Below are 55,938 nucleotides of genomic sequence, written 5' to 3' on the forward strand. Positions count from 1 at the left end.
CGGCCTAGCCCCTGGGGGGGGGGGGGGGGCGGGTGGTGGGGGGGGGGGGGGCCGCGCCCCCCCCCCCCCCCCCCGCGGGGGGGGGTTTTTTTGGGGGGGGGCCGCCCCCCCGCCCGCCCCCCCCACCACCTGATGCATTTCGGCTGTTTCCAGCCGGTTGGCACCGGGTAGGGCGTCTTCATGGACACGAAAAGCACTGCACACCTGATCGGTGGCCCTCGGGACGGCAGCACCCACGACACCGGTGGGAACGCCCTCGTGGAAATCGAGATCGACGGCATGATGCACCGCTACATCCAGACCACAAAGCACCACGACGACGGCGGGCCGCTCTACAACTACGACGGGATGGTCGCGCCCGACGGCGGCGAGCCCGGCGTCGAGGACCCGGCTGCCCGGGTCGCCTCACCGCGCGCCGATGCCGAGGGGCACGGCGGCAGCCACTGAGCGCCGCGCCCGCGGCACCGGCGGCACCAATCGGACCGGCCGGCCACGGATGAACCGTGGCCGGCCGGGTAAGCAGCGGCCTTGCCTGGTGGGGACACGGCCGGCGTCGCGGGGTGCCGCGACGCCGACGCGCGGGCGGGCGGCGAAGGCCGGCCCGCCCGGGCGTACGCCGGGGTCAGTTCGTGGAGATCCAGTTCCAGGCCGAGACGACCCACTCGGTCTGCTGGAGCCAGGCCACGCCGAGACCGACGAGGAAGACCGCGGTCGCCAGGTGCGCACCGCGCGCGGTGCGCCGGACCCGCCCGAGCTGCCGCTCCAGCACCATCCGGCCGATCAACCGGGACAGCGCGAACAGACCCACCGCGACCAGCAGGCTCAGCACCAGCACGAGCAGCGGGCCGGACAGGTCACCCTGACCGGAGAGCGCCCAGATCCCCCAGCAGACGAACGCGAAGAGACCCGCCGCGGCACTCCACTCGCCGCCGCGACGCAACTGCGCCAACCGCCAGCTCAACGGCCGGCGCGGCGCGGGCTCACCCGGCCAGCCCGTCCCGGTCGGCTCCGGCTCGACGACCGGGAACGGCACGGTCTGCGGGTTTCGCGGCTGGCCTACCGGCGCCACACCACGGCGGAACCCGTCCCGCTGTGGCGGCACACCGACGCCCGCCTGCGGTGGGACCTCCACGGTTCGCTCCGCCCACGGCTGCGTCTGGTCTGCCATCTCGTCCTCCCCCTGACCGGCGGCACCACCACCGCCTGAACCCGAGGGTAGCCAGCCGGCAAATCGGTCGCCGAGCCCCGTAGGGCGCGGACCGGCACCATGGTGTCGGATCCCACCCCTGTCGGGGTACGGTCGGCTGATGGGTGACCCGGACCGACGCCGGCGACGGCTGCGCCACCACGCGGACCCCGACCCGGCCGGTCGAGGTTCCGACGGCTCGACGGTCAGCACGGCCGGTGTGCACGACGGCGTGGATCCGCCGCCGCGGCGGCGCACCGGCGGCGGTGACGAACGCGACGGCGAGCGGGGCCTGCGCGGGCTTGTCGGCTCCGGCTCGTCCCAGGTGGGGCTGAGCGCCGCGCTGCGCGCCCGCGACGCGGCCCGGCCCACCGAGGACGACTTGGCCGAGGCGGAGGCCCGGGTGGTCGTCGTCCGGCGCAACTGGGTGCCCCGCGAAGACCTGCCCCGCCCGCCGCGCTGACCCCGCCGCGAGGACGGTCAGCGCCGCAGAGTCAGGGCAGGTCGGGCAGCTGCCGGGTCAGCTCGTACGCGGAGACCTGATCGATCCGGCGGGCGTGCCGCTCGTTGCCGGAGAACGGCGTGTTCAGGAACGCCTCGACGATGCCTGTGGCCTCGTCCAGGGTGTGCTGACGGGCACCGACCGCGACCACGTTCGCGTCGTTGTGCTGACGGGCCAACTGAGCCGTCTCGACGCTCCAGGCCAGCGCGGCGCGTACCCCGGCGATCTTGTTGGCGGCGATCTGCTCACCGTTGCCGGACCCGCCGATGACCACTCCCAGGGCGGACTCGTCGGCCACCACCCGGTCGCCGGTGTGCAGGCAGAACGTCGGGTAGTCGTCGTCGGGGTCGTAGTTGTGCGGACCGACGTCGACCACGTCGTACCCCTGCTTGGCCAAGTGATTGGCCAGGTGCACCTTCAACTCGAAACCGGCGTGATCGGATCCCAGGTAGACGCGCATACGGGGCAGTCTGTCAGGCCGCGCTCTCCGACGCCGCAGGGGCGGCGTCGGAGAGCCGGGTTCGTCACACGGGCGGGCGAAGGACCGCCCAGTGCGGCAGCTCGGCGACCACCAGGCCGCCGCGCGCCTTCGGGGTGAACCAGGTGCTCTTGCGGGGCATCTTCTCCCGGGCCAGGTTCACCGCGACGAAGTCCGCAACGGTCACCGGCGCGATCAGGATGGCCAGCTCGGCCCGCCCGGCGTCGACCTCCCCGGTCAGCCAGCTGGCCGGGTAGTCACCGCCCACGTATGTGATCCGCTTGTCGCCCGGCTCCAGCCCCAGCGCGTCGCGCAGCAGCAGTCGCTCGACCTGGGCGTGGTCCAGGTTCTCCAGCCGGTCGGCGGCGGTGGCGGGCAGCCGCACCGCGTACCCCTGGTTGGCAAGCCGGAGGTGGACGGTGCCGCCGGCCGCCGGGACGTCGACCGGGCCGTCGATCGGCTCGACCTGCGCGCCGGCGGCGCGCAGCCGGTCGAGCAGCTCGCCGGGAGTGGTGGTCAGTTCGCTGACCAGCCGGTTGTAGGGCTGGATGGCCACCGACGCGGGCGTGGTCACCACGGCCAGGAAGCGCGGCAGCCCTCCGGTCTGGGCGGCCAGGCTGCGGTGGTTTCCGTCGGCGACGACAAGTTCGCCGCCGCCTGCGAGGGCGGTGAGTGCGTCCTGCTCCGGCCCGGGGCCGAGCAGCCAGATGGCGTGGGTGCGCCCCGCCTGGTCGGTGTCCGTCGCGGCGGGCACGCCGGCCGCGTCGGTCGCCGCCGCGAGCGCGGCGTGCAGCTCGTCGCCGGTGCCGGTCTGCAACAGGAGTACGGGTGAGAGCAGGTGGCCGAGCGCCTCGGCCAACGCGACCCGCTCACGCACCTTCGCGATGAAAACGTCCTCGTTGCGGATGACCAGGCCCGGCTCGTCGGCCCGGGTGGAGATCTGGTCGGTGTCCACCATCGCGAACAGCCCGTACGCGGCGGCCTCGCCGGGGGCACTGATCCGGTAGAGCACCACCACCTGCTCGGCGGGGGTGTAGCTGCCGTCGGCCTTGGCCTCGGTGAGGCGGGCCACCGAGTCCGGCAGCGCGTCGAGGAAGGACTTCCCCAGGCTCTCCGGCGCCCGGTGCGGCATTTCGATGCCGAGGGCACTGTGCGGATTCTCCTCGATGATCGAGGTGATCTCCGCGTCGTCAGCGAACTCGTCATAGTTTTGCGCGCCGGTGCCGCCAGTGGTGATCCAGGCCCGGGCGATCGGATGCACGACCGTCATGCCCACTGACGCTACCGGCGGTGACGACGCCGCCGACGGGGGACCCGCGCGGCGTCCACCAGATGAATGTGCCAGGGCCGGAGGGCCGACGGTCAGCCGGCGCGCCCGGAGGTGCCGTTGTGGCGACGGTGCCGGCCGGCGACGGACGGCCCGCCGTTCCCCCGCCGGCCGTTCCCGACGGGTCCGCTCGTCGCGCTGCGGCGGGGCGTCGCGGGCGGCCCGGGCACCGGGCGCGGCTCGGGCGGCGGCCCCGGAACCGGCCGTGGGTTGAGCGGCGGCGTCGGTACGGGACGCGGGTTGGCGGGCGCCGGCGGGGGCGGGGCGGGCTCGGCCGGCGCGGCTGCCACGACGGGCTCGCCGCTACCCGGCATCGAGCCGTCAGCCGGCATCGACCCGTCAGCCGGCGCCCCGACGGGCGCGACCATGGCTGGGGTGAGCTCGGCCGGCACCGCCGGACGCTCGGCCGGCACGGGGTCGGCCGCCGACGTCAGCGGCCCGACCGACGCGGTGCCGGCCAGCGGCGTGAGCGCGGCCCCATCCGGCCCGACCGACGCGGTGCCGGCCAGGAGCGTGAGCGCGGGTTTGGCCGGCACGGCCGACCCGGTGCCGGTCGGCGGCGTGGGCGGGGTCAGGCGGGAGGTGACCGGCACGCGGGCCACGCCTACCACGATAGGTGGCGCGAGCAGGTCCACGAGGTGGGCGGGAAGGTCGGGGCGGACCGTCGGCCAGCGGGAGTCGTCGACCGACCAGTACGCCGCGCCGGGAGTCTCGATCACCCCCTGCCGGGTCAACTGATCGTCACCGGACGCACGGTGCTTCGCCATCGGGATGCCTCCACGAGCTGCGGGCGGCCCTGCGGGTCGCTGCGGCGGACACCGAGGGAAACGACGCCGCCCGCCCACCGGTGACGCCGTGACCGCGAGGCGTACCCGCTGCCCGACACCGACGCGCCCCCGCCCGGGCCTTCGAAGGGGTGCCCGGGCGGGGGCGGTCGGTCGTGGATCAGTCGAAGACCGGGCCCTGCTCGCGGGTGCGCTTGAGCTCATAGAAGCCGGGGGTGCCGGCGACAAGCAACACGCCGTCCCAGAGCCGACCGGCAGCCTCGCCCTTCGGGGCCGGCGTGATCACCGGGCCGAAGAACGCGACAGGAGTGCCGTCCGGGCCGGGCGCGTGGATGACAGGGGTGCCCACGTCCTGGCCGACCGGGCGCATGCCGGCCTCGTGGCTGGCCCGCAGCGCCTCGTCGTAGTCGGTGCTGTCGGCGGCCGCCGCCAGCGCCGGGTCCAGGCCGGCGTCGGTGAGCGCGGCGACGTACAGCGCCTGACCCCGATCCTCCTTGCCGAGGTGGATTCGGGTGCCGAGCGCGGTGTAGAGCGGGCGCAGGGCATCGGTGCCGTACCGCTGCTCGGCGGCGATGCAGATCCGCACCGGGCCCCAGGCGGTCTTCAGGAAATCCTTGTAGCCCTCGGGCAACTCGTCCCGGCCCTCGTTGAGCACGGCCAGGCTCATCACGTGGAAACGGATGTCCACATCACGGACCTGCTCGACCTCCAGCAGCCAGCGGGACGTGATCCACGCCCACGGGCAAGCCGGGTCGAACCACATGTCTGCAGTGACACGATCGGTCACGGTGAGGTCCCTTCATTGCAGTGGCGCCAGGTGTGCGGCGCGCACTCCCGATCCTCACCCCACGGCCCGTCGACCGGCACCCGAATGAGAGCGTGACCTCGGCCACCGCGGGCTGTCCGTACGTGGAAGACTCGGGTCCGGGCCGACGCCACGAGCGGTCGGCAGACGGGCGCCGCCGGGCGTACGGCGAGATGTGGGATGGAGACGAACAGTGCCGGGAGTGCGCAACCTGACGCAGGTCGAGGCGACCGAGCGGGCCCGCCTGCTCGACGTGACCGGGTACGACATCAGTCTGGATCTGTCAACCGCCGTGCTGGCGGCCGACGGCCGCACCTTCCGGTCGACGACCGAGGTCCGGTTCGGCTGCACCGAGCCGGGCGCGAGCACGTTCATCGAGGTGGCCGCCGAGTCGGTGCGCTCCGCCACGCTCAACGGCGCCGCTGTCGACCTGTCCGACTGGTCGGCCGAGAAGGGTCTGACGCTGTCCGGCCTGGCCAGCGAGAACGTCCTGGTGGTCGACGCGGACTTCGCCTACTCCAACAGCGGTCAGGGCCTGCACCGCACGGTCGACCCAGTGGACGGCGAGACATACCTCTACAGCCAGTTCGAGACGGCCGACGCGCAGAAGGTGTTCGCCTGCTTCGACCAGCCCGACCTGAAGAGCGTCTACACCTGGCACGCCACAGTGCCCGCGCACTGGCGCGCAATCTCCAACATGCCCGTGGAGCGCGAGGAGCCGGCGGGTGAAGGGCTCAAGACGCTGCACTTCCCCGAGTCGGCCCGCATGAGCACCTACATCACGGCGATGTGCGCCGGGCCGTACCACGAGGTGCGCGACACCCACGACGGCATCGACCTGGGGTTGTTCTGCCGGGCGTCGATGTCGCAGTACCTGGACTCCGACGACCTGTTGCTGATCACCAAGCAGGGCTTCGACTTCTTCCACGAGAAGTTCGGCGTGCGCTACCCGCTGCCGAAGTACGACCAGCTCTGGGTGCCCGACTTCAACGCCGGCGCGATGGAGAACTTCGGCTGCGTCACGCACGCCGAGTCGCACTACATCTTCCGCTCGCAGGTCACCGACTTCGAGTACGAGCAGCGGGCCAACACGATCCTGCACGAGATGGCCCACATGTGGTTCGGTGACCTGGTCACCATGCGCTGGTGGAACGACCTGTGGCTCAACGAGTCGTTCGCGGAATGGGCCAGCCACTGGTGCAACACCCACGCCACCCGGTTCACCGAGGCGTGGACGACGTTCCTGTCCATCCGCAAGAACTGGGGCTACCGGCAGGACCAGCTCTCCTCCACCCACCCGGTCTACACCGAGATGCCGGACATGGAGGCCGTCGAGGTCAACTTCGACGGCATCACGTACGCCAAGGGGGCGAGCGTCCTCAAGCAGCTCGTCGCGTACGTCGGTGAGGAGCCGTTCGTGGCGGGGCTGCGGGCCTACTTCGCCAAGTACGCGTGGGGCAACGCCACATTCGACGACCTGCTCACCGAGTTGGAGGCGGCCTCGGGGCGGGAGCTGCGCAAGTTCGCCGCGCAGTGGCTGGAGACCGCGCAGGTCAACACGCTGCGGCCGGAGGTGACGATCGGCGCGGACGGCACGTACGAGCAGGTGGTGGTCCGGCAGGAGGCGCCGGCGGCGTACCCGACGCTGCGGACGCACCGGATCGGCGTGGGCCTGTACGACCTGACCGACGGGCGGCTGGTCCGCCGCGAGCGGTACGAGATCGACGTGACAGGCGAGCGGACCGACCTCGCCGAGCTGCGGGGCGTTCGGGCCGCCGACGTGCTGCTGCTCAACGACGACGACCTGAGCTACACCAAGCTGCGCCTCGACGACCGTTCGATGGCGACAGTGGTGCAGCACATCGGCGGCTTCGACTCGTCGCTTGCCCGCGCGCTGTGCTGGACCGCCGCATGGGACATGACACGTGACGCCGAGCTGGCGACCCGCGACTACGTGGCGCTGGTGCTGGCCGGGCTGCCCGCCGAAACCGACATCAACCTGGTCACCGCCACCCTGCGTCAGGCCACCACCGCGCTCACCCTCTACGCCGACCCGGCCTGGGCGCCGATCGGCTGGGCAGGCCTTGCGCGTGCGGCGAAGGACGCGCTCGCCGCAGCCGAGCCGGGCAGCGGCTTCCAGCTGGCCTGGGCTCGGGCGTACGCCTCGGCGGCCCGGTCCGACGAGGACCTGGCCACGCTGCGCGGCTGGCTGGACGGCTCCGGCGCGCCTGCCGGCCTGACCGTGGACACCGAGCTGCGCTGGACGGTGCTCGGCGCGCTGGTGGCCAACGGCGCGGCCAGCCCGGCCGAAATCGAGGCGGAGCTGGCAAGTGACCGCACTGCCAGCGGCGAGCGGGAGGCCGCCTACGCGCACGCGCTGGTGCCGACCGCGGCCAACAAGGCTGCCGTCTGGGAGCTGCTGACCGGCCCGGAAGCGCTGCCGAACTGGCGGCACCGGGCGCTGTTGCAGGGCTTCGCCCACCCGGCGCAGGTGGAACTGGTCGCCCCGTACCGGGAGCGGTACTTCGCGGTGGTCGGCCAGGTGTGGGCCACCCGGGACAGCGAGCCGGCGCAGGAGTTCGCGCAGCTGGCGTACCCGACGTACCTGGTCGACGACGACACGGTGACGGCCACCGACGCGTGGCTGGCGCAGGACGGGCACCCCGCCCCGCTGCGCCGGCTGGTCGCCGAGGGCCGCGACGGTGTGGTGCGGGCGCTCAAGGCCCGCGCGAAGGACGCCCAGGCCTGACCTGCCACTACCGGCCCGGGGCCGGCGTGGGTGTGAGCCCGCGCCGGCCCCGGGCGTTATCGTGACGGGAGGAGGTGGACGTGATGGCGCAGCCGACCTACCAGTGGCAGCCGCCGGAGCGGGGCTGGCGTGAGCAGGACCTGTTCGGTCTGCCCGCAGACGGCAATCGTTACGAGATCATCGACGGGAGCCTGCACGTGACCCCTCCGGCCGGCCCCGAGCACCACGAGCTGGCGGACGAGATCCGGATGGCGCTGCGCCAGGCGGCGCCCATCGACTGGCGGGTGATCCGGGAGATCGGGGTGCGGGTGCCCGGCGGCAATCTGATCCCCGATCTGACGGTGTTGCGACCAGGTGCACCGCGCGAGCGGATGTGGGCCGAACCGGTGGACATCGCGCTCGTCCTGGAAGTCGAGTCGGCCGGCAGCCGCCGGCATGACAGGTTCACCAAGCCGGCGCTCTATGCCGAGGCGGGCATCGCCCACTACTGGCGTGTGGAACGGGGTGACTTCGGCCCGGTGGTCTACCGCTACCGGCTCGGCAAGGACGACCATTACGAGCTGCTGGGCACGGTAGGCCCGGACGACCCGGTGACCGTGGACGAGCCGTGGGAGATGCGGCTCGCGCCATCTGCCTGGCCGCGCTGAGACAACCCGGACAGATCGAAGCCCGGCCCGCTGGAAAGCGGGCCGGGCTTCGTCGTGAAGAAGGGTGCGTCAGCCCTTGCCGGCGTGGCTGGCGAGCTGGTCGAGGCCGTTGATGATGCCGCCGGCCAGGTCGCCGCCGCTGAACGCGCCGACCATGGAGAGCGCGGCCAGCTTGGCGTACGTGTCGGGGATGCGCTTGCGGGCGTGCCGCCCGGTGACGATCTCCAACTGGCGCTGGTTGGGCGACACCGCGATCAGCACCGACCGGTCAGGGTTGGCGAGCTGGCGGTGCAGGCGCTGGGCGTGCTCGCGGATCGGCTCGTCGAGACCGCCGACGAAGATCGAGAAGACGAGCCCGGTGCCCTGGTCGGCCAGGCGCAGGGCCTCGTCGATGCGCAGCAGCTGGCGGGTCGAGAACGGCCCGTCCAGCACCTCGGGCGGGTTTGCCGTCTCGGTCTGCTTCTCACCAACGGTCACTTGCGCCTCCGGTTCCACCGGCCGGCGCCTGGACGCTGGCCTGCTCAAGCTTGTGGCTGGTCAGGGCGGGTGCCTGCGCGCCCGCCGCCAGCAGGGTGCCGGCCGAGTCGGCCAGCTGCCCCGGGCGGCCAAGGAACCAGACCGGAGTGAAGTCGAATGGTCGGCCCGGCCGGTAGCGCTTGGCGCCACCAGGACCGCCGGTGCTATCGCCACGGCTTCCGGCGTACGCAAGACCGGCGATCACCAACACCGCGACCACCGGGATGCCGACGAAGACCAGCAACGTCTCGGTAACAGACAATCCCAACGCCCCCAGGCGGAAGAAGGACCTCGAACAACCGGGTCGGATGGACGATCACGATGGCGACCGACCGATTCCGTCGCCATTCACGTTAGCGGAGTCGACCGCCCGCCAGATTGCGGGGTGGCGATCCCACCAGTCACTGGCGTGCTCCAGTTGCGCAGCTGTCGCGATGAGTCGCGCGTCGTCGCCGTACCGGCCGGTGAGCAGCACCCCGACGGGCAGCCCGTCGGCGGCCGTCGTGCCCACCGGCAGGGACACCGAGGGGTCGCCTGTGACGTTGAAAATAGCGCAGTAGGGCGAGAATCGCCGTTGCCTGTCGAAGTCGGCCGCCGGGTCACCGTCGGCCGTGAACCAGCCGACGGGCGCCTGCGGGGCGGTGAGGGTGGGGCAGAGCAGCAGGTCGCAGTCAGCGGTGCGACGGGCGCCGAGGCGGACCTGCGCCTGCAACTCGCCGAGGGTGCCGGCGAGTTCACCGGCGGAGATCTCGGCGCCTCGTGCCCGCAGCAGCCGGGTCAGTGGCAGCAGCTCCGCCTCGCGCTGCGGGTGCACCGGGGAGAGCGCCAGGACGTACCAGATGGTCTCGAACAGCGGCCACGCCTCGGGCCCGAGCGGCGGTGGCACGTCGACCACCTCGTGGCCGGCGGCGGTGAGCAGCGCGGCGGCCCGGTCGACGGCGGCCACGCAGTCGGGGTGCACGGGCTCGTCGGCGAGCATCGGCGTGGTGAAGCGGCCGATCCGCAGCCGGCCGGGCTCGGCCCGGCGGGCGACGGCCAGGTATCCCCCGGGCGGGGCGGGCGGCGGCAGGTAGGGCTCGCCGGGCACCGGCACGGCCATGACGTCGAGCAGCGCGGCGACGTCGGTGACGGTCCGTCCGAGCGGCCCGCTTGTGGGCAGGCCGAACGCGCCGGAGCCGAGCGGCCCGCCGGACACCACGCCGCGACTGGGCTTGTAGCCGACCAGGCCGCAGAGCGACGCGGGGATTCGCAGCGAGCCGCCGCCGTCGGAGCCCTGGGCGACCGGGACCAGCCCGGCCGCCACCGCCGCCGCGGCGCCGCCGCTGGACCCACCGGCGGTGTACGCAAGCTGCCACGGGTTGCGGGCCGGCGGCGCGACGAGACCCTCGGAGTAGAGCGAGCAGCCCAGCTCCGAGGTGGTCGTCTTGCCGAGGCTGACCAGGCCGGCGGCCTTGATGAACCGGACCACGTCGGCGTCGACGGGCGGCACGAAGTCGGCGAAGGCGGCCGAGCCGAAGGTGGTGCGGATCCCGGCGGTGAGGGTGAGGTCCTTGATCGCGGTGGGTACGCCGTGCAGCGGGCCACGCCTCTGCGCGGGCGCGGCGTCGGCGGCGCGGGCGGCCTCCCGGGCCAGCTCCGGTGTGACAGTGACGAAGGCGCCCACGGTGTCGCCGATGGCCGCCACCCGGTGCAGGTAGTGCTCGACCAACTCGACGCTGGACAGTTCGCCGCGCGCGATGGCGGCAGCCTGTTCCAACGCGGTCAGGTCGTGCATATCGGTCATCACGTCATCCTGCCGGCCGTCAGCACCCGGCGCACTCGACACTCGGGCCGCCGACGAAACAGATCTTGGACAGTTTCCGTCCGCCCCGAACGGAAACTGTCCAAAATCTGCTCGCGCCCGGCGGGGCGGGCAATCAGCCGTGCAGGAAGCGCCGGGCGTTGGCGGACAGCAGCTTGTGGCGCTCGTCGTCGGTGAGGAAGTCGGCGTCGCGGACCACCGCGCCGGCCGGGCGCTCGCCCAGCGGGTACGGGTAGTCGCTGCCGACGAGCACCCGGTCGGCCCCCATGGTGTCGACAAGCAACCGCAGCGCCGGAGGCGCGAAGACCACCGAGTCGACGGAGAAGCGGTCGACGTAGCTGCTGGGCGGGCCGGCGGACGCACCACGGACCAGGTCCCCACGCCGGTGCCAGGCGTTGTCGGCGCGACCCAGCCAGAACGGGAAGCTGCCGCCGCCGTGCGCGAAGCAGATCCGCAGCGTGTCCGGCACGCGGTCGAAGACGCCGCCGAGGATCATCGCCAGCACCGACAGGTGCGTCTCGGCGGGCATGCCGGTGAGCCAGCGGGCCATCCACCGGTCCAGCCGAGGGCTGCCCGGCATGTCCCACGGATGGACGAAGACCGGCGCGCCCACCTCGGCGCAGTGTTGCAGGAAGGTGACCACGCCGGCGTCGTCCAGGTCGCGGTCACCGACGTGGTTGCCGATCTCCACGCCGACGTGCCCGGCGGCCAGGGAACGGTCCAGTTCGGCGCAGGCGGCGTCCGGGTCCTGCAACGGCACCTGACAGAACGGCACGAGCCGGTCGCCACCGGCCGCGGTGACCTCCAGGGTCAGGTCGTTGAAGATCCGGGCGACCTTCACCGCCTGGTCGGCGGGGCGGTCGTAGCTGAAGAACACAGGCGTCGGCGAGACCACCTGCACGTCCACGCCATCGGCGTCCATGTCGGCCAGCCGCCGCGACGCGTCCCAGCACTCGGCGCCGATCGGGCGGAACTCCGTCTCCCCCACCATGATCATCGCCGCGCGTTCGGAGTCGACCCGCAGCCACGGCCAGCCGGACCCGCCGCACGCCGCGCCGAGGTCCGGCCAGCCCTTCGGTACGACGTGCGTGTGCACGTCGACGATGCCTGCCGCCATCAGCCCTTGCCCGGGTGCAGGGTGCCGCAGTTGGCGCAGGTACGAGCCTGCTCGTCGGCATAGAACGCCTGGAACACGGGCGGCAGGTCGGCCGCGATGTCGCGGACCTGCAACTCCACCTCGTGCACCTTGTGCCCGCACTCCGGGCAGTACCACTGGAACTTCTCCAGGGTGCCGTCCTCACGGATCCGCTCGACGACCACACCTATCGAGCCGGCCTCGGGCCGCTGCGGCGAGTGCGGGGTGTTACGCGGCAACATCCACATCTGCCCCTCGCGCACGTGCACCGTACGCGGACCCTCCGGGGTCATCAGGTTGATGTGCATGTTGCCCTTGACCTGGTAGAAGAACTCCTCGTACGGGTCGACGTGGAAGTCGGTGCGCTGGTTGGGCCCGCCCACCACCATCACGATGAAGTCGTCCCCGCCGGGGAACATCTCCTTGTTGCCCACCGGCGGCTTCAACAGGTGCTTGTTGTCCGCGATCCAACCCGGAAAGCTGAACGGTTCGGCGATCTCACTCACGACTGACCTCCGGAGGGGAGAAGGGCCACGGCCTGGATTTCGATGAGCAGGTGCGGGTGGGGCAACTGGTGCACCGCCACAGTCGTTCGGGTCGGCCCCGACGCGTCGAAGAACTCCGCCCACACCTCGTTGTAGCCACCGAAGTCATTCATGTTGACCAGGTACGACGTCATCTGCACCAGGTCGGAGAGGTCCGCACCGACCGAGCGCAGCAGGTCCCGGATGTTCTCGATGACCGCTCGCGTCTGTGCCCGGATGTCGAGGTTCGTGGTGCCGAGTTCGTCGACCGACACACCGACGAATGTGTTGTCCGGCCGCCGTGACGACGTACCCGAGACGAAGACGAAGCCGCCCGCGACCTTGACGTGCGGGAACGCGCCGCGTGGCACGGCCTTGCCGGCCACCACCCGCGCGGTCACTCGGACGCTCGCAGGGAGGCGGTGCCGAGCTTCTCGACGACGGCACGGACGTGGGCGCCGGGGCGCAGCGGAACAGCCGCGGTGGCGGCGCCGGCCAGGAACACCCAACCGGATTCCAGGCGTACGCCGTGCCGGCCGGCCAGCCGGATGCCCTCGTCGAGAGCCCGACGCGGGTCGCCGAGGATCGCCGCCGTCGAGCCGACCTGCGCCACCCGGCCGTCGACCTCCAGCAGCACGCCGAGGTTGTCCAACCCGGCCGGCACCGGCGACCACGGCCCGATCACGAACGCGGCGGCCGAGGTGTTGTCGGCGATCACGTCCGGCAGCGAGAAGCGGAAGTCGGCGTACCGGGAGTCGATCAGCTCGATGGCCGGGGCGACCGCGCGGACCGCGCTGGCGAAGTCACCGACCGGCTCGCCCGGCTCGGGCAGCCGGTCCAGCAGGAACGCCACCTCCGGTTCGACCCGGGGGTGGATGTACGCGGTCGGGTCGACGACCCCGCCGTCGGGCACCCGCATCGCGTCGGTGAGCCGTCCCCAGATCACCTCGTCCACGCCGACCTGGGCCATCTTCGCCCGGCTGGTCAGCCCCATCTTCAGCCCGATGAGCCGCTCGCCGCGATCCAGCCGCCGCTGCACGAGCGCGGCCTGCACGCCGTACGCGGTCGGCACGTCCAGGCCCACCTCGGCGGCGAGCTGCGGGATCGCCGTGGCGGTGTCGGCGGCCTCGCCGAGCTTCGCCGCGACGCCCAGGGTGTCCACGCCGATCATGCTGCATCATCCTTCGTTCGCGACTGCGGGGCTCGCAAACCCGGCTCACTCCTCGCGCTCACAGGCTCATCCTTCGTTCGCGACTGCGGGGCTCGCAAACCCGGCTCGCTCCTCACGCCAGCGGACTCACCAGCGAGGTCGAGTGCCACATCCACGATCATGTCCTCCTGGCCGCCGACCATCCGACGGCGACCCAACTCGACAAGGATCGACCGGACGTCGACGCCGTACCGCTGCGAAGCTCGCTCGGCGTGCCGGAGGAAGCTGGAGTAGACCCCCGCGTATCCCAGCGAGAGCGTCTCCCGGTCCACCTGGACCGGCCGATCCTGAATAGGGCGGACGAGGTCGTCCGCGGCGTCCATCAGTGCGAACACGTCGCAGCCGTGCTTCCAGCCGTGCAGTTCGGCGACCGCCACGAAGACCTCGAGCGGCGCGTTGCCGGCGCCCGCGCCCATGCCGGCGAGGGAGGCGTCGACACGGACGGTCCGGCCGGATGGTGAGCCGAGTGGCCCGTCCCCGAGGATCCGGCCGTGCTCGACGGCGAGCACGCTGTTTGCCACGCCGAGGGACAGGTTGTGGTGGGCGTGGATGCCGATCTGCGTCTCCGGCTCAAGCACCTGCCGGTACGCGTCGACCCGCTGCGCCACGTCGGACATCAGCAGCCGACCGCCGGAGTCGGTGACGTAGACGCAGTGCGCCCCGTACGACTCCATGAGCTTGGCCTGCCCGGCCAGCCCCGCCGGGTCGAACATGTGCGACATCATCAGGAACCCGGCCACGTCCATGCCGTTCTCCCGTGCCCAGGAGATGTGCTGGGCGGAGATGTCCGCCTCGGTGCAGTGGGTGGCGATCCGCACGCTTGTCACCCCGAGCGCCTTGGCGGCCTTCAGGTCGGCGATCGTGCCGATGCCTGGCAGCAGCAGGGTGGTCAGCTTCGCAGTGGTAAGCACCTCGGCGGCTGCCGAGATCCAGTCGGCGTCGCTTGCCGCGCCGTGCCCGTAGTTGACGCTGGACCCGGCGAGCCCGTCGCCGTGCGCCACCTCGATCGCGGCCACCCCTGCGGCGTCGAGCGCGGCGGCGATCGTGCGCACCTGGTCGACCGTGTACTGGTGGGCGACGGCGTGCATGCCGTCGCGCAGCGTCACGTCCTGGATGTAGAGGTCGGTCATCGCGCAGCCACCTCCGAGGAGCGCAGGGCCACCAGCCGCTCGGCGGTGCGCAGCGCGGCGGACGTCATGATGTCGAGGTTTCCGGCGTACGCCGGCAGGTAGTGCCCGGCGCCGGAGACCTCCAGGAAGACCGACACCTGCAGGGCGGTGAGTTCCCGCCCGAGCGTCGGCACGTACGTCCGCACCCGCTCGAACTGCACGTCCTGCTTGAGGCGATAGCCGGGGACGTACTCCTGGACCGTCGCCACCATGTCCGCGACGGACGCGGCGATGGCGGCGGTGTCGGCGTCGGCGTCCGGGCAGAGGCAGTAGACGGTGTCCCGCATCAGCAGCGGCGGGTCCGCCGGGTTCAGCACGATGATCGCCTTGCCCCGCTCGGCGCCGCCGACCACCTCGATGGCGCGGGCCGTGGTCTCGGTGAACTCGTCGATGTTGGCCCGGGTGCCCGGCCCCGCCGACTTCGACGCGATCGACGCGACGATCTCGCCGTACGCCACGGGGGTGATCCGCCGGACGGCGGCGACGATCGGCACTGTCGCCTGCCCGCCGCAGGTCACCATGTTGACGTTCGGCTCGTGCAGGTGCTCGTCCAGGTTGACAGGCGGCACCACGTACGGGCCGATGGCGGCCGGGGTCAGGTCGACAACAGTCCGGCCGTGCGCCCGCAGCACCTCGTCGTGGTGGCGGTGCGCGCCGGCCGAGGTGGCGTCGAAGACCAGCTCGACGTCGGCGAACTCGGGCATCGCGACGAGCCCGTCGACGCCTTCGGCGGTGGTGGCGACGCCGAGCCGGCGAGCCCGGGCCAGGCCGTCGGAGTTCGGGTCGATGCCGGCCATCGCCACGATCCGCAGCTTGTCGCTGAGCCGCAACACCTTGATCATCAGGTCGGTGCCGATGTTTCCGGAACCGAGCACCGCCACGCCGACGCTCATGCCGAGCCCTCCTTGCTGAAACAGGTCCGCACCGAACCGAGCCCGGAGATCCGCGCCTCGTACGCGGCTCCCGGGGTGACCGGCACCATCGGGCCGAGCGCCCCGGAGAGCACCACGTCCCCGGCGCGCAGCGGGTCACCGGCACGGGCGAGGGTGCCGGCCAGCCAGTGCAGGGCGTGCAGCGGGTTCCCCAGGCAGGCGGCGCCCGCGCCCACCGACACCGGCTCACCTGCCTGCTCCAGCACCATCCCGCACAGCCGCAGGTCGACGTCGGCGAGCCGACGCGGCGTGGTGCCGAGCACGAAGAGCCCGCTGGAGGCGTTGTCGGCGACGGTGTCCACGATGGAGATGTCCCAGGCGGCGATCCGCGAGTCGACGATCTCGATGGCCGGCAGCAGATAGTCGACGGCGTGGATCAGATCGGCCGTGGTGATCTGCGGGTTCACCAGGTCCTTGTCGAGCACGAACGCGATCTCCGCCTCGACCCGCGGCTGGAGCAGCCGGTCGATGGGCACCTCGACGCCGTCGCCGACCGCCATCGCGTCGGTGAGCACGCCGAAGTCCGGCTGGAACACCCCGAAGGCTTCCTGCACGACCCGGGAGGTCAACCCGATCTTCGCGCCGACCCGGCGTTCGCCGCGCCCCTGCCAGGCTCGCGCCTGGAGTTGCTGCACGCGGTACGCCGACTCGACGTCCCCCTCCGGCAGCAGCCGGCCGCGCAGTGGCGGGCACGGCTTGCCGGTGTCGCGGGCCTCGTCCAGCTCCCGGTTCGCGGCCTCGATGTCAGCTTTCATGCCCGCTCCTCGCTGCGCCGCATCACGACAGATCCACGCAGACGTTTGTGAGTTCGGAATAGAAGTTCAGCGAGTGCACGCCGCCCTCGCGGCCGATGCCGGACGCCTTCACCCCGCCGAACGGGGTGCGCAGGTCCCGCAGGAACCACGTGTTGACCCAGACGATGCCGGCGTCCAGCCGGGCACCGGCGCGGTGGGTCACGCCCACGTCCCGGGTCCACACCGTGGCTGCCAGGCCGTACTCGGTGCCGTTGGCCAGCGCGTACGCCTCCTCCTCGGTGTCGAACGGCGCGACGTGCACCACCGGACCGAAGATCTCCTCGCGGTTGGTGCGGGCGCCCGGGCCGAGGCCGGTGAGCACCGTCGGCTGCACGTACGACCCGCCGTCGCGGGCGTCACCGAAGGTGGGCGCGCCGCCGCCGGTGAGCACCTCGGCGCCCTCGGCGCGGGCCAGGTCGTAGTGACTCAGCACCTTGGCTCGGTGCTGCCGAGAGATCAGCGGCATGGTGGCCGTGGCCTCGTCGGTGGGCCAGCCGTACGCCAGCTCGCCGGCCCGCTTGGCGAGCCGTGCCGTGAACTCCTCGAAGACCGGCCGCTGCACGTAGATGCGTTCGGTGCAGAGGCACACCTGCCCGCCGTTGGTGAAGCTGGAGCGCACCGAACCGGCCACCGCGGCGTCCAGGTCGGCGTCGGCGAAGACCAGGCCGGCGTTCTTGCCGCCCAACTCGAAGCTCACCGCCTTCACGCCGTCGGCGGCGGCCCGCATGATGGCCCCGCCGGTGGCCGACTCGCCGGTGAAGGTGATCGCGTCGACACCTGGGTGGCGGGTGAGGAACTCTCCCGCCGAGTCCGGCCCGAAGCCGTGCACCAGGTTGAACACCCCGGCCGGTACGCCGGCGGCGGCCATCACCTCGGCGAGCACCGTCGCCGAGGCGGGCGTCTCCTCGCTGGGCTTGACGATGACCGCGTTGCCGCAGGCGAGCGCCGGGGCCACCTTCCAGGTGAGCAGCAGCAGCGGCAGGTTCCACGGCACGATGACCGCGACCACGCCGACCGGCTTGCGGACCGCGTAGTTGAGCGCCCGGCCGCCGGTCGGGGTGACAGTGGTGAACGACTCGGTGGGTGCGGTCGCCACGATCTCCGCGAACGCCCGGAAGTTCGCCGCGCCGCGCGGAATGTCAAGCGTGCGGGCCTGGGCGATGGACTTGCCGGTGTCGGCGACCTCGGCGGTGACCAGATCGTCGAAGCGACGCTCCAGCTCGTCGGCGACCCGACGCAGCACCTCCGCGCGTTCCCGCTCCCCCATCCGGCCCCACGGGCCGCGCAGCGCCGCCCGGGCGGCGGCGACCGCGTCGTCGACAGTGGACCGCGATGCCTCGTCGACCTCGAAGACCGGCTCGCCGGTCACCGGGCTGACCTTTGTGAACGCCGACCCGCCGTCGACGAACTCGCCGTCGACGAAGTTGCGCAGCCGCGGTGGCCCGGCCGGCGCGCGGCCGGTCATCAGCTCGGGATCCCAGTGGCCGGTCATCCGCGCCGTCCTCGACCGAGCGCCGTGCCGACCGCGCCGGCCAGCAGGAACGCGACACCACCGGCGAGCGCGCCGAGCACCAGGTGCTGCCGCCGGACCCGGCGGCGCACCTCGGCGTACGGGGTGGTGGAGAAGGACACCAGCTCGTACTGGGAGACGTACCGGCCGGGCAGTGCCCGCTCCAGCGCGTGCTCCACCCGACGGCTCAGCTGGAAGACCGGCGAGGAGACCTTGTCGCGCATCTCCACGAAGTTGGTGAGCGCCATCCTCGCGATGGCCTCGGCGTTCTCCTGTCGCCGCTGCTGCAACAGCGGCAGCGCCTCCGACCACTCGTCGGCGCACTCGTCGAGGCAGCGGTCCAGTTCGACGATGTCCTCGAAGGCGCAGTTGGCGCCCTGCCCGTAGAACGGCACGATCGCGTGCGCCGCGTCGCCAAGCAGGCCGACGGTGCCGTTCACCTGCCAGGGTGCGCAGCGGACCGTGCCGAGCACACCTACCGGGTTGTGCTCGTAGTCGTCCACGAGGGTCGGGGCCAGCGGCACCACGTCCGGGTAGTGCTTGGCGAAGTAGTGCTCGATGGCTGCCGGATTGTCCAGGGCCGCGAAGCTGCCGACGCCCTCGTTGGGCCAGAACAGCGTGCAGGTGAAGGAGCGGTCCGGGTTCGGCAGGGCGATCATCATCGAGGTGCCACGCGGCCAGATGTGCAGCGCGTCCGGGTCCAGGGCGAAGTCCCCACCGAGCGGTGGGATCGTCAGCTCCTTGTAGCCGTAGTCGAGGAGGTCCACGTCCTCGGTGAGCAGCCCGTCGGCGAGCAACTGCCCGCGTACGGCGGAGCCCGCCCCGTCGGCGCCAAGCACCACCGACGCCTTGGCGGCGACCGGGCCCTGCGGCGTCTCGAAGCTCATACTGCCGTCGGTCGGGTCGAGCCCGACGAGACGGTGGTCGAAGACGATCCGTACACCTGGCAGTGCGGCGGCCGCGTCCAGCAAGGCGTTGTTCAGCGCGCCCCGGCTGATCGAGTTGATCGCCCGGTCGCCGGCCGCGCTGTACGACTGGAACTGCGGCTCCCCCTCGACCGGGTGGATCATCCGGCCGCGCATCGGCAACGCGTCGGCCATCACCTGCTCGTCGAGGCCGATCCGGCGCAGCGCGTCGAGGCCACGCTCGGAGAGCGCCAGGTTGATCGAGCGTCCCCGTTCGGCAGTGCCGTTACGCGGGTCGGGCCGGCGCTCGTACAGGGCAACCGGGTAGCCGCGCCGGGCCAGGAAGCAGGCGGCGAGGCTGCCGGCCAGCCCGGCACCGATGATCGCGATCTCGTCGCGCTGGGAGGTCATGAGGGCTGACCCTTCGTCGAGGACGGACCGACCGTCGCGGCGAGCGCGGCTGCGGCCCGCCAGCAGTCGTGGTACGTGGAGTAGAGCGGCACCGGGGCGAACCGGATGACGTCCGGTTCGCGGGCGTCGGCGATGACGCCGTGCTCGTGGCGCAGCCGCTTGGTCAGCTCGGCGGCGTTGCCGGCTTCGACCCGTACGGAGAGTTGGCTGCCCCGGCGGGCCGGGTCACGCGGGGTGATGACCCGTAGCGGCCGGTCGGCGGTGACCTCGTCGAACAGGCGCTCCAGCCAGCCGGTGAGCCGCAGGCTGCGCTCGCGCAGCGCCGGCATGCCGACGGAGTCGAACAGCTCCAGCGAGGTGCGCACCGGGCCCATCGCGAAGATCGGCGGGTTGGAGATCTGCCAGGCGTCGGCGGTGGCCGGCGGCCGGGACACCGGGGTCATCTCGAAGCGGGTGGCCGCCGCGGTGCTCCACCAACCCTCGAAGCGCTGCAGGTCGGGGTCGCCGAGGTGCCGCTCGTGCACGAACACGCCACCCAGCGCGCCCGGCCCGGAGTTCAGGTACTTGTAGGAGCACCAGGCGGCGAAGTCGACGCCCCAGTCGTGCAGGGCCAGCGGCACGTTGCCGGCGGCGTGCGCCAGGTCCCAGCCGACCACCGCGCCGGCTGCCCGCCCGGCGGCGGTGATCGCCGGGATGTCCATCAGCTCGCCGGTGAGGTAGTTGACGCCGCCGAGCATCAGCAGCGCCACGGTGTGGCCCTCGCGGGCCAGGAAGTCCAGGACGTCCTCGGTGCCGAGGGCGTCGGTGCCGGGACGCGGCTTCAGCCGTACGACAGTGGTGTCCGGGTCGAGGCCGTGGAAGCGGGCCTGGCTGCGCACCGCGTAGCTGTCCGACGGGAACGCGGTGTCCTCGATGACGATGCGGGTGCGCTCCCCCGCCGGGCGGTAGAAGCTGACCATCAGCAGGTGCAGGTTGACCGTGAGGGAGTTCATCACCACGGTCTCCGCGGGCCGGGCGCCGACCAGTCGGGCGGCCGGGGCCGTCAACAGCTCGTGGTACGGCAGCCAGGCCCGTCCCGCCTCCACGTGACCCTCGACGCCGAGCCGCGCCCAGTCGTCCAGGTCGGCGAGGAGTTCGTCGCGGGTCGCGCGTGGTTGCAGGCCGAGCGAGTTGCCCGCCAGATACGCCGACTCGGGGTGGTCGCCGCCGTCGGCGGGCGGTACGTGAAAGAGGTGCCGGTGGCCCGGGTCGGCCTCGTCGAGGCGGCGGGCTTCACTTTCGAGGTTGTGCACAGGGGTGTCTCCGCTCTCAGGTCACATCGCGGTACGGGCCGACCACAGCTCGGGGAAGACCACCCGAGCCATGCTGCGCTGCAGCCACGCCAGGCCGGCCGAGCCACCGCTGCCGACCTTGGCGCCCATGGTCCGCTGCACCGCCTTCACGTGGTTCCACCGCCAGTCGCCGAACTCCTCGGCGACGCCGCTCAGCGCCTCACCGAGCAGCCGCAGCTGGTTGTCCGGGCCGCCGTCGACGTAGATCCGCACCCAGGCGGCCTCGACCGCCGGCTGCGGGTCGTGCTCGACAGCCACGTCCCGGTTCAGCAGGTCGGCGGGGATGTCGAAGCCCTGCCGGGCGAGCAGCGCCACCACGTCGTCCCAGAGGCTCGGGGCGGCAAGCGCAGCGGTCAGCGAGGCGTGCACCTCGGCCTGCCGGCGGAACGGTCGGATCAGCGCCGGGTCACGCAGACCGAGCAGGAACTCCAACTGCCGGTACATCGCCGACTGGAAGCCGGAGCCCTCACCGAGCAGGTTGCGGAACCTGTTGAAGTCGGCAGGGGTCATCCAGCGCAGACCCTTCCAGGAGGCGTTGAGCCCCTCCAGGTGCAGGGTGGCGCGGCGCAGCGGGGCCAGGGCGTCCGAGATCCGGTCGTCGCGCAGCAGGCGCTGGGCCTCGCGCAGTTCGTGGCAGGTCAGCCCGAAGTACAGCTCCATGATCTGACTGACCATGAGGAAGGACATCTCGCCGGGGTCGTCACTGAGTGGCTGCTGCAACTTGTGCAGCGCGCTGGCCCGCACGTACGCGTCGTAGGGCACCAGCTCGGCGAACTCAAGCGTCGGCTCACCGCCGTTGCGCGCAGCTCGTGCGGCCCGCTGCCGCGGGGTCACCGGTCGTACCGTGACGCCGCCGTTCGGCGCCCGCCGCTCCGTCTGATCCACCAGTCGTCTCCCTCCGGATGTGCCGACATCATGATCTCGCGGTGGGAACGGCAGATGGAATGCCTGATCAACGGCTCTTGCCGGCCTGTGGCGGCCAACCCAAGGCAGGTGGGCGAATCTGCTTCACGAAAGTAAAGTCGCAGCGTGGACGACATGGACTGGGCGCTGCTGCGCGAGCTGCAGGCCGACGCGAGACTCTCTTTCAGCGAGCTGTCGCGGCGGGTGCACCTGTCCCCACCAGCGGTTGCCGAGCGGGTCCGCCGGCTCGAAGAGAGCGGTGTGATCACCGGCTACCACGCCCACGTCGACCTGACACGGGCCGGCCGCACGGTTGTCGCGCTGATCCGTATGTCCTGTTATGGGGCACGCTGCATCCTGCACGACCCGGACGTGGCCGGCTGGCCCGAGATCCTGGAGATCCACCGCATCACCGGGGACGCGTGCAGCATGCTCCGGGTCGCCGCCGGCTCCATCGGTGACTTCGAGGCGGTCATCGACCGGCTCGCCCCGTACGGCCAGCCATCGAGCACGATGGTCCTGTCGTCCCCGCTGGACTGGCAGCCGATCACCCCACTCCCGCCCGCCCGCCCTGCGGCCCAGCGCCGCTGACCCTGCTCGTTCGCGGGTTTGCCTCCGGGCCAGGGGGAACTCAGCGGCGTGCCCAGGGGAGGGTTCCGGCGGTAGTCGCCGGGAGGGGGAAATCATGCAGGGTCTTCGCACGATCAACCGCGCGCTCTCGGCCGCACTGACACTGTTGGGGCTGGTCGGAGCGATCGTCCTGTTGTCGGTCGCGCCGGCACGGGCCGGTGAGAACACATTCGTCGAGGTGACGCCGAACAGCGTCCAGGCCGGCAGCCGGGTCACCGTCCGGGCGAGCTGCGACAACAACAACGACCGGCAGGCCAACGTGCACTCCGACGCGTTCGGGCACGTGATGCTCAGGCCGGACAACGGCTTCCTCAAGGGGGAGGTCACCGTGCCGGCCAACAAACAACCCGGTGACTACCCGGTCGACCTCAAGTGCCAGAACAACCAGACGGCAACGACAATGCTCACCGTGCTGAACATGGCCTCGCCCAGCAAGGGCCCGGCGACCGGGGGCGGCGGCACGGCCGGCGGTCGGGGCACCGGCTCGATCCTGCTGCTCGGCGGCGCGGCACTTGTGGTCACCGCCGTCGTGCTGGGGATGGCGGGCGGACGGCGCCGGACCGGGGCCGGCTCCTGAGCCGGAGACGCCATGACCCGCAGATCCGCGCGTGCGCGGTCGGAGCGTCGTGCCCACGAGCGGGCCGGGACGGTGCTGCGCGCCTCCGGCCGGCTGGTGGTCCGGGCCTCGCGCCGGCTGCGCCGGGTCGCCGGCCAGGCGGTGTCCGCAAGCGTCGCCACCACCGACCCGGACGCCCGCCCGCTGCCGCCGAGCCGTCCGGCCGGCTCGCCGCTGGCGCGCCGCCGCTTCGACCCCGGGCCGGGTCTACCGGTCCTGGCCGTCGCCGCGTTGATGGTGCTGATCGTCGCGATGCTCGGCGTCGAGCAGGTCACCGGGATCAGTGTGCTGCCTGACAGTCTCAGCGCCGGCCTGCGGCCAGCGCCGAAGAAGTTCCCGGTGCTGTCGGCCAGCCGCCCGACGGGTCTCACCATCCAGACGATCGACCTGCGGGCGCCGGTGCACGACGTGGGCATCGCCTCCGACGGCACCATCGCCGTGCCGGACGCCGCCCGCGCCCAGGAGGCCGGCTGGTACGACCAGGGCCCCACCCCCGGCCAGTACGGCCCGGCGGTGATCGTCGGCCACGTGGACACCACGAGCGGGCCGGCCGTCTTCCATGAGCTGGGGGAACTGCGCTCCGGCGACGAGATCGAGGTGACCCGTTCCGACCACAGCGTGGCGGTCTTCGAGGTGGACTCGGTGGAGCGGTACGACAAGGACCGACTGCCGGTCGACGAGGTGTACGGCGACTTCAGCCGACCCGGCCTGCGACTGATCACGTGCGGCGGCCGCTGGGTGGGCGGGCAGACCGGCTACTCGGACAACGTCGTGGTCTTCGCGTCGCTGGTCAAGGCCCGTGATGGGTGACGGCCTGCGCTGCCGCGAGCCGGGCTCAGGCGGCTGCTTCGGGCTCCCGCAGGTCGAGCCAGTCGGCCCAGCGGGGATCGGGGGCACGGTGCCCGAGGACCCGCCAGGCGGTGCCTTTCGGAGCAGCCGGGAGCGCGTGCAGCCGCCAGCCCAACTCCGCAGGCGTCTTGTCACCCTTTGTGTGGTTGCACCGGGCACACGCGGCTACCACGTTCTCCCAGGCGTGCCGGCCGCCCCGGCTGCGGGGAAACACGTGGTCGATGGTCTCCGCAGGACCCCGGCAGTAGGCGCACCGCCAGCCGTCCCGGGCGAAGATCGCCCGCCGGGACAGACCCACGTGGGTGCGGTAGGGCACCCGAACAAAGCGCGTCAACCGGACCACGGACGGCACCGGGAGCGCGTCGCGGGCGCTGTGCAGGATGCCGTCACCGTCGGCAACACAGACCGCCTTTGCGGTCAGCACGAGGATCGCGGCGCGACGCACCGACACGACACACAGGGGCTCGTAGGTGGCGTTGAGGACAAGCGCGCCGGAGCCCACAGTGGGTCGTATGTCAGGCATCGCGCTCACCCTCCCGGTTCAGCGGCTGCTGCGAAGGGGCCGTCGACCGGGGCTGGGCACGATGGCCCGCACGGTCGACGCCCGTCCGATCACCGACGTCCGTTGCGCCAATAGTCCCTGATCGGACCCCGGATTGCACGTACTAATCCGGGGTCGGACATGAAGCTTTATCCCGCACCTGTCACGATGGCCGGTTCGGGCCGGTCCGGCCCCGCCCTCGGCGGCATCTCACCCGGCCGGTGGGTCGGCGGCGGGCGGCCGCGCCCGTTGCGGTACGAAGACACAGTGAGTGCCTCCAGCGTGATCCCCTTCGCCCTGTCCACCGTCGGATCGGTGAACTGTCAGGGCAGCTCCTCCTGCAAGTTCCTGTACAAGCTGACCGGGTCGGAGTGGTTCGCGGAGGGCAGCTACTGGATCCTGCTCAAGCCGCTGCGGGTGCTGCTGATCCTGGCGCTGGCGATGGTGGCCCGCTGGGCGCTGCACCGGACGATCGACCGGCTGGTCCGGACCACCACCGACGGCGCTGTGCCGACGATGCTGCGGCCACTGCGCGAGCGGGTGCCCACCGCCGCGGTCGACCCGGCCGAGTTCGTGCCCGAGCGACGCCGGCAACGGGCCGAGGCGATCGGGTCGGTGCTGCGCAGCCTGACCACCGCGTTCGTGTTCGGCATCGCGCTGCTGATGGTCCTGCGCGAGTTCAGCTTCGATCTCGCTCCGCTGCTGGCCAGTGCCGGCATCGCCGGTGTCGCGCTGGGCTTCGGCGCGCAGAGCCTGGTAAAGGACCTGATCGCCGGGCTCTTCATGCTCATCGAGGACCAGTACGGCGTGGGCGACAACGTCGACCTGGGCGAGGCGAGCGGTGTCGTGGAGTCGGTCGGGCTCCGGGTCACCACCGTCCGCGACGGCAGGGGCGTGCTCTGGTACATCCGCAATGGCGAGATCATCCGGGTGGGCAACAAGAGCCAGGGCTGGGCTCTGGTGGTGGTGGACCTGCCGATCGGCTTCAGCGGCACCGAGGAGGCCAGCGCCGTGCTGCGGACGGCCGCCGCCTCACTGGCGCTGGACCCGGAGCTGTCGCCGTCGATCGTGGAGGCGCCCGAGGTGCTGGGTGTCGAGCAGATGACTGTGGACGGCGCGGTGATCCGTACGGTGGTGAAGACGACTGCCGACGGCCAGTTCGCGGTGGGCCGGGAGCTGCGCCGCAGGTTGGCCGAGGCGCTGGAGAACTCGGGGATCACCGCGCAGATGGCCGCGTCCCGCATCTATCCCGGTGCGCCGAACCGCCAATTGCCCGAGGGTGAGACGGGTCAAGGCGGTGCCACCTGACCTCGGCGGTCCAGCCTGACAACGCTGTCCGCCGATGCAGGGGTCGCGGGCCGCCCGGCCCCTCAGGTATCGTCCGTTCGTTCAGTCGGGGATGCGACGAACGAACCGTTCGCCCTAGCTAGTTGTCAGACGATCGGGCAGAATCCGAAAGACGCGTTCCCCCCGGAACGTGGTCACATCCTCGCTGATCCGTAGATCTGACGAGCGCTCCCGGTCGGGCTGTCACGAGCGGCTGCTCCGGGGGCCGATGGAGGCGACGGTGCCTGACGAGCGACCTTCCGCGGAAGGCCCGGCTACTTTTCGCGAAGTGTTCGCCCAGCGCGAGTTCCGGGCTGTCTTCGCCGCTGGGGCTCTGTCCTGGATCGGCGACTACGTCGCCAAGGCTGCCGTCACCCTCCTCGTCTACCGGCAGACCGAGTCCGTCGCGCTCTCCGCCGCCGCGTTCGCCATCAGCTACCTGCCGTGGTTGGTCGGTGGCCCGCTGCTCGCCGCGCTGGCCGAGCGCTACCCGTACCGGCGGGTGATGGTGCTGTGCGACCTCATCCGGATGGCGCTGATGTTGCTCATCGCCCTCCCGAACCTGCCGGTCCCGGCACTGCTGGTGCTCATCTTCGCCACCACGCTCGCCAACCCGCCGAGCCAGGCCGCGAAGTCCGCGCTGATGCCGCAGATCCTCGCCGGGGACCGGCTGGTGGTCGGGTTGTCGCTGAACAGCAGCATCGGGCAGGCCGCCCAGGTCGTCGGCTACCTGTTCGGCGCGGCCATCGCCTCGATCGACCCGAGGGCCGCGCTGTTGTTCAACGCGGTCACGTTCGGCGTCTCCGCGCTGCTGGTCCGCCTCGGTGTGCGCAACCGCCCGGCGGTGATGACCAGCGCGCACCGCAGCCACCTGCTCCGGGAGACCGCACAGGGGTTCCAGATCGTGTTCGGCACGCCGGTCCTGCGGGCCATCGCGGTGCTGGTGTTCAGCGCGATGCTCTTCTCGATCGTTCCGGAGGGGCTGGCCGCCGCCTGGGCCAACAAACACCCAAGCGTCAACATGAACCCTGGCACGGCGCAAGCGGTGATCATGGTCGCCAACCCGGTGGGCTTCATCCTCGGCGGGTTGCTGGTGAGCCGGCTGTTCGGCCCGGCCCGTCGATTGGCCCTGATGCGGCCGCTCGCGGTGCTCTCGCCGCTGGTGCTGGTGCCTGCGCTGTTCGACCCGTCGCCGTTGGTGGTGGCGTTGCTGGCCGCCCTCTGCGGGTTCGCTGTCGCCGGCATGTTGCCGATGGCGAACGGGCTGTTCGTCCAGGCGCTGCCGGCCGGGTTCCGGGCCCGGGCGTTCGGCGTGATGGCGACCGGCGTGCAGGTCATCCAGGGCCTCGCGGTGCTGGTCACCGGAATGCTCGCCGAGCGGTTCCCCATCCCTGTGGTGGTCGGGGTGTGGAGCGCGGTCGGGGTGGTGCTGATGACGGTCGCCGCGCTGCGCTGGCCGGACAAGCAGACCGTGGACGAGACAATCGCGGCGGCCACCGCGGCCAATGCCGCGATCCCCGAACCGAGCCTCCCTGTCGACGACACGGCGGCGGGCACCGATCCGCGGCCCGGTGACGACCGTCACCGGCAGAGCGTCATCTGACCCCCGTCCCAGCGCACCGGCCCGGGCCGCAGCGGCGTGACCCGACGCACGGCGTCCGGGTCGGCCCGGGTCGGGTGGCACCTGGCAGGATGGAACGGTGAACCCCGCAGGTGAATCCGACGGCGCGTCGATGACCCTCTTCGAAGCGGTCGGCGGCGAGCCCACATTCCGCCGGCTGGTGGCCGAGTTCTACGTCGGCGTGGCAAGCGATCCTCTGCTGCGGCCGATGTATCCCGAGGAGGACCTGGGGCCGGCGGCCGACCGGATGACCCTGTTCCTCATGCAGTACTGGGGTGGGCCGAACACGTACTCCGCCCAGCGTGGGCACCCACGGCTGCGGATGCGGCACGCCCCGTTCCGGATCGGCGCGGCCGAACGGGACGCCTGGCTGCGCAACATGCGCCGCGCGGTGGACCAGCTCGATCTGGAGCCGCAGATCGCCAGCACCCTCTGGGACTATCTGGAGCGGGCCGCGTACTTCATGGTCAACGCCGAGGACGACCCGGCCGAGCCCGCCTGACGGCTCGCACCGGGCGCCCGGCCCGCGTGAAGCTCAGAGCAGCGCGCCCTCGTCGTGCAGCCAGTCCACGAAGCTGGTAGCCACCGCCGCGCCGCAGTCGAGCATCTCGACCAGAAGTGCGTCGTGGGTGCCGGCGCCGAGCGGCACCTGAAGCTCGGCGTAGATCGGCAGTTGGCCGCGCTCGGTCGGGTCACCGACGTACGCCTTACAGAACCGGCGGGTGTGGTTCCACTCGTTGACCACCCGGTAGGCCCGGTCGGCCCAGTCCGGTGGGACCGTGGCGTGCGGACGGGCCCGCATCACCAGGATCTCGTCCTCCGGGCCTTCGAGGGTCACCAGCACGGCGTGCCGCTCCCACATGGCCAGCAGGTTGCCGTCGCCGTCGGCCAGATAACGCACGTCGAGTAGATCGAGCGCATCACAGACCCGGCCCAGGCTCACCGGCTCGATGGTTGCCGACATCTCGGCCAGTACGGGCCGGTCGCTTCCCGGGCAGTCGTCCCCCGGCTGGCGAGGGCTCGGCGGCCCGACACGGACCGCGCTGTCGACTGTGATCCCGCTTCCGGTTCCCGGATCCCCGCCGTCGGCGGGACCGGGGCGCCATGACCACCACGGCATCGCTCGCGCACCTCACTCCCCAGCGGATCCAGACGCCTACGGTGCGTTGGATCCGAGGATGGACGGTACCCGGACAGCCGAGTTGAAGCACCCCCCCAACGGCTGCACCGAACCAGAAGAATGATCCGGGGTCATCCGTTCGGACGAGTAATCAGGGGTGTCAGGGCAAGATCGGTGGCCTTCTGCAACCAGGCGGCTCCGTATGGTCCCACCAGGCCGACCCAACGGCCGGCGACCCGCACCTGCACCTCGGAGCGCGCCCGGCCGCCCACCGCACCGTCGACAGCGCTGCCAGCCGGTCCGAGGAAGCCCATCCGGACCAACCCCTGCACCAGCCGCTGCGGCACCTCCACGGCCGGGCCCGGCGGGGCGTCCGGCGTGACAAGCACGGCCACGTGGTCGAGCAGCGCGTCGCGCAGCACCCGCTGGCCCACCGCACGACCGGCAACGCCCTGCTCGCTCGCCTCGCGCAGAGTGCCAGCAGCCGCGTCCGCGACCCGCCGGACCTCAACGCTCGGCAGCACCTCCACAGGCCGGCTGGCCGCCGGTGGCAGCGGCCACCGCCACTGCGCGTCCCGACGGGCCGGCAACGCCGCGCCACCGCGTTCCAGCTCCGCCAGCAGTGTCGCGGCATCCACAGTGACGTCCACGGCGTCGCCGTCGGTCGGGCCGCCGGCCACCGTCCGAACCACAAGCACCTGCCACGGCAGCCGGGCCCAGAGGGAGACCCGGCCGGGCGTGCCGCCCGGCCGCAGCCGGACCGGCGCACCCGGATCCAACCGGACCAACCGAGCCAGGAACGCGCCCGCGTCGGCCACCCCGGTCAAGCCGTGCCCGGCCGGTGACGCCGCTGCCCGGGTCACTCGCCGCCGCCTGGGGCGTACGTGAGCAGAAAGGCCCGCTCCTCGGCGCTGATCCGTCGGGGCATCTGGCGGGTGAGGTCGAACGGCACGAGCACCGAGCGGGCTCGACTGGCCAGCACCTCACCGTCGTACAGCTCGTAGGCGACGGTGAACCGCGAAGCCTTGATCTCCTCCACCCACAGCTCGATCCGCACGGTGGGCGCGGCCTCCGCGGTGGCCCGGCCGAGCGCGTAGTCGACCGGGCGCAGGTAGTCCACCTCGTGGCGGCGGATCACCACCCCGTCGGCGAACGAGCCGACCCCCCAGGCCCGGCCGCCGGAGAACATCAACGCCACCCGCGCCTCCTCGTAGAGCGTGAGGAAGCGCGAGTTGTTGACGTGGCCGTACGCGTCAAGGTCGGACCAGCGCAGCGCGCAGTGGTAGACGAACCGATCAGTCACGGGTCAGCTTGCGGTAGGTCACCCGGTGCGGCCGGGCAGCCTCCGCGCCGAGGCGGTCGATCTTGTTCTTCTCGTACGCGTCGAAGTTGCCCTCGAACCAGAACCACTTGGCCGGGTTCTGGTCGTCGCCCTCCCAGGCCAGGATGTGCGTGGCGACGCGGTCCAGGAACATCCGGTCGTGCGAGATGACCACGGCGCAGCCGGGGAACTCCAGCAGGGCGTTCTCCAGGCTGGACAGCGTCTCCACGTCCAGGTCGTTCGTCGGCTCGTCGAGCAGGATGACGTTGCCGCCGATCTTCAGGGTCAGCGCCAGGTTGAGCCGGTTGCGCTCGCCACCGGAGAGCACCTTTGTCGGCTTCTGCTGGTCCGGGCCCTTGAAGCCGAACGCGGCGATGTACGCCCGCGACGGCATCTCGACCTTGCCCACCATCAGGTAGTCGAGCCCGTCGGAGACGACCTCCCAGACGGTCTTGTCGCCGTTGAGGCCCTCACGGTTCTGGTCGACGTACGACAGCGAGACCGTCGGGCCGACGCGGACCGCGCCGCCGGTCGGCTCCTCAAGCCCGACGATGGTCTTGAACAGGGTGGTCTTGCCGACGCCGTTGGGGCCGATGATGCCGACGATGCCGTTACGCGGCAGCGAGAACGACAGGTCGTCGATGAGCAGCCGGTCGCCGAAGCCCTTGCTGAGGCTCTGCGCCTCGATCACCGTGCTGCCCAGGCGGGGGCCCGGCGGGATCTGGATCTCCTCGAAGTCCAGCTTGCGGGTCTTCTCCGCCTCGGTGGCCATCTCGTCGTACCGGTCCAGGCGGGCCTTGGACTTGGTCTGCCGGGCCTTGGCGTTGGAGCGGACCCACTCCAGCTCCTCGGTGAGGCGCTTCTTCATCTTGGCGTCGCGCCGGCCCTCGACGGCCAGCCGGGCGGCCTTCTTCTCCAGGTAGGTGGAGTAGTTGCCCTCGTACGGGTACGCCCGGCCACGGTCCAGCTCGAGGATCCAGTTGGCCACGTTGTCGAGGAAGTACCGGTCGTGGGTGATGGCCATGACGGTGCCGGCGTACTTGGCGAGGTGCTGCTCCAGCCAGGAGACGCTCTCGGCGTCCAGGTGGTTCGTGGGCTCGTCGAGCAGCAGCAGGTCGGGCGCCTCCAGCAGCAGCTTGCAGAGCGCGACCCGGCGGCGCTCACCACCGGAGAGCTGGGTCACGTCGGCGTCCGGCGGCGGGCAGCGCAGCGCGTCCATGGCCAGTTCGAGCTTGGAGTCGACGTCCCACGCGTCGAGGTGGTCCAGCTCCTCCTGGAGCTTGCCCATCTCCTCCATCAACTCGTCGGAGTAGTCGGTCGCCATCTGCTCGGCGATCTTGTTGAACCGCTCCAGCTTGGCCTTGGTCTCGGCGACCGCCTCCTCGACGTTGCCGAGCACCGTCTTGGACTCGTTGAGCGGGGGCTCCTGGGCGAGCATGCCGACGGTGTAGCCGGGCATCAGCCGGGCCTCGCCGTTGCTGGGCTTGTCCAGCCCGGCCATGATCTTGAGGAGGCTGGACTTACCGGCGCCGTTCGGACCGAGCACACCGATCTTGGCTCCCGGCAGGAAGCTCAGCGTCACGTTGTCGAGCACGACCTTGTCGCCGTGCGCCTTGCGGGCCTTTTCCAGGACGTAGATGTACTGGGCCACGGTGCGGGCTACCTCCGTCGGTTGCTGTCGCTGATCGGCGGCACGGGCGCGGGCTACGAGGACCGCCCGCCGCCGCCGGCCGGTGACCGGCCGCGCGCACGCCATCGTCAATCCTGACAGGTACGACGCGCTTCGCCCACATCACCCCGCCTTAGCAGTACGCGGGCGCGCCGCTGTCGCCAAGATCACCTTCAGGATTCGGCACGTCCGGGGCGGGTAGGAGACTCCGGCACGGGGCACAAGACGCCGCAGCTACGCTCAGTACGCTCATCGCGGTGGACCCGTCAGCACCCGGAGGTGGCCGATCGTGACCGTCCGTAGCTCCTTTGTCGTAGTGGCGAACCGTCTGCCGGTCGACGAGGTGAGCACACCCGAGGGCCGGCAGTGGCGACGCAGCCCGGGCGGGCTGGTCACCGCGTTGCACCCCGTGCTCGCCGAACACAAGGGCACCTGGGTCGGCTGGGCCGGTGGCACCGGCGCCGCCCCCGAGCCGTTCGACCTGGAGGGCATCCGGCTGCACCCGGTCCCTCTGAGCGCCGAGGAGCTGGAGCGCTACTACGAGGGCCAGTCCAACGCGACGATCTGGCCGCTCTACCACGACGCGGTCGAGACGCCCGCCTACAAGCGTCGCTGGCGGGAGGCGTACCGGCTGGTGAACGCCCGGTTCGCGGAGGCCGCCGCGGACGTGGCGGCCGAGGGCGCGACGGTCTGGGTGCAGGACTACCAGCTCCAACTGGTCCCGGCGATGCTCCGCGAGCTACGGCCGGATCTGCGGATCGGGTTCTTCCTGCACATCCCGTTCCCCCCGATCGAGCTGTTCATGCAGATGCCGTTCCGCACCGAGATCCTGCGCGGCCTGCTCGGCTCCGACCTGGTCGGCTTCCAGCAGCGGCTGGCCGCGCAGAACTTCGTCCGGCTGGCCCGGCACCTGCTCGGGCTGCGCTACGAGGGGCAGATGATCCAGGTCGACGGTCGGCAGGTGAAGGCGGGCGCCTTCCCCATCTCCATCGACACGCAGGAGATGGAACGGATGGCCGCCGACCCGGCCATCCAGGCCCGGGCCAAGCAGATTCGCGCCGAACTGGGCGACCCGAAGACGATAATCCTGGGTGTGGACCGGCTGGATTACACCAAGGGCATCGAGCTACGCCTGAAGGCCTTCCGCGAACTGCTCGCTGACGGAAAGTTGACAGTTCCGGAGGCGGTTATGGTGCAGGTGGCCACGCCCAGCCGCGAGCGCGTCGAGCACTACCAGGCACTTCGAGTCAAGGTTGAGCGCGAGGTTGGTCGGATTAATGGCGAATTCGGGCGGGTCGGCGTGCCTGCGGTGCACTATCTGCATCAGTCGTACAGTCGCAGTGAACTGGCCGCGATGTACGTCGCTGCCGACGTGATGATGGTGACCCCGCTGCGAGACGGAATGAATCTGGTGGCCAAGGAGTACGTCGCATCGCGCGCCGACCAGGGTGGCGCGCTCGTGCTCAGTGAGTTCGCCGGCGCCGCCACCGAGCTGCGCCAGGCATTTTTGTGTAACCCGCACGATCCGGACGCGGTCAAGGACGCCCTGCTCCGGGCAGTGCACGTGGAGAAAACCGAGGCGCGCCGCCGGATGCGGACAATGCAACGTCACCTGCGTACCCACGACGTGGGGCACTGGGCCAAGTCTTTCCTCTCCGAACTCGGAGTCTCCGAGGCGGAGGCCGCGTGAACACGTCCGTCACCGACGGAGCGGCGATCGCCGCCGGAGTGATGGACCCGGAGCTGAGATCCGCCATCGGCCGGATCGCCCGGGTTCCCCAACTCCTCATCGCCTGCGACTACGACGGCACAATCGCGCCGATCGTGGAGGACCCGAGCACGGCCGTGCCACTGCCCGAGGCGGTGGCCGCGATCCGCGCGCTCGCCGCGCTGCCGCAGACCACCGTGGCGGTGATCTCCGGCCGGGCGCTGCGCGACCTGGCCGCGCTCTCCCGGCTGCCCAGCGAGGTGCACCTCGTCGGCAGCCACGGCTCCGAGTTCGACATCGGCTTCGTCGAACGGCTCTCCCCCGAGCTGGTGGCGGTCCGCCAGCGGGTGCGCAACGCGCTGCGGGAGATCGCCGCCGAGCACCCCGGCATCCGGCTGGAACGCAAGCCGGCAAGCGTCGCCATGCACACCCGGGGGGTCGACCCGCAGGTCGCCGCCTCGGCCATCGAAGCGGTCCGCAACGGCCCCGCCACCTTCGACGGCGTCACGGTGACGCAGGGCAAGGAGGTCATCGAGCTGTCCGTGGTGGCCACCCACAAGGGCACGGCGATCGACCAGCTCCGGACCCAGCTCGCGGCAAGCGCGGTGCTCTTCATCGGCGACGACGTCACCGACGAGAACGCGTTCGGCAACCTGCACGGCCCGGACCTCGGCATCAAGATCGGCCCCGGGGAGACCCAGGCCGGCTACCGGGTTGCGGAGCCGATCGAGGCAGCCCGCGCGCTCGGACTGCTGCTGGAGACCCGCCGGCACTGGCTGTTCGGCGAGCGGGCGGTGCCGATCGAACGGCACTCCATGCTGGCCAACGGTCGGACGGTCGCGCTGCTCACCCCCGAGGCCAAGGTCAGCTGGCTCTGCCACCCCAAACCGGACTCGGCGGCGATCTTCGCCGACCTGGTCGGCGGCAGCCCCGCCGGCCACTTCAGCGTCGCCCCGGAGCGCGGAGGCATTCCGCTGGGCCAACGCTACCGCTCCGGCACGATGACAGTGGAGACCCGGTGGTCCGGGCTCACCGTCACCGACTGGCTGGACAAGCCGACCCGGGAAACCGTCCCGGACGGCGGCCCGGCGGTGGTCACCGGCGACTCGACCCTGATCCGGGTGCTGACCGGCAGTGGCAAGGCCCGGGTGGAGTTCGCGCCGCGGCCCGAGTTCGGTCAGGTCGCCGTGCAGTTGCAGCCGCTCGGCGACGGCCTGCTGGTGCTCGGCTCCAACGAGCCGGTCGCCCTCTACTCCCCGGGGGTGGAGTGGCAGGTCACCAACGACGGCGGGTACGAGACCGCCAAGGCCCTCGTCGACCTCTCGGCCGCCGGTGGACAGGTCGTGCTGGAGTTGCGCTTCGCCACGCACAGCCTGGAGCACCACCGGGTGCCGATCCACGAGCGGCAGGCCGCGGCCGAGCAGCCGTGGAAGGACTGGGTGGCCTCGCTGCGGCTGCCGTCCACCGCCCGGGACCTGGTCGCCCGCAGCGCGCTCACCCTGCGCGGGCTCTGCCACGAGGCGACCGGCTCGATCCTGGCAGCGGCCACCACCTCGCTCCCCGAGGAGTTGGGCGGCGTCCGCAACTGGGACTACCGTTACTGCTGGCTGCGCGACGCGGCGCTCACCGCCCGCGCGCTCGTCGACCTGGGCTCCGTCGAGGAGGCCGAGGCGCTGCTGCGCTGGGTGGACGGCTGCATCGAGCGCACCGGCGGTCACCCGGAGCGGCTGCACCCGCTCTACACGATCGACGGCTACGAACTGGGTGCCGAAGCGGTGATCGACACGCTTCCCGGGTACGCCGGCTCTCGGCCGGTCCGGGTCGGCAACCTCGCCAACCACCAGCTCCAACTGGACGTCTTCGGGCCGATCGCCGACCTCATCGCGGCCGTCGCCGACGCCCGCGGCTCGGTCCGCGATGACGAGTGGCGGGTCCTGGAGAACATGGTCGAGGCGGTCCGCCGCCGCTGGCACGAGCCCGACCACGGCATCTGGGAGGCCCGGCTGCCCCCTCGGCACCACGTCTTCTCCAAGGTGATGTGCTGGATGACAGTCGACCGGGCGCTGCACGTCATGCGCGAGCACGGCGGCGAGGACCGGCCGGAGTGGAAGGACCTGCGCGACCGGATCGGTGCCAACGTGCTGGAGCACGGCTGGCACGAGGATGTCGAGGCGTACAGCGTCGCGTACGGCGACGAGGACATGGACGCCTCGTCGCTCTGGATCGGGCTCTCCGGCCTGCTCCCGGGTGACGACCCGCGCTTCCTGTCCACAGTCCTGCGCATCGAGGCGGACCTGCGCAGTGGCCCGGTCGTCTACCGCTACCACTGGGACGACGGCCTGCCCGGCCGCGAGGGCGGCTTCCACATCTGCACGGCGTGGCTGATCGAGGCGTACCTGCGCACCGGCCGCCGCACCGACGCTGAGGAACTGTTCGCGCAGATGGTGCTCACCGCCGGCCCGACGGGGCTGCTCCCCGAGCAGTACGACCCGCTCGCCGAGCGCGGCCTGGGCAACCACCCGCAGGCGTACAGCCACCTGGGTCTGATCCGCTGTGCCCTGCTGCTGGACAACATGCTCAAGCAGTAGCCGACAGGCAGTTCGACGACGGGCCGGAGCAGCGCTGCTCCGGCCCGTCGTCGCTTCGTACCGGTCGTCCGAGCGCCGCCGTCACGACGCATTGCACGATATCGGGCACCCCGATACGGTGCCGCGATGACCCCCCGACGTGCGGCGAAATACCGGCGGATCAGCGACGACCGCGAGGGCCGAGAGCTTGGCATCGGCCGACAAGACGAGGACCTTGACGAACTCGCCGAGCGTGAGAACCTGGTGTACGTCGCGAGCTACGTCGACAACGACATCAGCGCAAGCACTCGCTCGAAGAAGCGTCGGCCCCAGTACGAGCAGATGGTGGCCGATGCCAAGGCCGGCAAGTTCAAGGTCATCGCGGCCTACACCACCGGTCGCCTCACCCGTCGACCCCGTGAGCATGAGGACCTGATTGACCTCGCCGTAGAGCACGGGATCGAGTTCGCCTACATCCGGTCACCGTCGTTCGATCTCAAGACAACACAGGGCCGACGCATCGCGCGCACCCTCGCCACGCAGGACGCCGGTGAAGCCGAGGACATCTCCGAGCGAGTCGAGCGGGACGTCAAGCGACGGGCTGAGGCTGGCGAGTTCCACGGTGGCCTTCTGCCGTTCGGCATCGACGGTGACCGCGAGATTGTCAAGGGCAAGCTGCGATACGTCAGGTTCTGGCACCACACCACCGACGCGCCACGGGTGAGGGATGCCGTGCGCCGGGTGTTGGCTGGTGAGTCGCTGTACGGGATCGCCAAGGACTTCGGGAGGCGCCGAACGTTGAAACGCGCCCTCACCAACCCCGCCATCGCTGGGCTACGTGAGTACAACGGCGAGCTACACCCCACGCCCTGGGGGCCGATCGTTGACCCCGACGACTGGCAGCGTGTGGTCGAGATCCTGACCGACCCGGCGCGGTACAAGGGTGAGACGAACCAACGGAAGTACATGCTGTCCGGCCTGGTCATCTGCACCAACAAGCACCCTGACGGATCGACCTGCGGTAACCGTATGACCTCAACCAGCGCCAAGCGCACCGAGGGTCCGACGTTCGAGTGCTCGGTTCTGAAGAACAGGACTCGCGGCTGCGGCGGTACACGCATCGTCATGAAGCCGCTGGAGGATTACATCGCTGAGCAGGTGTTCACGCGGCTTGACTCCCCGCGCTGCGTAAGGCGATCTCCCGCGAGCGGGAAGGTGTAGACGACACCGAGCGGGAGTTACGCAAGGCCGTCAAGGATGACGAAGAGGGTTTGGTCCGCCTCGGCAACGAACGCGACGACAATCTGATCAACGAATCCGAGTATCGCCGACGCCGGGCACGGCTAACGGACCGCCTAGAAACCAACCGCGCAGCGCTGGACAAGGCGACCCGTGCGCGTGTCCACACCCGCCTGCCATCCGGTGCCGAACTACGTGCGATCTGGGCCGACCGTGACAACACCTGGAAACGCACCATCCTCGCCTCGGTCATCGAGCGCATCGAGGTTGGCCAGCAACCGATCAACCCAGAGACGGGGCGGTTGTTCACCAGCGCACCACCGAGGCGACGGGGTGAGACGGAGGAAGCCTGGCATCAGCGGTTCGACCTTCACCGAGCGAAGGTGTTCAGCCTCCGGGTGTCCGTGACGTGGCTTGTTTGATCCGATAACGAATGTTCTCGGGCAGCCTTCGAAGCCAGATCTTTAAGGCCCTTGACCAGCGGGGCACTAATATCCGGAGGCGCCTAATAAATCGCCGCCTCGAAGGAATTATCCGGATCGGGAGGTTGATGCCCTCCCGCTGCCAGAAAACGCCTGACGAGTCAAAGAACGTGATCACACAGATGAGCAGGCTTTCAGATAGCTCAGAGTCACGGACTGGCCGGCTCAGCTCCGCGTTCCATGCCGCTTCGTCCTGCAACACGTTGAACAGACCGAACTGTTCATCGAGGAACTGGGGTTCACTGATAAGCTGGATGTGAGCCATCAGATTGAAAACTGGCATGTTGCTGTAGTTGCTGATCAGGCATTCGACGTGCGTAATCTCGTCTGGCCGCTCGCCGTTCCGTTTCACCGTCACCGGTCGAGCAACGACAAGCCGCGCCTGCGTCGCCTCGTTATCTCGCTGCTCGTCACGCCGCACCCGGATTTCATGGCGGAATAGGAGACCCGTGAAGATCACGGCAGCCGTCGACATCACCAGGCCGGCGAGACTGCCCCACGCCTGCATCCAGTCGGTGATCTTCGGAGCCTCAGCGGCAAGCACCCGGCCAGGGTAAGACCTCGATGCGACACTCTCCGGCACCCACCGCCTACCATCTCTGCCGTGGGCGGGTTAGAAGCAACGGTGAAGTTGGCGACTGCGCTGGCATGGCCGACAGTAGTCCTGGTAGCGGTAGTTCTACTCCGCCGAGAGATCGCACGAACTTTGGGCCGCTTGAACCGGTTCGCCGGCCCTGCTGGCATCGAGGCCGAGTTCAGCGAGGAGGTCAGCGCGACCAGTGAGCTGGCGGAGGTGGCTGCCCCCGAAAAGCCAGATGAACTCCCGGTCGCCGACCCTCAAGGTCAAACAGCTCTGACCCCCCAGCCGTCACTTGCGGACCTCATCGAGGAAGCTTCCAAACATCCCCTCGGAGGCATGATCAGAGCATGGAACCTAGTTGAGGAAATACTTCCAGCCTTCAACCCACCAGGTAGGCGGAGAAATCCCATCGCCACCCTGCGGAGTCTAGAAGGGTCGGAGCTGGTCTCGGATGAGCTCTATGCCCTTGCTCACCGGCTTTGGGACCTGCGCAACCGTGTCGTTCACGGGCACGAGGTGCCCACGGCGAACGATGCCTACGAGTACGTGGTGTCGGCGTGGCGTCTAGCGACAGCGCTGAGCCGGCTGGTGCCAGACCGTAACTCCTCTGTGGCAGTCCCGCCAAGTGAGGCTGAGTCTCCGGCAGATGGGAAGGGTATTAGGCCAGCCCGATAGTCCTCTTACGTTGGGTTCGCTCCACTACGGAGCGTGACAACCGAGGAGGACACCATGACGGAGCCGACCACCGACGCCAAGCCGACCACCCGCAAGCCTGCGGCCAAGAAGGCTGCGCCGGCCAAGCCCGAGTTCGCGCCGAGGGTCACCGACAAAGGGCGCCTGGACCACTCGGACTGCGGCCATGAGCGCACCCTGGCCGGTCGGTCGGCATGCCGGGCCAACCACGCTAAGAAGGCTGCGGAGGCCACCAAGTGACCGCCGACATGCTCGCCGCGTTCGATCGCTTCAGGCGCAGGTTGACCGGGCACACAAAGCGGCGAGGGATCAACTGGCAAACGGCGACCTCGCCGGCGCTCAGGCATTGCTATCCCGCATCGGCCACACCCACACCAAGGCGGCACTGCTCCTCGGGAAGGTCATCCCCTCGTGCATCGCCTGCGGCAAGGACAAGCACGACGGGACCGAGGATCACCCGATGGCCCGTACTGTCAATCCCCTGGAATCGTGGAGGACTCGGTTAGGCGGCCTGGTTCTCCAGGACATGGGTGGTTGATCGTTCGTAGTCGATCGGTGAGCGTCCGTCGCAGACGGAATGGCGGCGTCGGCGGTTGTAGAAGTCGGTGATCCAGGTGGCGATCTTCAGCCGGGCCTCGGTACGGGTGCGGAACTGGTGACGGTGGACGTACTCGACCTTGATGGTGGAGAAGGTGGCCTCGGCGACGGCGTTGTCGAAGCACGAGCCGACCCGGCCCATCGACTGGCGTACCTTCCAGCGGGCGCATGCCCGGGCGAAGTCGGCCGAGCAGTATTCGCTGCCCCTGTCGCTGTGGAAGATCACTGCGGCGACGTCGTCGCCGCGGGTGACCGCAGCCATGTTCAACGCGGCGACGACCAGGCCGGCGTCGTGCCGGTCGCCCATGGCGTAGCCGAGGATGTGCCGGGAGTACAGGTCGATGACGGTGGCGAGGTAGAGCTTGCCCTCCTGCGTGACGATCTCAGTCATGTCGCCGCACCAGGCCACGTCCGGCGCGGGCGCGGTGAACTGGCGCTTGACCAGGTCCGGGGCGGCTGGCCGTTTGCCCTGCCGGGTCAGCCCACGCCGGCGTCGTTTCGCTCTGGCGACGAGGCCCAGATCGGCCATGAGCTGGGCGATCGTGTTGTCCGACACCCGCCAGCCCTGCTCGCGTAACTCGTCGCCGATGCCTGGGCTGCCGTAGGTGCCGCCTGAGGCGTCGAAGACGCGCCGGACCGCGTCCGTCAGCTTGGTCCGGCGGTCCTGGCGAGGTGTCGGCCGGCGATCCCGCCACTTGTAGAACCACGACTCGGACACCCCCAGGGCCCGGCAGGCCACCGCGTGCGGCACGTCGTGCTCGGTCCTCTGGGAAGCGATGAAGGCGGCCACGCTCACCGGCCCGTCGCTTCCTTGACCCACAGGACCACGGATCGCTTGAGGACATCACGCTCCATCGCCAGCTCGGCGTTCTCCCGCCGCAACCGCGCCAGCTCGGCCCGCTCGTCTTCGGCCAGCTGCCCGGCAGCGGCTTCGCCACGAGCGGCACGATCCTGCTGCACCCAGTTAGCCAGGGTGCCGCTGTTGATCCCCAAATCACGCGCTACCTGCGCGATCGACTTCCCGGCCTCCCGCACGATCCGGACCGCGCCCGCGCGGAACTCCGGATCGAACCGGCGTCTCGTCAGCCATGAACCTCTATCCCTCAAGTTCTGGCCCCCACGTTACGAGGGGAAAGGCACCGCGTCTCTGGGGCGATCTCAGTGGCGTCTCCAGCCTGTCGCATCCATCGAGTACGCTTGTTGCGCGCCGCCACTTGGCGGATGCGGACCGTGTTGTTAGCCACGGTCAAAGCCACCGGCATCGAGACGTAGCACCCGTAGCACACTCTGCAACGCCAAGACCGACCTTGGACAAGTCGGTCACCCTGAGATCCCGCTCTGCCGGTAGCGCGGACTCAGCGAAAGCCAGTCATGTAAACGCGACTGGTCGAGCTGAGCCGTGCAATGCACCCCACTCACTCGGCCGGAGTGAGGAGATGCGGGCCGTGGGGCTCTCGAATCTTGAGCCGTTCATCAGCGCTGGCCCGTGGGTCGTGACTGCCGCCCTCGGCGTGCCAGTGGTCGGCAAGATCATCGTAACTGCCTTGGCGCTTCGTGGCACACACCCGAAGGACCGGCCCGGCATCATCAAGGCCGTAGCCGAGCTGTTCCGGTGGCGTCGGTGATCAATCCTCGTCAGCCGGGCCAGCAGCGACTATTCGCAGCTCAGCCCGCCTCGTCGTCTAGGTCGATATCGGGGAAGCTGATCAGCAGCTCGGCCGTAGAGGCAAGAGGCAGGTGAAGGAAGGACGTTGCGGAGAGGCCGTCAGCGGGGGTGATCGGCAGATCGGCCGGTCCTCCACTTCGACCTACCCCGACGTACTTGACTCCTCGCTTGGCCTTCAGATGGGAAGAGATCTTCCGGCGGCATCGCTTACGGGCGGCATTGTTGGCGGGATGGTCGCAGTTGGGCGTGGTCCAACGCCTGCACACTTCCAGCGCCCGGCCCGCCCGCCTTTCGACAAGCTTCACGAGCTGCGTTCGTACGCGGGTGGTTGCAGGTTTGATGTTCGGCGCGCTTCATCAGATCACCTCGGGTGTCGGTTTTCGTGCCACACGACACGGCCCCCGCCCTCGCCCTCCCCGTCGCCCTCCGCGCGTCCTTTGCTCTGCTTCACTCCACGCAACACAAACAGCTTCTCCGTGTTGCGCCGGTTGAAGCAGAGCAAAGGACGCGCAAGGGACCTCGGGCCTCCCGCTCTCGTGCCGGCGGCGCCACCCGGCGCCGCGCTGACGCCCACCGGGACCGATGTCACCGGTCACCGGTCGAGCGCACCCACCACGTCACCCACCACGACGACGGCCGGCGGCCGCACATCGGCGGCGAGTGCGTCGGCGGCCACCGCGTCGAGCGTCGACCGCAGCACCCGCTGGGCACCCGTGGTGGCCTCCTGGACGACGGCGGCCGGCGTCTCCGGCGGCCGACCGTGCGCGATCAGGGTGGCCGCGATGGCGGCGAGGTTCTTCAACCCCATCAGGATCACCAGGGTGCCGCGCAGGCCGGCGAGGGCTTCCCAGCGCACAAGGGAGGCTGGTGCGTCGGGGGCCAGATGCCCGGAGACCACTGTGAACTCGTGCGCCACTCCCCGATGGGTGACCGGGATGCCGGCCGCGGCCGGCGCGGCGATCGAGCTGGTCACCCCGGGCACCACCGTCACGGGTACGCCGGCCGCCGCGCACGCCAGCAGTTCCTCGCCGCCGCGGCCGAAGACGTACGGGTCGCCGCCCTTGAGCCGCACCACGACCGCACCGGCCAGGGCACGGTCGACCAGGATCTGGTTGATCTCCTCCTGTGCCCGGGACGGGCCGTAGGGGATCTTCGAGGCGTCCACAAGCTCGACATCGGGGCGCAGCTCGTCCAGGAGCAGCCCGGGCACCAGCCGGTCGGCGACCACCACGTCGGCCTCGGTGAGCAGCCGCCAACCCCGCACAGTGATCAACTCCGGGTCCCCCGGCCCTGCCCCGACCAGTGCCACCCGCCCCCCGCCCACGTTAGGAAGGGACCCTTCCTCTGCCGCAGGCGTTAACTGGGGGCCCTGCCTTGCACCGAGGAGGTCGCGGATCGCGTCGCGGACGGTCATCGCTCGGCGGGGGTTGCCGCCGCCGAGCACCGCCACGGTGACCGGGCCGTGCCTGGTGACCGCAGGCGTCCACGCCGTCGCCGCCGTGCGGTCGTCGGCGCGGACGCAGAAGATCCGTCGCTCGGCGGCCGCCACGCTCACCGACTCCGCCGCGATCGGGTCGTCGATCGCCACCTGGACCAGCCACGCCCCGTCCAGGTCCTCGGGCGCGAACCGGCGCGGCACCCAGCGCAGTCGGCCCGCGTCGGCTCGGGCTCGCAGCGCCGGGGTCAGCTCCGGGGCGACGAGCAGGACGTCCGCGCCAGCATCCAGCAGCGCCGGCACGCGCCGGGTGGCGACCGCGCCGCCGCCCACCACGACCACCCGCCGCCCGTCGAGCCGCAGACCGAGGGGGTACGGGCTGGTGCTCACACCGCACCCCCTCGCTCGCCGCGCGTTGTCACTTCTCGGCCACGCCAGCGGAGTCGAAGGTGGCGACCTCGTGCAGCACCCGGACCGCGCCGGTGACCACCGGCAGGGCCAGCAGCGCGCCGGTGCCCTCGCCGAGGCGCAGCCCCAGGTCGATGAGCGGGTCGAGGCCCAGTTGGCGCAGCGCCACGGTGGCGCCCGGCTCGGCCGAGCGGTGCCCGGCGATCATGGCGCCGACCGCGTCCGGCGCGAACGCGGCGGCGACGAGCGCGGCGGACACCGCGATCACACCGTCCAGCAGCACAGGCGTGCGGCGCGCCGCCGCGCCCAGGATCAGCCCTGCCAGCGCGGCGTGCTCCAGGCCGCCCACGGCGGCCAGCACGCCCAGCGGGTCGGCCGGGTCGGGTGCGTGCCGGGCCAGCGCGGCCCGCACCACTGCCACCTTGCGGGCGTACGTCGGGTCGTCGACCCCGGTGCCCCGGCCTGTGCAGTCGAGCGGGTCGACGCCTGTGAACACGGCGATCAGCGTGGCGGCCGGGGTGGTGTTGCCGATGCCCATGTCGCCGGTGAGCAGGATGCCGGCACCAGCGTCGATCAGCTCGTCGGCGATCCGGATCCCGGTGCACACCGCCGCGAGCGCCTCGTCCCGGGTGAGGGCGGCGGTCACCGTGAAGTCCCGAGTCCCCCGACGCACCGACGCGGCGACCAGCCGGGGCGCGGCCGGCCCGTGCGCGGCTAGGTCGTGCGCGGCCAGGTCGCGGGCCGCCGGGCTGGAGGCCGCCGGGTCGGCGGCCTCGGCTGGGGCCGGCAGCGGGTTGGCCACCCCGACGTCGACAACTGTGACCGAGGCGCCGGCCTGCCGGGCGAACGCGTTGACGACCGCGCCGCCGGCCAGGAAGTTGCCGATCATCTGCCCGGTGACCTCCTGCGGCCACGGGGTCACCCCCTGGGCGTGCACCCCGTGGTCCCCGGCGAAGATCGCCACCGCGGCCGGCTCGGGCAGCGGCGGCGGGCAGGCCCCGGCCAGGCCCGCGAGGCGTACCGACAGGTCTTCCAGCGCGCCCAGCGAGCCCGGCGGCTTGGTCAGTCGGCCGTGCAGCTCACGGGCGGCGGCCATTGCCGACTCGTCAAGTGGCGCGATGGCCGCGGTAGTGGTCTCCAACATCATGCCTCCATGATCTCGCGCAGCACCTCGACGAACGCGTCGGTGGTGTGTCGGTCGCGTACCGCCACCCGCAACCAGTCCGGGCCGAGGCCGGGGAACGTGTCGCCGCGACGTACCGCCCAGCCCCGCTCTCGCAGGGCCGCCCGGATCCGGGTCGCGCCGGGCAGGTGCAGCAGCACGAACGCGCTGGCGGGGCGGCCTGCGACGCGTACACCGGGGAGGCTGGCGAGGCGTGCCACGAGGTGGTCGCGGTCGGCGGCGAGGTCGACGGCGATCGCGCGCTCGGCCTGGACGGCGGCGGGCGTGGCGCAGGCCGCGGCGGCGGCCAGCGCGGGTGTGGAGACGGCCCAGAGCGGCTGGACGGCGGCCAGCCGGGCCAGCAGGTCCGGGGCGCCGAGCAGGTAGCCGATCCGCAGGCCGGCCAGCCCCCAGGTCTTGGTGAGGCTGCGCACCACGAGCAGTCCGGGCAGGTCGCGCCGCTCGGCAAGCGACTCCGGTTCGCCGGTGTGGCCTCCTGTGGTGTCGGCGAACGCCTCGTCGACCACGAGCACCCGACCCGGGCGGGCCAGCGCGGCCACGGCCCGCGCGGGGTGCAGCACCGAGGTGGGGTTCGTCGGGTTGCCGATCATCACCAGGTCGGCGTCGGCGGGCACCCGCGACGGGTCGAGTTGGAAGCCGTCGGCCGGGTCCAGCAGCACCCGCTCGACCGGGTGACCGGCGGCCCGCAACGCTGCCTCCGGCTCGGTGAACTGGGGGTGCACGACCACCGGTCGGCGGATGCCGCGCAGCGCCTGGGCGATCAGCACGAAGCCCTCGGCGGCCCCGGCGGTGAGCAGCACCTCGTTCGGGGGACGCCGGTGCCGGGCGGCGACCGCGGCCCGGGCCGGCGCCGGGTCCGGATAGCGGGCCAGGTCGGTGAGGGTGGCGGCGATCGGGTCGGCCAGCCAGGCCGGCGGTGACGCTTGGCGGACGTTCACGGCGAGGTCGATCAGGCCGGCGCCGACCTCCGCGTCCCCGTGGTGCGTCAGATCCGGCTCGGTCACCGCCGCCGGTTCGGCCTCGGCGACGGGCGGCACCTCGCTCGGCTCATCACGCATGCCCGCGATCCTGCCGGGAAGGCGGCCAGCGGGACAGTCGATCTCGGCGTAAGCCACGTCACCACCTCGCGGGTTTATGAGTTCTTCTCATGTTCGATTCGGAAATGTCATAACTTTGCCACGTGAGCAACCGACCCCTTGCTGCCGCTGGTCGACTCGTCCCTCTCCTGCGCGCCGGGCTCATCGCCGGCATCGTCATCGCCGCCGTCGCGTACCCGCTTGTCGCCCTCACCGGGCTCGGCGCGAAGGCCACCGCGCACGCCGTGGACCACAAGACCAGGCTCTTGGCCACCGCCCTGCCCGCCGAGACCTCGTACCTCTACGCCCCTGACGGCAAGACCGTACTGACCATGTTCTACGAGGAGTACCGGCAGTACACGAAGCTGTCGGACATGTCGCCGAACATCCAGCAGGCGATCGTCGCCGCCGAGGACTCCCGCTTCTACCAGCACCACGGCGTCGACCCGAAGGGCGTCGCCCGCGCCTTCGTCTCCAACGCCCGCTCCGGCGGCTCGCAGGGCGCGTCCACGCTCACCATGCAGTACGTCCGGATGGCCCTGCGGGACAGCGCGACAACCCCCAAGCAGGTCCAGGAAGCCACCCAGCAGACCAGCCTGCGCAAGGTCAAGGAAATGCGGATGGCGCTGGACCTGGAGAAGGAGCTGAGCAAGGAACAGATCATGGAGCGCTACCTGAACTCGGCGTACTTCGGGCACCGGGCGTACGGCATCTACGCGGCCAGCGAGATCTTCTTCTCCAAGACCCCGAAGGACCTCACCCCCGTCGAGGCGGCCACCCTCGCCGGCCTGGTCAAGTCCCCGTCCGAGTACGACCCCGCGGACTCCGACCAGAAGGAGGCCACCGGGCGGCGCAACTACGTGCTGGACCGGATGAGCCAGCTCGGTTACCTCTCCCCCGACTCGGCCGCCGCCGCCAAGTCCGAGCCGATCCGGCTGAAGCTGACCACCCCGCCGCACGACTGCGCGGCGATCCCGGAGAAGTACAACAGCTGGGGCTTCGCCTGCGACTACCTGAAGAACTGGTGGAGCGCGCAGCCCGCGTTCGGGGCGAACCGGCTGGAACGGATGGACAAGCTGCGGCGCGGCGGCTACCGGATCGTGCTCAGCATCGACCCGAAGATCCAGGAGGCCGCGGAGAAGAACGTCGGCGCCAAGGAGGCCACCGGCAGCCCGTTCGCCAACGGCATAGTGGTCTCCGAGCCGGGCACCGGGCGGGTGAAGGCGATGGCGGTGAACCGGACGTACTCCCTCGACCTGGCCGACAACCCACCCAGCTCCAACCCCGAGGCCGGGCCGAAGGTGAAGGCAAACTATCCGAACACCGTGGCGCCGCTGCTCGGCGGCGGTGACCTGGCGGGCTACCAGGCCGGGTCGACGTTCAAGATGTTCCCGATGCTCGCCGCCCTGGACTCGGGGATGACGCTCTCCACCTCGTTCAACGCCCCGTACCGCTACCGGTCATCGGTCTACGACGGCTGGGCGCCCTCCAACGCCAGCGGCGCGATGACCGGCCAGCAGACCATGTGGTCCGGCTTCGGCAAGTCGGTCAACACGTACTTCGTGTGGCTGGAGGAGAAGGTGGGCGCGGAGCGGGCGGTCCGGTTGGCGGAGCAACTCGGGCTGCGCTGGCGCACCGACGTGGACCGGGACCACGCCTCACCCGCGAAAGCGTCCAAGTGGGGTGCGTTCACCCTTGGCGTCTCCGACGCCACACCGCTGGAGATGGCGAACGCGTACGCCGCCATCGCCGCCGACGGCCGCTACTGCGAGGCGATACCCGTACAGGCGATCATGAACCGGGACGGCACCCCGGCGACGTTCACCACGCCTGGTGGTATCCATCGTGAGGTGGCCAAGCCTCGGTGCCGGCAGGTCGTCAGCGCGGACGCCGCCCGGGCCGCCACCGACGCCGCCCGCTGTCCCACCGGGGACACCCCGGCACGCGGTAGCTGCGGGGGCTGGTCCACCGCCGACAGCGTCCGGGGTACGGTCGGCCGCCCGGTCGCCGGCAAGACCGGCACCACCGACAGCACCCGGTCGGCCTGGTTCGTCGGCTACACACCGGAGTTGGCGGCGGCGAGCTTCATCTCCGACCCGGACAATCCGTTCAACGCGGTCGGTGACGGGCAGTCCCAGATCCCCATCAAGGCGGTGTCGGAAACCCTGCGTGACGGCCTGAAGGGCACACCGACCCGCCAGTTCACCCCACCCTCGGACGCCATCGTCGGCTGACCGGAGTGGCCCGGGATCAGTGCTCGTCGGCGAGGACCTCACCGGCCGGGTCAGCCTCGGCCACCGGCTCGCGCACCGCCGCCGCGACCAGTCGGGCGGCGGTCGCGGCGTGGCCGGCCCAGTGCAGAGCGAGCTGTGAGGCGTGGACGTTGCGCCACACGAAACCCTCCGGCGTGCCACCGTCCCAGCTCCACGCCGGCCGCTGACCGGCGCGCGGGGTGAGCACCGCGCGGTGCTCCTTGTGCCCGACCAGCACCGTGCCACGTGCCGCGACCACACTGTCGGTCTGGGCGGTCGCCTCCCGGTAACCCACCACGAGGCCGTCCCGGCTGACACCTACCGCGTCCAACACACCGCACATCGGCAGCCCGTCCAGCTCCCGGGCCAACCAGAGCAGACCCGCGCCCTCGGCGACCACAGGTCGCCCGGTGCGCGCCAACTCGGCCACCGCGATGCAGAGCCGCCGGTTGGCCGACAACTGCTCGGCGTACGCCTCGGGCAGCGCACCGCCCACGACAAGCGCGCGGACACCTGCGGGCAGCGACTCGTCGCGCAGCGGATCGACGGTGACGACCTCGGCGCCGGCGGCGCGCAGCAACTCCGCGGTCTCCGGGTGACTGAAGCTGCCGCCCGGCCCACCCGCGACCGCCACCAGCGGGCGCTCCGCCGGGACGACGAACTCGCCGAGCGCTTCCTGCGGCGACCACGCCGCGGCCGGCAGCGGCGGCGCAGAGCGGGCCAGCCCGAGCAGCCGTTCCAGGTCGACAGTGGCGGCGACCGCCTCGCCCAGGCGGCGAACCGCGCGGGAGGCGTCAGCGGACCCGTCGACCACCGGGGCGATCCCGTGCCGGCGCGACGGCAGCACGGACGGCAGGTCCTGGCGGCGCAGCGCCCCGTAGACGGGCACGCCCACGTCCTCAAGCGCCTCGCGCAGCATCCCCTCATGCCGCGAGGACGCCACCCGGTTGAGGATCACACCGCCGAGCCACAACTGCTCGTCGTACGAGCGGAAACCGTGCACGAGGGCTGCCACCGACTGCCCCATCGCGGCCACGTCGACCACCAGGACGACCGGGCTGCGCAGCGCGGTGGCCGCCGCAGCCGTGGACTCCTGGGTGGGACGGCCACCGACCGAGTCGTACAGGCCCATGCTGCCCTGCACCACGGCGAGCCCGGCGCCCGCGGCACCGTGCGCGACAAGCGGAGCGAGCCGGTCGGTGCCGACCAACCGGGGGTCGATCACCCGGCCCGGCCGACCGGCGGCGAGACCCAGGTATGCGGCGTCGACCTGATCCGGGCCGAGCTTGAACCCGGCGACGTCGACACCCCGCTCGGACAGGGCGGCGAGCAGCCCGATCGCGAGGGCGTTCTTTCCGTGCCCGGAGGACGGCGCACTGAGCACCAGACGCGGCACGACGGTCATCATCGACTCCCTCGCGGGCGGCGGCGGGTACGCGACGACCGACCGGGGGCCGCGCCGTCCGCGTGACGATACCTGCCCGGTCCGACGGGCGAGCACCCCCGATCGGGACCGGCCGACCGCTTCCCGGCCCGGTCCAGGTCAGTGGCCCCGGTCATACGAGTAGCCTCGGTGCCGTGTACCGGTTCCTGCTGAGCCCACGCTGGCTGGGCGCCCTCGCGCTGACTCTTGTCGCCTCTGCCGTCATGGTCTGGCTGGGCAACTGGCAGCTGGACCGCTACCAGGGGCGCACCGAGATCAACGAGCAGATCGACGCGGGCCAGCGAATGGCCCCGACGCCCCTGACCGACGCGTTCCGGGCTCCCACGGGCGGCCCGGGGACGGCCGGCCCGCCGCCCGCCAAGGACAAGGTCTGGACCCGGGTCACCGTCACCGGCCGGTACGACCCGTCGAACACGGTCCTGGTTCGTGGCCGGACTGTCGACAGCCGTGTCGGTTTCGAGGTGCTCACCCCGCTGGTGCTCGCCGACGGCACCGCGCTGCTTGTCGACAGGGGTTGGATCCCGCCGGCTCCGGGCGGGGCGACCGCCCAGCCGTCGGTGCCCGCCGCGCCCGGTGGCGACGTGACAGTTGTCGGCCGGGTGCACGAGACCGAGAGCGGCGCCGGCGCGGTGGACCGCCGCGACGGGATGCTGGAGACCCGGCGGGTCGGCGTGTCGCGGCTGGCCCGCGAGCTGCCGTACCCGGTCTACGGCGGCTACGTGCTGCTGGACGAGCAGACACCGGCGGCTGACCCGCTGTTCAAGGCGGTGCCGGTCGGGCACACGAACAACTGGCAGAACTTCGGCTACGTCGTGCAGTGGTGGCTCTTCGCCGTCATGGCCCTCTTCGGCTACGGCTGGGTGGCTCGCCGGGAGGCCCGCCGCGCCGCCGGCATCGGCACGACGACCGCCCCGCTGGATCGGGCTGCCGAGCCCGCACCAAGCGCCTCTGCCTGAAACGGAACCCGAGTCGGCGTCGCAATCGGACGCCCGGGGGAACACGGGACGCCACGGCAGCAGGTAATCTCCGCCGCGTGATCATTTCGTGTGGGGTGTGCCGGTGACCGTCGATCCCACGGCGCCGTTGCCCGAGGCGGAGCCGGCGACCCCGGCGACCGACCCGTGGGCCTCCGCGCCGCTCACCGACGAGTGGTCGGCCAGCCCACCGGCCACACCGCACCCGACCGCCGCGATCTTCGGCACGCCGACGGCCACACCGGTGCCGGCCGCACCAGCGCCGGCACCGCCCGCGCAGTTCCCCGCCACGCCGGCGCAGTTCCCCGCCGCGCCCGCGCCGTTCCCCGGCTCGCCGGCCCAGCCGTCCGCGGCGCCCACGCCGTTGCCCGGGCCGCCGGCCCAGTTCTCCGCGCCACCGGCGCCGTTCTCCGGCCCACCGGCCCAGTTCTCCGGCCCGCCGGCACTCTTCTCCGGCCCGCCCGCACCCTTCTCGGGGCAGCCCGCGCCCGTCTCGGGGTCGCCCGCGCAGTTCTCCGGGCCGCCCGCTCAGGTCCCGGGGCCGTGGCCGGCGGTCGGGCCGTACCCGCCGGTGGCGGCGCACCCGGTCTCGGCCGGCTTCGCCGCCGGGCCGGAGGTGGTAGCGGTACAGATCGCCGAGATCACCGTGACCCCGCCGGTCATCCGCACACCGACAGGTGTGCTGCCGCTGGCCGGTGCCACCTGGCACGTTGCCGACTACTGGCAGCGGGAGGAGAAGATCGCCACCTGGGCGCTTGTCTGTGCCATCGTCGGCTTCTTCTGCGTGGCCGTGTTCAGCCTGCTCTTCCTGCTGGTCAAGGAGACCCGGCACCACGGCACCGTCCAGGTGACGGTCACCAACGGCGCCCAGCAGTACGTGGCCCGGATCCCGGTCACCGACCAGAGCCAGGTGCAGCACCTCAACAACCAGGTCAACTACGCCCGGTCGCTGTCCAACAGGTGACCCCGGCCGTTATGGCCGGTCAGCCGGTGGACCGGCCGGCGTGGATTGCCCGAACCGCGTCGATGGTGTCCGCCTCGGCGGCGGACTTGTCCTCGCGGTATCGCACCACCCGGGCGAACCGCAGCGCCATCCCGCCCGGGTAGCGCGAACTCGTCTGCACCCCGTCGAAGGCGATCTCGACCACCTGCTCGGGACGGACCCGGACCACCCAGTCGCCGCGCTCCACGGCAAGGCCGAGGAACCGCTCGGTCTGCCAGCGCAGCAGCTCGTCGGTGAGCCCTTTGAACGTCTTGCCGAGCATCACGAAGTCGCCGGTGCGCGGATCGCGGGCACCCAGATGCAGGTTGGACAGCCAGCCCTGCCGCCGACCGCTGCCCCACTCGACGGCGAGCACCACCAGATCGAGTGTGTGCCTCGGTTTGACCTTGACCCAGGCCGCTCCCCGCCGGCCGGCGTCGTACGGGGCGTCCGGTGCCTTGACCACAACGCCCTCCTGGCCCGCGTCGATCGCGGCGGCGAACGCCGCTCCGGCCTGCTCCGGGCGGTCGACCTCCAACCGCCCGACCAGCAGCGACGAATCGACCGCGCCGGCGAGCGCGGCCCACCGCTCACGGCCGGGCAGGTCGATCAGATCGTCACCGTCAAGGTGCAGCAGGTCGAAGAAATACGGTGTCAGGACGGTCTGGCCGGTGGTGGCGGCGGCCGCGAGCACCGCCGGGGCGACCGGCGTGCCCCCTGTGGTGCTGGGTGTGGTGCGCCGGGCGGCCCGGCTGGAGGTCTGCTGGAACGGCAGTGGTCGACCCGACTCGTCAAGGCCGATCGCCTCACCGTCGAGCACCAACTCCCGCCCGGGCAGGGCCCGGACCGCGGCGACCACCTCGGGCACCCGGCTGGTGATCTCGTCGAGGCTGCGGGTGAACACGGCGATGTCGGCACCGGAACGGTGCACCTGGATGCGGATGCCGTCGAGCTTCACGTCGACAACTGCGGGCGTGCCTGTCGCGGCCAGCGCCTCGTCGACCGACGGGGCGCTCTGCGCCAGCATCGGCGCCAGCGGGCGACCGACCTGAAGGCCGAACCCGGCCAGGGCAGCGGCGCCTCCGGTCAACGCGGCCACCGCCACGGCGCGCAGGTCACCGGCGAGCAGCAGAGCCCGCCGGACCGTCGCCACCGGCACCTCGGCGGCACGGGCCACCGCATCGGCAAGCAGCCCCGCCTGGGCACCCTGGCGCAACTCGCCACCGAACAGGTTGGTGAGCAGCCGCTGCTCGTCGGCGGTCGCCGCCGCGTAGAGGGTGCCGAGCAGCGCGCGACGGCGGGCCTGGGAACCCGCGCCCCGCACGGCGGCGATCTGCTCGATGGCCGCGTCGACGGCGGCCACGGTAAGCGTCGGCTCGGCTGCGGGAGGCGGCAGGTCACGCAGGCTCGCATAACCCACGCCTGTCTGCCGCTGGCGCAGCTCGCCGGCGAGATAGCCGGCACCGGGCTCCACCTCGGTCGGGTCGAGCCGGCGCAGCGCGTCGGCGAGCAGCTCCACCTTGGCCCGCCGGCCGCTGGTGGCGCCCACGGCGGCGGAGGTGGCCGCCAGGTCGATGAACCGCACGGAGTTCATCCTGCCAGCCACCTCCGACACCGCCCGGGCATTGCCGTGCCCGGGCGGTGTCGGCAGGGTGCCGCCACCACGGCGGACGGCGGATCAGGCGGAGACGGGTTCCTCGATGCGCAGCCCCCGGGCGCGGACCTCACCGGCGACCCGGGAGAGCACCGAGTCGAGGGCGACCAGGGCGGCGGAGAGCTCACCGAGCTGTTCGTTGAGCGTGGTCTCGGACCACGCGGAGACGTCGACGTCCCCCAGCGCACTGACGGCGGCCTCCAGGCGGGCCATCACCTCGTTCGTACTCATGTTCGAAAGGCTATAACAGTCGACCGTTCGACACGCCGAAACTCCCGGAAACAGGCCCAAAGTTGCCGTACCGACACCTAACTGCCCGCCGCGGCCACCTTGCCCAGCAGCAACGCCTCGGCGAGGCAGACCCGGGCGAACTCGCCGAGGTGCAGGCTCTCGTTCGGGCCGTGCGCCCGGGCGTGCGGGTCCTCCACACCCGTCACCAGGATCGCCGCCCGGGGGAACATCTCCTGGAAGGTGGCGATGAATGGGATCGAGCCGCCGACGCCGATGTCCACCGGGTCGGTGCCGTCCCAGGCGGCCCGGAAGGCCGAGCGGGCCGCGTCGAACATCGGCCCGGACGCGTCGATCACACACGGGTCACCGTCGTGCTCGATGCTGACCGTCACCTGGGCTCCCCACGGGGCGTGCTTCTCCAGGTGCGCGCGCACCGCCGCGTACGCCCCCTTGGGGTCGTCGCCCGGGGCGAGCCGGATGCTGAGCTTCGCCTTCGCGGCCGGCACCAGGGCGTTCGGCGCCTCACCTGTCGACGGCGCATCGATGCCGAGCACGGCCAGCGCCGGCTTGGTCCAGAGCCGGTCGGTGATCCGGCCGGTGCCGATGAGCTGCACGCCCTCGGCCAGCCCGGCCTCGGCCCGGAACCGGTCCTCCGGGTAGTCGACGACGGCGCCCTCACGGCCGACCAGCCCGTCCACCGCCACGTCACCGGCGTCGTCGTGCAGGGTGGCGAGCAGCCGCACCAACGCGGTAAGCGCGTCCGGGACGGCACCGCCGAACATGCCGCTGTGCACGGCGTGGTCGAGGGTACGGACCTCGACGAAGCAGTTGACGATGCCGCGCAGTGAGGTCGTCAACGCCGGTACGCCGACATCCCAGTTGGCGGAGTCGGCGATCACGATGACGTCCGAGACGATCTCGTCGCGGTGCTCGGCGAGCAGCCGCTCCAGCGAGTCGGAGCCGTACTCCTCCTCGCCCTCGATGAACAGGACCACGCCGACCGGCAGCGCGTCACCGTACGCCCGCAGCGCCGCGACGTGCGCCATGATGCCGGCCTTGTCGTCGGCCGCGCCTCGGGCGTAAAGCCGGCCGTCCCGCTCCACCGGCTCGAACGGGTCGGACTCCCACAGCGACAGGTCGCCGACCGGCTGCACGTCGTGGTGGGCGTACAGCAGCACGGTCGGGGCCCCGGGCGGGGCGGCCCGCCGGCCGATCACCGCGGGCTGACCGCCGGAGCGCACGATGTCGACGTCCAAGCCGCAGCCGCGCAGCAGCTCGGCGACGGCCTCGGCGGAGCGCTCCACGTGCGAGTGGTCGAAGCCCTCGAAGGCGATGCCGGGGATGCGGACGAGGCGTTCCAGGTCGGCCCGGACACCGGGCATCTCCCGCTCGACGGCGGCCCGCACCTCGGACTCGGACATGATCGGTGAGGTCATGACCGGAATCGTATGCCGGCCTTACCCCGCCGCGCCGGCCGAGCCCGTACCCTCGCCGCCTCCGGCGGTGCCCGCGCCCGCGGTCGCGCCCGGCGCGGCCCGGCCGGCGCGGTGCGCGCGGCCGGCGGCCTCGGTTGCGGCGTCCATCCAGGAACGGGCCCGGCCTGCGGTGCCACCCACCCACTCACCGACGTCATTGGCGCCGTCGCCGAGGCCGCGCAGCAACCCGACAAGCGGATCGGTGGACCTGTTGAACTCCTCCCGGTACGACTCGGCGGCTGCCTTGATCTCCTCGGACACGCTCGTCGACGCGTCGTCGTCGCGACGTGGGTAGTCACCGGCCAGCACCCGCCCGTACGCCCCGGAGTCGATCCACTGCCGCAGCTGGGCGGCCCGCGCCACCGGCGCCGGATGGGTGCTCCAGGCCGTCATCCGGATCTTGTGCAGGCTGTCCCGCAGGTCGCCGCCACTGGCGTACTCGGCGGCCTGCTCCAGGAAGGCCGTGGTGTCGATCTGGGACAGGTCACCGCCGCCGGCGAGCTTCATCAGCAGCCGCAGCGCGGCGGCCGGGTCCTGCCCGGCGAGCAGACCGGCCCGGTCGGCAGACAGCTCCGCCTTGCGCCACCACTCAAGCATCGCCGCGATGATCGCCCGGAGCGCGATAGCGCCCACCGGCAACCAGCTCAGGTTGGCCGCCCACCTCGTGAGGATCATGAGCATGGTCTTGTAGACCGCGTGCCCGCTGCCCACGTGCCCCAGCTCGTGGCCGAGCAGGCAACGCAGCTCGTCCTCGTCGAGTTGCTGCACGCAAGCGGAGTTCAGCACGATGAACGGCCGTTCCAGGCCGACCGCCTCGGCACCCAACCACGGCGACTGCGTCACGTACAGCTCGGGCAGCTCGGCCACGTCGAGCGCCGCGCCGGCCTCGGTGTAGCGCTGCCACACCGCCGGATACTGGCGGTGGTCGACGCGGATGCCGGACGCCAACACGGACAGCCGGAACCCGCGCTCGTTCCACATACCGAAGAACGACCGCAGCACGTCGTCGAACCCGCGCAGCTCCCGCAGCGCGACAAGAGCGCCCCGGTCCGCCGGGTGCTCCCAGGCCCGGGAACTGATGCCGGTGAGGGTGATCCGTCGTCGTGCCGGTGTGTCCGTTGTCGACATGTGGCTCCCGTTCGCCGTACCCGACCTTTCCCGCATCGTGCCCCAGCCGGTGCCCCGCGTCCATGCCAAGCTCGGGTCACCGCGTCCGCACGTAGTACCTCTCGGCGTCGTACGGCAGCGTCGGCGCACCGTCGATCACCAGGTCGGCCCGGTCGATCGTGCCGTCGGCGGCAAAGTGCGCCCGCTCCCCCTCGTGCCAACGGCGCAGCTCGGGCAGGATCTCCGGCCCGTCCCGAGCCACCGCGCGGGCCAGCCGCGTCGGCGCGGGCGCAGTCACGAAGACCGCCAGGGTCACCTCGGGCAGGATGACGGCACGCGCCGCGCTGACCCCCTCCAAGACCAGCACCGACGCGACCGGCACCGCGACCGGGCGCGGCAGAAAGGACCGCCGGACCCAGCTGTAGCGGCGGTACGCCCCCGGCCGTCCCGCCCGCAGCGGCCCCAGCACCTGCGCGTCCAGCCGTGGCCAGAAAGTGAGCTGGTCGTCCCAGCCGTCGAGCAGGTCGTCGGTGTGCACCACAGGTGGCCGCCCACCGCCCGCCAGCACGGCCAGAGCGTCCGCGAGGTGCGCGGCGAACCGGCTCTTGCCCGCGCCGCTCGGCCCGTCGACCGCAACCAGCCGAGTCCGCCCCAACCGCGCCGGGCCCGCGAGCACCCGACGAGCCAACAGGGTGTACGCCTCGACAACCGCCACGCTCGACCTGACGTCCGCGCGGTAGGTGGTGCGGTCCGCCACCCTCCCGACATCCCCGGCCTGATCGGCGTTCCTGGCCCCGTTGACGTCCTCAGCCTGACCGAGGTCCCCAGCTCCACCGGCCTTTTCGGCCTCGTCGGCGTTCCCGGCCTCATTG

The 55,938-nt window shown here is 71.4% G+C and carries 56 protein-coding genes and 1 pseudogene; 20 read left to right on the forward strand and 37 right to left on the reverse strand.

What is annotated here, in order from left to right:
- The first annotated feature begins 180 nt into the window (after positions 1-180).
- Entirely contained in the window at positions 181-447 is a 267-nt protein-coding gene (locus tag ACFY2Q_RS27145) for a hypothetical protein (protein WP_387134976.1), read from the forward strand.
- A gap of 175 nt (positions 448-622) precedes the next feature.
- Here the strand turns inward: ACFY2Q_RS27145 and ACFY2Q_RS27150 are convergent, their stop codons facing one another.
- Positions 623-1,168 carry a hypothetical protein gene (locus tag ACFY2Q_RS27150; RefSeq protein ID WP_387134979.1) on the reverse strand — a complete coding sequence of 182 codons (546 nt, stop codon included), beginning with the start codon at positions 1,166-1,168 and terminating at the stop codon, positions 623-625.
- A 139-nt stretch (positions 1,169-1,307) separates the two neighbouring features.
- Here ACFY2Q_RS27150 and ACFY2Q_RS27155 point away from each other — a divergent pair, with 139 nt between their 5' ends.
- Positions 1,308-1,649 (forward strand): hypothetical protein, encoded by a 342-nt coding sequence (locus ACFY2Q_RS27155; RefSeq protein WP_387134982.1) that lies wholly within the window; start codon positions 1,308-1,310, stop codon positions 1,647-1,649.
- A gap of 31 nt (positions 1,650-1,680) precedes the next feature.
- Here ACFY2Q_RS27155 and ACFY2Q_RS27160 read toward each other — a convergent pair whose 3' ends face one another.
- From ACFY2Q_RS27160 to ACFY2Q_RS27175, 4 genes are all read right to left on the reverse strand, one after another.
- On the reverse strand, positions 1,681-2,148 hold the full coding sequence (locus ACFY2Q_RS27160) for a ribose-5-phosphate isomerase (RefSeq protein WP_387134984.1): 468 nt from the start codon (positions 2,146-2,148) through the stop codon (positions 1,681-1,683).
- 64 nt (positions 2,149-2,212) lie between these two features.
- Positions 2,213-3,436 (reverse strand): DUF1015 family protein, encoded by a 1,224-nt coding sequence (locus ACFY2Q_RS27165; RefSeq protein ID WP_387134986.1) that lies wholly within the window; start codon positions 3,434-3,436, stop codon positions 2,213-2,215.
- Positions 3,437-3,528: 92 nt separating this feature from the next.
- Positions 3,529-4,260: a hypothetical protein gene (locus ACFY2Q_RS27170; RefSeq protein ID WP_387134989.1), complete on the reverse strand. Its 732-nt coding sequence runs from the start codon at positions 4,258-4,260 to the stop codon at positions 3,529-3,531.
- Positions 4,261-4,438: 178 nt separating this feature from the next.
- Complete coding sequence (locus ACFY2Q_RS27175; RefSeq protein ID WP_387134992.1) at positions 4,439-5,065, reverse strand: disulfide bond formation protein DsbA; 627 nt, start codon at positions 5,063-5,065, stop codon at positions 4,439-4,441.
- A 220-nt stretch (positions 5,066-5,285) separates the two neighbouring features.
- Here ACFY2Q_RS27175 and pepN point away from each other — a divergent pair, with 220 nt between their 5' ends.
- Both pepN and ACFY2Q_RS27185 read left to right on the forward strand, forming a co-directional pair.
- The gene (pepN, locus tag ACFY2Q_RS27180) at positions 5,286-7,832 is read left to right on the forward strand and encodes an aminopeptidase N (protein WP_387134994.1); all 2,547 of its coding nucleotides are present in this window, start codon (positions 5,286-5,288) and stop codon (positions 7,830-7,832) included.
- A gap of 83 nt (positions 7,833-7,915) precedes the next feature.
- Positions 7,916-8,479 carry a Uma2 family endonuclease gene (locus ACFY2Q_RS27185; RefSeq protein ID WP_387134996.1) on the forward strand — a complete coding sequence of 188 codons (564 nt, stop codon included), beginning with the start codon at positions 7,916-7,918 and terminating at the stop codon, positions 8,477-8,479.
- Between the two features lie 69 nt (positions 8,480-8,548).
- Here ACFY2Q_RS27185 and ACFY2Q_RS27190 read toward each other — a convergent pair whose 3' ends face one another.
- The 14 genes and pseudogenes from ACFY2Q_RS27190 to ACFY2Q_RS27255 all read right to left on the reverse strand — a co-directional run bounded on the left by ACFY2Q_RS27190 (position 8,549) and on the right by ACFY2Q_RS27255 (position 21,602).
- Positions 8,549-8,956 carry a DUF5130 family protein gene (locus ACFY2Q_RS27190; RefSeq protein WP_387134998.1) on the reverse strand — a complete coding sequence of 136 codons (408 nt, stop codon included), beginning with the start codon at positions 8,954-8,956 and terminating at the stop codon, positions 8,549-8,551.
- Complete coding sequence (locus ACFY2Q_RS27195; protein WP_387135098.1) at positions 8,943-9,239, reverse strand: hypothetical protein; 297 nt, start codon at positions 9,237-9,239, stop codon at positions 8,943-8,945. The genes ACFY2Q_RS27190 and ACFY2Q_RS27195 overlap by 14 nt, the downstream gene beginning before the upstream one ends.
- 72 nt (positions 9,240-9,311) lie before the next feature.
- Positions 9,312-10,778: an amidase gene (locus ACFY2Q_RS27200; protein ID WP_387135001.1), complete on the reverse strand. Its 1,467-nt coding sequence runs from the start codon at positions 10,776-10,778 to the stop codon at positions 9,312-9,314.
- Between the two features lie 133 nt (positions 10,779-10,911).
- Positions 10,912-11,913 (reverse strand): amidohydrolase family protein, encoded by a 1,002-nt coding sequence (locus ACFY2Q_RS27205; protein ID WP_387135003.1) that lies wholly within the window; start codon positions 11,911-11,913, stop codon positions 10,912-10,914.
- Positions 11,913-12,437: a 3-hydroxyanthranilate 3,4-dioxygenase gene (locus ACFY2Q_RS27210; protein ID WP_387135005.1), complete on the reverse strand. Its 525-nt coding sequence runs from the start codon at positions 12,435-12,437 to the stop codon at positions 11,913-11,915. Before ACFY2Q_RS27210 ends, ACFY2Q_RS27205 begins: the two co-directional genes overlap by 1 nt.
- A complete protein-coding gene (locus ACFY2Q_RS27215; RefSeq protein WP_387135007.1) occupies positions 12,434-12,856 on the reverse strand; it encodes a RidA family protein in 423 nt (140 codons plus the stop codon). The genes ACFY2Q_RS27210 and ACFY2Q_RS27215 overlap by 4 nt, the downstream gene beginning before the upstream one ends.
- Entirely contained in the window at positions 12,853-13,626 is a 774-nt protein-coding gene (locus tag ACFY2Q_RS27220) for a 2-keto-4-pentenoate hydratase (RefSeq protein WP_387135009.1), read from the reverse strand. Before ACFY2Q_RS27220 ends, ACFY2Q_RS27215 begins: the two co-directional genes overlap by 4 nt.
- A gap of 125 nt (positions 13,627-13,751) precedes the next feature.
- A pseudogene (dmpG, locus tag ACFY2Q_RS27225) lies at positions 13,752-14,795 on the reverse strand (4-hydroxy-2-oxovalerate aldolase); the annotation flags it as partial.
- A complete protein-coding gene (locus ACFY2Q_RS27230; protein WP_387135011.1) occupies positions 14,792-15,727 on the reverse strand; it encodes an acetaldehyde dehydrogenase (acetylating) in 936 nt (311 codons plus the stop codon). The pseudogene dmpG and the gene ACFY2Q_RS27230, both read right to left, overlap by 4 nt.
- Complete coding sequence (locus tag ACFY2Q_RS27235; protein ID WP_387135013.1) at positions 15,724-16,521, reverse strand: 2-keto-4-pentenoate hydratase; 798 nt, start codon at positions 16,519-16,521, stop codon at positions 15,724-15,726. Before ACFY2Q_RS27235 ends, ACFY2Q_RS27230 begins: the two co-directional genes overlap by 4 nt.
- Positions 16,522-16,543: 22 nt before the next feature.
- A complete protein-coding gene (locus tag ACFY2Q_RS27240; protein ID WP_387135101.1) occupies positions 16,544-18,025 on the reverse strand; it encodes a 2-hydroxymuconic semialdehyde dehydrogenase in 1,482 nt (493 codons plus the stop codon).
- 23 nt (positions 18,026-18,048) lie between these two features.
- Positions 18,049-19,386 (reverse strand): FAD-dependent oxidoreductase, encoded by a 1,338-nt coding sequence (locus tag ACFY2Q_RS27245; RefSeq protein ID WP_387135016.1) that lies wholly within the window; start codon positions 19,384-19,386, stop codon positions 18,049-18,051.
- Positions 19,383-20,678 carry a kynureninase gene (gene kynU / locus ACFY2Q_RS27250; RefSeq protein WP_387135018.1) on the reverse strand — a complete coding sequence of 432 codons (1,296 nt, stop codon included), beginning with the start codon at positions 20,676-20,678 and terminating at the stop codon, positions 19,383-19,385. The genes ACFY2Q_RS27245 and kynU overlap by 4 nt, the downstream gene beginning before the upstream one ends.
- Positions 20,679-20,699: 21 nt before the next feature.
- Positions 20,700-21,602: a tryptophan 2,3-dioxygenase gene (locus ACFY2Q_RS27255; RefSeq protein ID WP_387135020.1), complete on the reverse strand. Its 903-nt coding sequence runs from the start codon at positions 21,600-21,602 to the stop codon at positions 20,700-20,702.
- A gap of 144 nt (positions 21,603-21,746) precedes the next feature.
- Here ACFY2Q_RS27255 and ACFY2Q_RS27260 point away from each other — a divergent pair, with 144 nt between their 5' ends.
- The 3 genes from ACFY2Q_RS27260 to ACFY2Q_RS27270 all read left to right on the forward strand — a co-directional run bounded on the left by ACFY2Q_RS27260 (position 21,747) and on the right by ACFY2Q_RS27270 (position 23,676).
- The gene (locus tag ACFY2Q_RS27260; protein WP_387135023.1) at positions 21,747-22,211 is read left to right on the forward strand and encodes an Lrp/AsnC family transcriptional regulator; all 465 of its coding nucleotides are present in this window, start codon (positions 21,747-21,749) and stop codon (positions 22,209-22,211) included.
- 142 nt (positions 22,212-22,353) lie between these two features.
- Positions 22,354-22,827, forward strand: coding sequence for a hypothetical protein (locus ACFY2Q_RS27265; RefSeq protein ID WP_387135103.1), 474 nt, complete (start codon positions 22,354-22,356; stop codon positions 22,825-22,827).
- A 75-nt stretch (positions 22,828-22,902) separates the two neighbouring features.
- On the forward strand, positions 22,903-23,676 hold the full coding sequence (locus ACFY2Q_RS27270; protein ID WP_387135106.1) for a class F sortase: 774 nt from the start codon (positions 22,903-22,905) through the stop codon (positions 23,674-23,676).
- A gap of 25 nt (positions 23,677-23,701) precedes the next feature.
- Here ACFY2Q_RS27270 and ACFY2Q_RS27275 read toward each other — a convergent pair whose 3' ends face one another.
- Positions 23,702-24,238 carry an HNH endonuclease gene (locus tag ACFY2Q_RS27275; protein WP_053653125.1) on the reverse strand — a complete coding sequence of 179 codons (537 nt, stop codon included), beginning with the start codon at positions 24,236-24,238 and terminating at the stop codon, positions 23,702-23,704.
- Between the two features lie 267 nt (positions 24,239-24,505).
- On the opposite strand from ACFY2Q_RS27275, the gene ACFY2Q_RS27280 reads away from it, so the two are divergent.
- The 3 genes from ACFY2Q_RS27280 (at position 24,506) to ACFY2Q_RS27290 (ending at position 27,705) form a co-directional block, all read left to right on the forward strand.
- Positions 24,506-25,564, forward strand: a complete 1,059-nt coding sequence (locus ACFY2Q_RS27280; protein ID WP_387135109.1) for a mechanosensitive ion channel family protein — start codon at positions 24,506-24,508, stop codon at positions 25,562-25,564.
- 247 nt (positions 25,565-25,811) lie between these two features.
- Positions 25,812-27,185, forward strand: coding sequence for an MFS transporter (locus ACFY2Q_RS27285; RefSeq protein WP_387135025.1), 1,374 nt, complete (start codon positions 25,812-25,814; stop codon positions 27,183-27,185).
- Positions 27,186-27,282: 97 nt separating this feature from the next.
- Positions 27,283-27,705: a globin gene (locus ACFY2Q_RS27290; protein ID WP_387135027.1), complete on the forward strand. Its 423-nt coding sequence runs from the start codon at positions 27,283-27,285 to the stop codon at positions 27,703-27,705.
- A gap of 33 nt (positions 27,706-27,738) precedes the next feature.
- On the opposite strand, the gene ACFY2Q_RS27295 is transcribed toward ACFY2Q_RS27290, so the two are convergent.
- The 4 genes from ACFY2Q_RS27295 to ettA form a co-directional block, all read right to left on the reverse strand.
- Positions 27,739-28,323, reverse strand: a complete 585-nt coding sequence (locus tag ACFY2Q_RS27295) for a YbjN domain-containing protein (RefSeq protein WP_387135030.1) — start codon at positions 28,321-28,323, stop codon at positions 27,739-27,741.
- Positions 28,324-28,454: 131 nt separating this feature from the next.
- Positions 28,455-29,186 carry a hypothetical protein gene (locus ACFY2Q_RS27300; RefSeq protein ID WP_387135032.1) on the reverse strand — a complete coding sequence of 244 codons (732 nt, stop codon included), beginning with the start codon at positions 29,184-29,186 and terminating at the stop codon, positions 28,455-28,457.
- On the reverse strand, positions 29,183-29,626 hold the full coding sequence (locus tag ACFY2Q_RS27305) for an acyl-CoA thioesterase (protein ID WP_387135034.1): 444 nt from the start codon (positions 29,624-29,626) through the stop codon (positions 29,183-29,185). The genes ACFY2Q_RS27300 and ACFY2Q_RS27305 overlap by 4 nt, the downstream gene beginning before the upstream one ends.
- Positions 29,619-31,295, reverse strand: a complete 1,677-nt coding sequence (ettA, locus tag ACFY2Q_RS27310) for an energy-dependent translational throttle protein EttA (RefSeq protein ID WP_387135112.1) — start codon at positions 31,293-31,295, stop codon at positions 29,619-29,621. The genes ACFY2Q_RS27305 and ettA overlap by 8 nt, the downstream gene beginning before the upstream one ends.
- A 307-nt stretch (positions 31,296-31,602) precedes the next feature.
- On the opposite strand from ettA, the gene ACFY2Q_RS27315 reads away from it, so the two are divergent.
- The 4 genes from ACFY2Q_RS27315 (at position 31,603) to ACFY2Q_RS27330 (ending at position 37,249) form a co-directional block, all read left to right on the forward strand.
- A complete protein-coding gene (locus tag ACFY2Q_RS27315) occupies positions 31,603-33,003 on the forward strand; it encodes a trehalose-6-phosphate synthase (protein ID WP_387135036.1) in 1,401 nt (466 codons plus the stop codon).
- Between the two features lie 41 nt (positions 33,004-33,044).
- Positions 33,045-35,609, forward strand: coding sequence for a trehalose-phosphatase (otsB, locus tag ACFY2Q_RS27320; protein WP_387135115.1), 2,565 nt, complete (start codon positions 33,045-33,047; stop codon positions 35,607-35,609).
- 126 nt (positions 35,610-35,735) lie between these two features.
- The gene (locus ACFY2Q_RS27325) at positions 35,736-36,809 is read left to right on the forward strand and encodes a recombinase family protein (RefSeq protein ID WP_387135038.1); all 1,074 of its coding nucleotides are present in this window, start codon (positions 35,736-35,738) and stop codon (positions 36,807-36,809) included.
- A gap of 50 nt (positions 36,810-36,859) precedes the next feature.
- On the forward strand, positions 36,860-37,249 hold the full coding sequence (locus ACFY2Q_RS27330; protein ID WP_387135040.1) for a hypothetical protein: 390 nt from the start codon (positions 36,860-36,862) through the stop codon (positions 37,247-37,249).
- Here the strand turns inward: ACFY2Q_RS27330 and ACFY2Q_RS27335 are convergent.
- Complete coding sequence (locus tag ACFY2Q_RS27335; RefSeq protein ID WP_387135042.1) at positions 37,215-37,853, reverse strand: hypothetical protein; 639 nt, start codon at positions 37,851-37,853, stop codon at positions 37,215-37,217. The genes ACFY2Q_RS27330 and ACFY2Q_RS27335 overlap by 35 nt on opposite strands.
- Positions 37,854-37,934: 81 nt before the next feature.
- Here ACFY2Q_RS27335 and ACFY2Q_RS27340 point away from each other — a divergent pair, with 81 nt between their 5' ends.
- Together ACFY2Q_RS27340 and ACFY2Q_RS27345 are read left to right on the forward strand one after the other, a co-directional pair.
- Positions 37,935-38,564 (forward strand): hypothetical protein, encoded by a 630-nt coding sequence (locus tag ACFY2Q_RS27340; RefSeq protein WP_387135044.1) that lies wholly within the window; start codon positions 37,935-37,937, stop codon positions 38,562-38,564.
- Positions 38,565-38,618: 54 nt separating this feature from the next.
- Positions 38,619-38,822 carry a hypothetical protein gene (locus ACFY2Q_RS27345; protein ID WP_387135047.1) on the forward strand — a complete coding sequence of 68 codons (204 nt, stop codon included), beginning with the start codon at positions 38,619-38,621 and terminating at the stop codon, positions 38,820-38,822.
- 262 nt (positions 38,823-39,084) lie between these two features.
- On the opposite strand, the gene ACFY2Q_RS27350 is transcribed toward ACFY2Q_RS27345, so the two are convergent.
- Together ACFY2Q_RS27350 and ACFY2Q_RS27355 are read right to left on the reverse strand one after the other, a co-directional pair.
- The gene (locus ACFY2Q_RS27350) at positions 39,085-39,975 is read right to left on the reverse strand and encodes an IS3 family transposase (RefSeq protein ID WP_387135050.1); all 891 of its coding nucleotides are present in this window, start codon (positions 39,973-39,975) and stop codon (positions 39,085-39,087) included.
- A complete protein-coding gene (locus tag ACFY2Q_RS27355) occupies positions 39,972-40,286 on the reverse strand; it encodes a transposase (protein WP_387135053.1) in 315 nt (104 codons plus the stop codon). Before ACFY2Q_RS27355 ends, ACFY2Q_RS27350 begins: the two co-directional genes overlap by 4 nt.
- A 338-nt stretch (positions 40,287-40,624) precedes the next feature.
- On the opposite strand from ACFY2Q_RS27355, the gene ACFY2Q_RS27360 reads away from it, so the two are divergent.
- Positions 40,625-40,804: a hypothetical protein gene (locus ACFY2Q_RS27360; RefSeq protein ID WP_387135055.1), complete on the forward strand. Its 180-nt coding sequence runs from the start codon at positions 40,625-40,627 to the stop codon at positions 40,802-40,804.
- A 40-nt stretch (positions 40,805-40,844) separates the two neighbouring features.
- On the opposite strand, the gene ACFY2Q_RS27365 is transcribed toward ACFY2Q_RS27360, so the two are convergent.
- The 4 genes from ACFY2Q_RS27365 to cobC form a co-directional block, all read right to left on the reverse strand.
- Entirely contained in the window at positions 40,845-41,150 is a 306-nt protein-coding gene (locus ACFY2Q_RS27365; protein ID WP_387135057.1) for a hypothetical protein, read from the reverse strand.
- Between the two features lie 287 nt (positions 41,151-41,437).
- A complete protein-coding gene (gene cobA, locus ACFY2Q_RS27370) occupies positions 41,438-42,670 on the reverse strand; it encodes a uroporphyrinogen-III C-methyltransferase (RefSeq protein ID WP_387135060.1) in 1,233 nt (410 codons plus the stop codon).
- Positions 42,671-42,698: 28 nt separating this feature from the next.
- The gene (gene cobT, locus ACFY2Q_RS27375) at positions 42,699-43,832 is read right to left on the reverse strand and encodes a nicotinate-nucleotide--dimethylbenzimidazole phosphoribosyltransferase (RefSeq protein WP_387135117.1); all 1,134 of its coding nucleotides are present in this window, start codon (positions 43,830-43,832) and stop codon (positions 42,699-42,701) included.
- Positions 43,832-44,929, reverse strand: coding sequence for an Rv2231c family pyridoxal phosphate-dependent protein CobC (gene cobC / locus ACFY2Q_RS27380; protein WP_387135062.1), 1,098 nt, complete (start codon positions 44,927-44,929; stop codon positions 43,832-43,834). Before cobC ends, cobT begins: the two co-directional genes overlap by 1 nt.
- Positions 44,930-45,051: 122 nt before the next feature.
- Here cobC and ACFY2Q_RS27385 point away from each other — a divergent pair, with 122 nt between their 5' ends.
- Positions 45,052-47,181, forward strand: coding sequence for a transglycosylase domain-containing protein (locus tag ACFY2Q_RS27385; protein WP_387135064.1), 2,130 nt, complete (start codon positions 45,052-45,054; stop codon positions 47,179-47,181).
- Positions 47,182-47,197: 16 nt separating this feature from the next.
- On the opposite strand, the gene ACFY2Q_RS27390 is transcribed toward ACFY2Q_RS27385, so the two are convergent.
- Positions 47,198-48,604, reverse strand: coding sequence for a cobyrinate a,c-diamide synthase (locus ACFY2Q_RS27390; protein WP_387135067.1), 1,407 nt, complete (start codon positions 48,602-48,604; stop codon positions 47,198-47,200).
- Positions 48,605-48,777: 173 nt separating this feature from the next.
- Between ACFY2Q_RS27390 and ACFY2Q_RS27395 the strand changes: the two genes are divergently transcribed.
- Positions 48,778-49,599, forward strand: coding sequence for an SURF1 family protein (locus ACFY2Q_RS27395; RefSeq protein WP_387135069.1), 822 nt, complete (start codon positions 48,778-48,780; stop codon positions 49,597-49,599).
- A 103-nt stretch (positions 49,600-49,702) separates the two neighbouring features.
- Entirely contained in the window at positions 49,703-50,581 is an 879-nt protein-coding gene (locus ACFY2Q_RS27400) for a hypothetical protein (protein ID WP_387135072.1), read from the forward strand.
- Between the two features lie 19 nt (positions 50,582-50,600).
- On the opposite strand, the gene ACFY2Q_RS27405 is transcribed toward ACFY2Q_RS27400, so the two are convergent.
- The 5 genes from ACFY2Q_RS27405 to ACFY2Q_RS27425 form a co-directional block, all read right to left on the reverse strand.
- Positions 50,601-52,193: an ATP-dependent DNA ligase gene (locus ACFY2Q_RS27405; protein WP_387135075.1), complete on the reverse strand. Its 1,593-nt coding sequence runs from the start codon at positions 52,191-52,193 to the stop codon at positions 50,601-50,603.
- Between the two features lie 84 nt (positions 52,194-52,277).
- Positions 52,278-52,484 (reverse strand): hypothetical protein, encoded by a 207-nt coding sequence (locus ACFY2Q_RS27410; protein WP_387135077.1) that lies wholly within the window; start codon positions 52,482-52,484, stop codon positions 52,278-52,280.
- Positions 52,485-52,561: 77 nt separating this feature from the next.
- Positions 52,562-53,905 (reverse strand): dipeptidase, encoded by a 1,344-nt coding sequence (locus ACFY2Q_RS27415; protein WP_387135120.1) that lies wholly within the window; start codon positions 53,903-53,905, stop codon positions 52,562-52,564.
- Positions 53,906-53,941: 36 nt separating this feature from the next.
- The gene (locus tag ACFY2Q_RS27420) at positions 53,942-55,087 is read right to left on the reverse strand and encodes a M48 family metallopeptidase (protein ID WP_387135079.1); all 1,146 of its coding nucleotides are present in this window, start codon (positions 55,085-55,087) and stop codon (positions 53,942-53,944) included.
- A gap of 76 nt (positions 55,088-55,163) precedes the next feature.
- Positions 55,164-55,823, reverse strand: a complete 660-nt coding sequence (locus ACFY2Q_RS27425) for a uridine kinase (RefSeq protein ID WP_387135082.1) — start codon at positions 55,821-55,823, stop codon at positions 55,164-55,166.
- Positions 55,824-55,938: the final 115 nt, after the last annotated feature.

This window comes from Micromonospora sp. NPDC000316 (genome assembly GCF_042898885.1).
In the GTDB taxonomy this organism is placed as follows: domain Bacteria; phylum Actinomycetota; class Actinomycetes; order Mycobacteriales; family Micromonosporaceae; genus Micromonospora.

What these genes read in the sequence shown, in the direction of transcription:
- ACFY2Q_RS27155 (WP_387134982.1), top strand. Translation starts at nt 1,308, where the DNA reads ATGGGTGACCCGGACCGACGCCGGCGACGGCTGCGCCACCACGCGGAC.
- ACFY2Q_RS27170 (WP_387134989.1), bottom strand. Translation starts at nt 4,260, where the DNA reads ATGGCGAAGCACCGTGCGTCCGGTGACGATCAGTTGACCCGGCAGGGG.
- ACFY2Q_RS27325 (WP_387135038.1), top strand. Translation starts at nt 35,736, where the DNA reads ATGACCCCCCGACGTGCGGCGAAATACCGGCGGATCAGCGACGACCGC.
- ACFY2Q_RS27405 (WP_387135075.1), bottom strand. Translation starts at nt 52,193, where the DNA reads ATGAACTCCGTGCGGTTCATCGACCTGGCGGCCACCTCCGCCGCCGTG.
- ACFY2Q_RS27240 (WP_387135101.1), bottom strand. Translation starts at nt 18,025, where the DNA reads ATGACCGGCCGCGCGCCGGCCGGGCCACCGCGGCTGCGCAACTTCGTC.
- ACFY2Q_RS27160 (WP_387134984.1), bottom strand. Translation starts at nt 2,148, where the DNA reads ATGCGCGTCTACCTGGGATCCGATCACGCCGGTTTCGAGTTGAAGGTG.
- ACFY2Q_RS27410 (WP_387135077.1), bottom strand. Translation starts at nt 52,484, where the DNA reads ATGAGTACGAACGAGGTGATGGCCCGCCTGGAGGCCGCCGTCAGTGCG.
- ACFY2Q_RS27295 (WP_387135030.1), bottom strand. Translation starts at nt 28,323, where the DNA reads ATGCCGTGGTGGTCATGGCGCCCCGGTCCCGCCGACGGCGGGGATCCG.
- ACFY2Q_RS27230 (WP_387135011.1), bottom strand. Translation starts at nt 15,727, where the DNA reads ATGAGCGTCGGCGTGGCGGTGCTCGGTTCCGGAAACATCGGCACCGAC.
- ACFY2Q_RS27390 (WP_387135067.1), bottom strand. Translation starts at nt 48,604, where the DNA reads ATGACCGTCGTGCCGCGTCTGGTGCTCAGTGCGCCGTCCTCCGGGCAC.
- ACFY2Q_RS27185 (WP_387134996.1), top strand. Translation starts at nt 7,916, where the DNA reads ATGGCGCAGCCGACCTACCAGTGGCAGCCGCCGGAGCGGGGCTGGCGT.
- cobC (WP_387135062.1), bottom strand. Translation starts at nt 44,929, where the DNA reads ATGCGTGATGAGCCGAGCGAGGTGCCGCCCGTCGCCGAGGCCGAACCG.
- ACFY2Q_RS27245 (WP_387135016.1), bottom strand. Translation starts at nt 19,386, where the DNA reads ATGACCTCCCAGCGCGACGAGATCGCGATCATCGGTGCCGGGCTGGCC.
- ACFY2Q_RS27415 (WP_387135120.1), bottom strand. Translation starts at nt 53,905, where the DNA reads ATGTCCGAGTCCGAGGTGCGGGCCGCCGTCGAGCGGGAGATGCCCGGT.
- ACFY2Q_RS27420 (WP_387135079.1), bottom strand. Translation starts at nt 55,087, where the DNA reads ATGTCGACAACGGACACACCGGCACGACGACGGATCACCCTCACCGGC.
- otsB (WP_387135115.1), top strand. Translation starts at nt 33,045, where the DNA reads ATGGACCCGGAGCTGAGATCCGCCATCGGCCGGATCGCCCGGGTTCCC.
- ACFY2Q_RS27145 (WP_387134976.1), top strand. Translation starts at nt 181, where the DNA reads ATGGACACGAAAAGCACTGCACACCTGATCGGTGGCCCTCGGGACGGC.
- cobT (WP_387135117.1), bottom strand. Translation starts at nt 43,832, where the DNA reads ATGTTGGAGACCACTACCGCGGCCATCGCGCCACTTGACGAGTCGGCA.
- ACFY2Q_RS27205 (WP_387135003.1), bottom strand. Translation starts at nt 11,913, where the DNA reads ATGGCGGCAGGCATCGTCGACGTGCACACGCACGTCGTACCGAAGGGC.
- ACFY2Q_RS27150 (WP_387134979.1), bottom strand. Translation starts at nt 1,168, where the DNA reads ATGGCAGACCAGACGCAGCCGTGGGCGGAGCGAACCGTGGAGGTCCCA.
- ACFY2Q_RS27220 (WP_387135009.1), bottom strand. Translation starts at nt 13,626, where the DNA reads ATGATCGGCGTGGACACCCTGGGCGTCGCGGCGAAGCTCGGCGAGGCC.
- ACFY2Q_RS27200 (WP_387135001.1), bottom strand. Translation starts at nt 10,778, where the DNA reads ATGACCGATATGCACGACCTGACCGCGTTGGAACAGGCTGCCGCCATC.
- ACFY2Q_RS27345 (WP_387135047.1), top strand. Translation starts at nt 38,619, where the DNA reads ATGACGGAGCCGACCACCGACGCCAAGCCGACCACCCGCAAGCCTGCG.
- ACFY2Q_RS27275 (WP_053653125.1), bottom strand. Translation starts at nt 24,238, where the DNA reads ATGCCTGACATACGACCCACTGTGGGCTCCGGCGCGCTTGTCCTCAAC.
- ACFY2Q_RS27235 (WP_387135013.1), bottom strand. Translation starts at nt 16,521, where the DNA reads ATGAAAGCTGACATCGAGGCCGCGAACCGGGAGCTGGACGAGGCCCGC.
- ACFY2Q_RS27165 (WP_387134986.1), bottom strand. Translation starts at nt 3,436, where the DNA reads ATGACGGTCGTGCATCCGATCGCCCGGGCCTGGATCACCACTGGCGGC.
- ACFY2Q_RS27285 (WP_387135025.1), top strand. Translation starts at nt 25,812, where the DNA reads ATGGAGGCGACGGTGCCTGACGAGCGACCTTCCGCGGAAGGCCCGGCT.